Origin of the sequence: Parabacteroides sp. CH2-D42-20, assembly GCF_003670185.1 — a bacterium.
GTDB lineage: Bacteria > Bacteroidota > Bacteroidia > Bacteroidales > Tannerellaceae > Parabacteroides > Parabacteroides distasonis.
Map to the genome: position 1 here is coordinate 1 of NZ_RAYG01000039.1, position 42,283 is coordinate 42,283.

The window sequence follows — 42,283 nt, forward strand, 5'->3', positions numbered from 1 at the left end:
ACGATCCAAATTTATCGGGCATTATTTTGCAAGTTTTTTACGGCAACGGATATCGGGTACATTATAATATAGGATACGCAAAAATACCGACTGCTCACGGAAACGATATAGCCGGTACCCTTGCCATCATAGCGGCAATACTGTGCCACTACGATGGCACGGCCCTGCCACACGGATGGCACAGCGTTGCCACTGTGATGGCACGACCGTGCCAAAGGCGATAAATAAACTGGCACTGCAAACAATTGATAAACAAACATATGCTAGCATGAAAATTTCCCCAGAGGAGACATCTAAAAGACAGGGGACTTTATCTTTTATCTAGATATCTAAAGACAGAATAAAAATCTGCCGTTTTTTTTCATATATTTGAGGTCTCATCTAAATATAAACAAATAATGAAGCACTTGAGTTCCTCTATTTTATTGGGGCTTGGGTTGTTTTCCTTCTTCTCCTGTAAAGAAGCGACAGCGCCCGCCCCTATCCTGCCCGTTCCCACGCCGGCACAAGTTGAATGGCATAAGATGGAAACATACGCCTTTGTCCATTTCGGATTAAATACGTTCAATGATCTGGAATGGGGTTACGGAAACACTCCCGCCTCCACATTCAATCCAACGGATCTGGATTGCGATCAATGGGCGCAAACAATCAAAGCCGCCGGATTGAAAGGCGTAATCTTAACCACCAAGCATCACGACGGTTTCTGTCTATGGCCTACCGCCACAACCGAATATAGCGTAAAGAATTCTCCTTGGAAAGATGGCAAAGGGGATATGGTAAAAGAACTATCCGATGCTTGTAAGAAACACGGGCTGAAATTCGGTGTCTATCTCTCCCCTTGGGACAGAAACAGTGAGAATTACGGACAACCGGGGTATGTAGAGAAATTCCATGCCCAATTACATGAATTAGTCTCCAACTATGGCCCGTTGTTCGAATACTGGTTTGATGGGGCAAACGGTGGCAATGGCTGGTATGGCGGCACGAATGAAACCCGTGCTATAGACGCCAAGACCTATTATCAATATGAGCGGGCACGAGACACGATCAAGGCGCACCACCCGGACATCATGGTTTTCGGAGGGACAGTACCCGATATCCGCTGGATCGGTAACGAGGAAGGTTGGGCCGGTGATACCCAATGGAGCATCTTCGCCCCGGAACCCTCCATGCCTACTTTCCAACAGAGTGTATGGGGAGATGAGAACGGACCGATGTGGCTAGGTGGAGAATGCGATGTATCTATCCGTCCGGGATGGTTCTATCACTCCCGGGAAGATCACCAAGTCAAGTCGCTGGCAAAATTAGTCGATCTTTATTACCGAAGCGTCGGGCATAACGCCAATTTCCTATTGAACTTCCCCGTAGCGTTGAACGGAAAAATAAGTCCGGTAGACTCCGCCCGTGCCGTACAATGGTATCAAACCATCCAAAATGACTTTAAGGAGAATCTTTTGAAAGGATGTTACGTACAAGCGAGCAATAAAAGAGGACGTAATTTTAGTCCCAATAAGGCAGTAGATGGGGATTGGGATACCTATTGGGCTACGGACGATGGCGTAACCAGTGGTTCATTGACTTTCACGTTAACCCATCCTACCGATGTAAACCGCTTGGTAATACAAGAATATATCCCATTAGGACAACGAGTACGCTCGTTCAATATCGAACTCGAGCAAGGGGGTAAATGGATTCCGGCACAGACCGTGGATTCTACGACAACTGTCGGCTATAAACGAATTGTCCGTTTCCAGACCGAGAAAGCGGAGAAGATACGCATCAACTTCACGGATGCCCGCGGACCGCTTTGTATCAATAACGTGGAGGCATACCTTGCCCCCGCCTTGGTGACCGAGCCAACGATTGCCCGTAATATCAATGACGAGGTAACCATACAGGCCGGGGATAAAGGCTCCGAGGTTCATTATACCACCGACGGTTCAGATCCGACCAAGGACTCACCGCTTTATCAGGCGCCATTCGCTTTCGCTCAAAAAGGAACTGTCAAGGCGATTGCCTATGATCCGACTTTCGATACAGTCAGTCCGGTTTCCGCACAAACGTTCGATATTCCCGCTTGTGATTACACGATCGTATCACCGAAAGATGAGAAAACCAGCCTGATCCTAGACGGAAACGGCTACACGACCTACTATTTGCCACAAGGGAAACAAGAGTTAGTCGTACAATTAGCGAAAGAAATGCCTATATCCGGATTCCGCTACACCCCGAACCAAGGACGTGACGCAAGCGGTCATATCTCCAACTATCAATTATATATTAATGGAAAGAAGGTGGCCGAAGGCGAATTCTCCAATATCAAGGCTAACCCGATCGAGCAAGTCGTACATTTCCCGATAACGAAAGGTAACCAAATCCGTTTGGTCGCAACCCGTATCGTAGATAATAAAAAGCAAGCGGGTATCGGTGAATTCTCGGTAATTACGGAAAAATAAAGAATATCTAATAAAAGCAGAAGGGACCGCCTCGAAAACCTAATTTCCCGAGGCGGTCCCTTTTTATTTATTCATCGATCCTTTATTTATCCTTGAAGGTATCGGTTCATTTGTTTATACACGGCACGTATATCCAACGGCTTAGATATATGAGCATTCATACCGGCTTCCCTACTTTTCTGCACATCCTCAGCGAATGCGTTGGCTGTCATAGCGAAGATAGGAACCTTTTGAGCATCAGAACGCCCCAATGCCCGGATACATCGGGTAGCCTCATAACCATCCATATGCGGCATCTGCACATCCATCAATATCAAATCATAATATCCTTCGGCAGATTCCTTAAACTTCTCTACGGCCTGCACCCCGTCCTCAGCGCTCTCCACCGAAGCACCGGTAGCTCCGATCAATTCCTCCGCAATCTCCCGGTTAAGCTCGTTGTCCTCAACTAATAAGATCCGTTTACCTTTGAAATCATAATCAATCACATAACAATCCCTCGCAAGGTCACTTCGCCCATCAATATCGGAAAAACGAGTGGGCTTACCCGACTCCTTTATTTTGCCGAAAGGCAGATCAACCGTGAATGTACTGCCACTCCCCTGCATGCTTGTCACATGTATGCCACCTCCCATCAACTGAGTGAAACGCTTAACGATAGAAAGCCCTAATCCTGTGCCTCCATATTTATAAGTGACATCCACATTTTCCTGTTCGAACGATTCGAAGATCTTATCATAATTCTCCTCGGCTATACCACATCCCGTATCGATTACCTCGAAACGAAGGTAAACATTCTCTTGATCCTCACCTGTTTTAGATACCCGAAGTTTAATTATTCCCTTGGCCGGCGTAAATTTCAACGCATTCGATAACAGGTTAGAGAGAACTTGATTCAAGCGCAAGGAGTCTCCTATAATCTGTACTTCCAGATCACTAGCCAATACCGTCTCATAGCTGATCCCTTTACTCTTGGCCTGCTCGCCATACAGATTTTCAAAGTCCTGCAAGAATGCCCGGAAATTAAAGCTCTCATGTCGAAGTTCCACTTTTCCGCTTTCTATCTTCGACATATCCAGCACGTCGTTAATGAGAGCGAGAAGATGCTTGGAAGACATGATTACTTTCTCAAGACAGTCCTTTATCTTATCGGTATTATCTATGTTTTGCATGGCGATAGTACTCATACCTACAATTCCGTTCATCGGCGTACGGATCTCATGACTCATCCGGGAAAGAAACTCGCTCTTCGCCAAGTTAGCCGCCTCAGCCCGTTTCAGGTTGCCCTGTATCACGGTCGCTTTCATCCGGGCCCCTATAGCCAGCAGTAATGCCGTAAATAGCACCGACAGGACAAACATCACGATAAACATGAATTGTAAGGGATTCGCATATATAAAGTCCGTAAGAGAAAATTCACTCACGCCGATAGATTCCAGATTCCGATTGCGTATAACAGTCCTCTCGGACTCAGAAAGATTATTGATCGCCTTGTTGAGTATGGTAAGCAAATCCGGATCGACCGGGATAGGCAACGCGAAACTTATCGTACTCTGATCATTGACCAACGTTACGGGAGCAAGATTCGTAAAATGATAGCGCAAGATATCCTGTTCCATCCTAGAGGACAAACCATAAATAAAATCAGCCTCACCATTATTGACAGCAAATAACGCCTCCTTAATACTCGGATAGAACCGTATCTTCTCCACCGATATACCACTCGGCAATCGTTGATTTTCCACTAAGGCTCCAACCAGACCCGGTGCGGGATAACTACATGCTTTATTGCGCACTATGATATTGTTAGCACTCACATAAGAGGCTGAAAGCGCAAGTCCTAGCTGGGCCGCATCGTTCTCATCTCCCAAGAAAAAACCTAAGATATCGGCATCCCCTTGCTGTATCAAACGGATCGCATCAGCATAATTTTTCGCATATACATACGAGAATCGTAGCCCTGTGAAACTTTTAATCTCATCCAGTACATCCGCCATGATACCCGTATGGTTCTTCAGCGGCGTTTCTTTACAATACAAAGGATACCAATTCTCAGGTACGGCTACCGCGATCGTTTTCCTCTCATTGACATACTCCAGATCCCGGTCGCTCAGTTGGATGTTTACGAGCCGGTCTGGGAAATTAACGGCATAACGTTCCGCCGCAAAATTAGGATTGGCATCCAATATCCGTTCCAAAGCCATATTCAAACCATCCAAGACTTCTTTATTACCCGGATTGGTCACGATATAATAAGGCTGAGAGTCATATGCCACGACTACACGGACAGAATCGCTAATATGGGCAACATTATTTAGTAACAAATCGATCTCACCTTTAGCCAGATAGGGATATAACCCGATTTTCCCCACCATATCTTCCTGTTTGTAATATCGGATATTACAATACAATCCGTTGATAGCCATAAACTCTTTGAGACGGCGAATGTTCTCCCTTGCATTCTCATACACACCGATGGTTTTACCATTCATACTCTCCAAATCATAACTATGGATAGAGCGATCATCAGATCGGGCAAGTAATAATGAACGGCTATATCCCATATTATAGTTCGGATAAGCATAATATTTCTCTAAAGCGGGTATATAATAGTTTCCACCCATCAACTCGTACTTACCCTCAACAAATTCATTCAACATAGTCGGTCCCTTCGTATCTATGTACTCGTATTCCCAACCGGTATATTTGGCGATCTCATTGAGATAGTCTACGAGCATACCATGATGAGTACCATCTTCGGCCGTCCAACTCATGCCATCTACCTGCGGAAAGGCAACCCTAAGTACACGTTTTTCACTTGTCCGCGCTAACACAGACAAATTAAACGCTAGCATTATAAATACTAACAAACCTATAGCTATACCATGACTCACATATCTCTGAAGTAAGTTCATTATAATGTATATCTTTTATTACCGGCTTTTCCGATGATAACAACCCCTATAACCCTCCGCAAAACAACTGTTTATTTTGGATGTACGCAAATATACTACTTTTTATATCACAGCGGATTATAAAATAATTGATTTTTAAGAGAAGATACTATAAAAACAGAAGGGACCGCCTCGAAGGTAAAACACCTCGAGGCAGTCCCTTTCCTAAATCCCAACAAACTTTTATCCCATCGAACTATTGATTACCTGTGTGGTTTTCTCAAAACTCTTCCTTAAGACCTCCTTTACATCCATGGTTTCCCAATATCCCTTATTAAAAAGCTCTACGGATAACCCACCCCGGAAACCGGAGTCGTATAGCAAAGGAAGTACTTTATTAAACGGGCAAATACCATCTCCCGGAAACACCCGATCCGAATCTCTCAACTCCGTACGAGGAGGCAACTCCGGATAATCGTTGATATGAAAAACCGGAAGGATCTTCCCATTTATCAAGCGTAAACTATCAAAACTATTTCCTCCTCTGTACAAATGGTAGAAATCCAATAAGACAGAAGCCCGCGAATGCCCGGAGGCGATCGCTATCGCCATGGTATCCGATAATTGATTCAGAACCCCGGCTCCCCATAGTTCCAATATCGGAGTGACACCCATCTCATCCCCTAAATCCAGTATCCCCCGATAGCGTTCGGAATACTCCGGCAACCGTGTACGATCCAGTTGAGTAACCCCTTGAGCAGGAGCGGCGATAAATTTACCGCCCAATCCAGCTACCATCTCCATATCATGCCGCATTTGGTTTAGCCCTTCCTTCCGTTTCGAAGGATCATCGGCAAACCACGAGGCAAAACCGATCATATTCTCCAATAAAAGTCCGGAACCTTCCAGCTGACGCCTGAGTGTCTCATAAGTTCCCCCTTGCTTTACGAACGCATCCACATCACGGGTCCATAACTCAATTCCCTCAAAACCAGCCTCGGCACATAAGTCAATCTGTTTTTGAACAGGAAGTTTATAACCCGCTATCGTAGAGACATTGAGACAGACACGGAAAGGACGTTTCGAAGAGGATGCTTCGGGTGATGGCTCCTCTTTTTTCTTCGGAGCGCAAGAAGCCAAGCCTGCGAACGTACTGCCCAAAACCGCCAAACCGGTAGTCCGAAGCATATTACGTCTTGAAATCTTTTTCTCAAGCATAACACTCTCGTTTTAAATTAAACCTCCAAAGATTTACGGGCCTCCCGATCCGGATCATTCCGAGCCTCACACGTATTATTCAAGATCATCACCTCTCCATTTTCTTCCGTGTATTTCGGCCAAGCGGGTAACTCTCCTCCGTTCGGATCTCCTGTCCGCATGAAATTCAACAAAGCGCCAGACATCTTATCTGACAACGCACGAGGTACCTTACCTCCACCCGTATGAGTAAACATCCGATCCGTATTTTTAAACCAGAAACAGATATCCGAGCAATGGAACGCACGCATACGGTTATTAAACAAGGGCGGACACCAGCCAAACCAAGCTACATACACAGGCTGGCCTTGCTTTAATTTTGCGTTAGCCGCCTCAACCACTCGTTGACGGGAAGACAAAATCATCGCCCAAAGCTCCATCGGAGTCTTATCCGGGAAATTCTTGGCGAAAGCCTTCACGATCGATTCCGCTTTATCACCATATTGACTTCTCAGTTTCTCGATCACACCGTCTTGAGTGATTTTTTCCAAAGCCGCATCCGCCCTGTTCGGGTTCCATTCATGGAAAGTCGTACAGAATATCATCGGCACGACAGGAGACTCCAAATGGCTCTCACCGGAGTAGAATACACCGGCCGGAATATTCCGGTCATCAGCAACAGGACCAAAAGTCCGTCTCATGCTAATCCCTTGATCTTCCCAGCACTTTTTACAAGCCCTATCCGCTATATCCAAATATTCCCGCCAAGGTATTCTTTGCAATTTATCCAGTTGGGAAGCGGTCAGCCCCGCTTCTCTCAAAATATATTCTCCCACCTTCCGGGTCATCACCTGATCGGAAGCTCCTACCGTAGATCCACTTAAAGCCACGGCTCTATGGACCAAACCTTTTGCCGCCGGCATAGCGGCTACCGTACAGACCTTAGAACCTCCTCCGGATTGTCCCATAACCGTTACGTTCCCGGGATCTCCACCGAAATTGGCGATATTATCATGTACCCATCGCAAGGCGGCAATAATATCTAACATCCCCACGTTTCCGGAATCCTTATACGCTTCTCCACCAACACCAGATAAGTCAGAGAAGCCAATCGGCCCCAACCGATGATTAATGGAACAGAATACGATATCTCCTTCCCGGCTTATATTCTCTCCATGATATCCATCCTGCTCGATCCCACTACCATTTGTAAAACCACCGCCATGCAGCCACACCAATACGGGACGTTTCTTACCATCCGCAATACCCGGTGTCCATACATTTAAATATAAGCAATCCTCACTCACATCCCAGTAGTTCCAATGATCAGCAAAAGTTCCGTAATTATTGGGCCACCGGTTCTCCATACGTTGCGGCGCCGTATTCCCATAAAAAACCGCCGGTCTCACATCTGTCCACGGCTCTGGCTTTTGGGGAGGCATAAAGCGATTTTTTCCCGACGTATCAGCCCCATAAGGAACTCCCAAGAACGTATATACATGATTCAGCAGATATCCCTGCACCTTCCCATACTCTGTCTGGGCAATGGCGATATCGTCACCGATAAATAAAAACTGTCCATCCTCTCCTTCCTTGACGTTTTGTTTAAGGGAGGAATCCCCGGACGGGGCACATGAGGAAGCCGTTACCAAGCTTCCCATGCTTAAAGAGGCTGTGCCCAGTCCTAGGTTTTTCACGAATTGTCGTCTATCCATATGCATAAAAACACAACTATTAATATCCCGGATTCTGTTTCCAAGATTGGTTTTTCGTAATCTGATCGTATGGTATCGGGAATAAATCACGCGAATTATTATTCAAGGCTTCCTTAAATGTCCAGCAACCTTTAGCGAACTTATCCCAACGAACCAAGTCTTGACGACGCCAACCTTCCCACGCAAATTCACGGCCACGTTCATTGATCAACTCATCCAACGTTAATGTTTCCGGAGTATACACGGGTTGATTTGCCTTTCACGTATTAACTGGAATGCAGGTTCCGCACACAAAGCTGATAAAGTAGCGGCATTACCACCTCTCAAAATAGCTTCAGCCTTCATATAATAGATATCAGCTAAACGATATAAAACAAAATCATTGTTCATATTACCAGTCATACCCAACTCATATTCATACTTCTGAATACGAGCACCTTCCCAACGATAAGCGGCATTAATAGAAGATACATCAATAGTCAATTCCAATTGCTTTCCCGGATTATCACCATCCTCAACAGGCTCTCCCGTGACCTTATCATAAATCAAACCGTAAATAAAAGTCGCCTTTTTCCGAGTATCGTCATCTTTATATAAAGCAAGGAAGTCCGGAGTAGCGCAACCTCCATTCCAACCGCCCACATTTATACCCCACATCTGGCGAGACTTGGGATGTCCGGAGAATTTATGGAAATGAAACTCGTAGTCTCCATTTGAATTGATACCATTTTGCATCGGTACCACGAAAATATTTTCTTTACAAGACTCATTCGCCACTTTAAATGGAGCGGAGAAATCAGATACGACCTCATAATATCCAGAGTTAATCACTTTATCGCAATACTCTATCACTTTATTCATATCGTCCTTATCGTAAGAAGAGGCCCCTTTGAACACCTTTGCGTTCAAATATAGTTTTGCCAACATCGTATAAGCCATCGATTTCGTACATCTTCCATAATTCTCGGCAGACGGAGCATCATCCAAATATTCCATATTATCTAAGATGCAATCTACGACTTTCTGATAAAGCTCAGGACGGCTTGTCTGAGGAGAAGCCGTGATTTCACTCTCATATGTATCGATATAAGGAACATTCCCGAATAAATCCAGTAAGATAGAATAATAGAAACATCTCAAGATGACAGTCTCCGCACGATATTTATTATAGATATCGACATCCATCTCCTCTTTATATATATCCAAGTCGTAAACCACACGGTTACATGTCGTTATTCCAGAAAATACGGAAATCCACACATTATTCAATGCATCCAGATTGTATTGCCATTGATGACGATGGAAATCCTGCCATACCCCTCCGTCATACCAGTCATTACCCGGCGCACGAGTCGGAACAACACATTCATCCGAGGAAACAGTCTGCAACCCCCATACTCCCCAGTGATTCTGATAAGCCTGCAATTCCGCATAGGCAGCACCTACCGCTTGCGGAATCAAAGAAGGATCCGCATAAAAGTCATTTGAGACCATTTGTCCCGTCGTATCTTCATCCATATCCGTACAAGAAGGAGCGATAACCAAGAAACAAATCATTGACACTATATATATTAAACTATATTTTTTCATAACCTTCGATATTTAGAGTATCCATTAAAACGTAACATTCAAACCAAGAATAAAAGAACGGCTAGCCGGATAATAACGAGTTCTCTCAATACCCATATTATCTAATCCTACCATATCAACCTCCGGGTCGATACCCTTATAGCCTGTGATCGTAAACAAGTTCTGACCAGTCAAGTACAAACGTAAGTTTTGCATGAAACCTAATTTCTTCACCGGCACATTATAACCCAATGTGATATTGTCCAACTTCACAAAAGAACCATCCTCCAAATAATAACTAGAGGCTTGAGCCGCATCTTGCAACGGGATATCCATTACCGAAGCCAACATATTCTTCTCCTTTCCAGCCACATTCCGATTCTCCAATGCCATACGGCTTACATTATATACATCATTGCCTACGACAGCACGGAATGTAAACGATAAATCGAAGTCACGATATTTAAACTCGTTAGTCCATCCTGCTATAAAATCAGGTTGCGCATTACCTACGATCTCACGATCCTCATTATATGTAAAGTCACCACTACCATCGACATCCTTGAATTTCCATTTACCATCTTCCGTAAATCCCTCGAATACCGGCAAATAAAAATCACCGACCTTGCCACCCGGGACCAAACGAATCAATGGAGTCGAGTTCATACCTCCTAAATCACCATCCGACAAATAACCGGTCTCAATCCAGTCAGTCTGGAAAGTCTCATTACTTAATTTGTCCAATTTATTCGTGTTAAATGAGAAGTTAATAGAACTAGTCCATGAGAAGTTCTTATTCTGCACCGGGGTTCCGGAAACAGAGAATTCCAGACCTTTACTTGTAGCGTCGCCAACATTCGCCAACATAGAAGAATATTGATAAGGAGGAGTCGGAACCTTATATTTATACAACAAATCTGAAACCTTACGGGTATACAAATCAACGGTCACGTTCAAGCGGTTATTCAACGCTGCAAAATCAACACCTAGATTCCATTCGCCTTTCCGCTCCCATTTCAAATCCGGATTCTGGTTCTGTGTCGGCCCATAAGCATTGATCCATTGTTTAGAAGTATGATCATAAAAACGGCCTACCACTCCCATCATTGACAAAGACAAATAATTATCTGAAGGCATATTTCCTGTCACGCCATATCCCAAGCGCAATTTCAAATCGTTAATCCAGCTAGCGCTTTCCATAAAAGCCTCATTACCGATAGACCAACCGACACTTACCGCAGGGAAAGTTCCCCATTTATAATCCGCACCTAAACGAGTAGAACCCTCACGTCGTACAGACGCTGATAACAAGTAACGATTTCCCCAGTTATAATTTACACGGCCGAAGAACGAAACCAAATTATCTTGAGAAACCGAACCATCCATCATGCTTTGGCTAGGGTTATTAATCAAGTTACTACCCGCACCCAAATTATAGTAAGAATATACATCCGAATCAAAATTCGAGTTATTCATACCAAATGATTCCCGATAGTTATGCTCATAGGTATACCCACCTAATACCACCAAATGGTGTTCTCCAAAAGATTTTACATAGTCGATCGTCGTCTCCAGTGTTTTATTAAAACGAGTATTAAAACTCCGAGACGCTGACCCGAAACTAGAAGTGTTAAATACCTCTCGTGAGGTATAAGTACCCTTATTTATATCAGAGTATTTCAATGAGCCAAAAGCTTGCGCACGAAGTCCTTCCAAAATGTTCCAAGTTACACGAGCAGACCCTTGGAAAAGTCCGCCTTTTGTACGACGGTCACGCTGCATAATATAAGCCACCGGATTTGAATATCCTTGAATATCCAGCGCATAATACCCGCCGGCATCTATCGTTCCCGTCTCGTCGTATACGGGTGCCGTAGGATTATAATAATACGCATGCTTAAAAGCGGAATAATCATCATAGCTGGAATTCTCACCTTCCCGGTCAAAACGACGATAAGTAGCGTCGTATGCTATTTGAATCTTTTTATCGAATAAATTCTGATTAGCGGAAAAACGAGCGATCATCTCATTGAACCCTGACTTAAGAGCGATACCTTGATTATTTCGATAAGATACAGAAGCCCGGTAATTAAAATCGGTCGTACCTCCTGTCAATGCCAAGTTATGCGAATGGGAGAACGGAGTTCGGGTAATCTCATCCATCCAATTCGTATCATATCCCCGGTCGTTTCCCCCATTTGCCAAAAACTGGTCACGATCCATGACTTCCAATTGATTGGCTATGGAAGAGATAGACATATATCCATTGTAGGTAACGCTCATCTTCCCGGCAGAACCTCGTTTTGTCGTAACCAAGATAACGCCATTCGTTCCACGGGTTCCATATATCGCCGCCGCTGAACCATCCTTCAATACATCGATACTTTCAATATCATCTTGTGGAATAGCGGATAAATCCCCTTGAGGAATACCATCAATGACGATCAACGGAGAAGTATTACCGGTTAAGGATGAAGTTCCACGTAATTGGAACTTATACTCTCCATTCGGGTCGCCGGCATTTGGTTTGGATATATTCAAACCTGCCACTTTACCTTGCAACATACCCATTGGGTCAGACTGTACGCCCTTAATCAAGTCTCCCTCCTTCAAGCCTGCAACAGAGCCGGTCAATTCTTTCTTTTTCTGAGAGCCATATCCCACGGCTACCACTTCTTGAAGTCCGATACTTTCTTCCTCCAAGCTCACATTTATCGTGTTCTTGCCATTTACCGGAATCTCCGCGGTCTTATATCCAATATAAGAAACGATCAATACGGCATTTGATGATACATTCGAGATCTGATACATACCGCTTATATCAGAAATCGTACCGTTAGTCGTTCCTTTCACCGCTACATTGGCGCCAATGATCGGTTCGCCTGTCATAGATTCCTTTACAACTCCTTTTACTGTAATCGTTTGCGCCATCATGGGAAAGAATAACGCCAAACTAACGATCAAAAACAGGGCCTTTCGAAGCCATACTTTCTTTTTTTGATTTTCCATAACTCATTCATTTAAAGTTGACATTGTTTTTACAAAAAACGACCGGAGATCTCAATGTGCTGTAATTCAATTCGTATGGTAATGGTTATATATAATAGAGTATTAAAATCCACCGGTCGTTGTTTTTAAGCATTCAATCGCATTAAACTTTCGGGAATTGCCACGGGCTTCTATAGCTCCGCTTCAAATACGCATCCGCTTTCGGATTATCCACAAACTTACGAGCTTGCGGATCATACACAACACGAGTTCCCGTCAAATATGAGATATTAGCCATATGGGCTAGGATCGTCGCGAAAGCCCCTTTCTCGATCGGGCTGTTCGTCTCAATAGATTTATTTAATATACACTTACACCAATTCGTCGCATGGGCCTCAATACCGCCATCCTCGAACTTCCCGACAAGCTGGGAACGGTCGGTTAATAACTCACCCTCCCGGTTCTTCTCTGGAATCAATTCATAACCTTCACGATTACATACTAAGGTAGCTTTACTTCCTACCCAAGCTACCCCTTGATTCCGATTATACAGGTGAGCGACTTGTTGTGCCCATTCTATATGGAAATTCTTATATTGGAAGATCGTTGTCTGGCAACTGGGAGTCTCATTAAAAGAGGTAGGATCTTTATAAGCCGTAGAGAATACCGCCTCCGGATATTCACGGTCACACAATCCTAACGCTTTCAATCCATCGAACGCAGAGTCTATCCAATGCACTCCCCAGTCGGTTTGCTGGCCGCCTCCATAATCCCAAAAACCACGCCATCCACGAAAACGGTAATTATTAAATGGACGCTCGGGAGCCGGGCCCAACCACATATTGTAATCTAATGTAGAAGGAACCGGAGAATCCGCTACGGCCGGACGTGGGTCCGTCGATTGGCAAAGCCATAGCTGAACTTTATAAACATCCCCCAACACACCGGATTTCAATATCTCATTAGCCGCCAAGAAATATCGTTGACTAGTCTGCCATAAGCCAGTTGTTACCACCCCTTTATATTTCTTTTGGAAATCCATCATCGAATGGCACTCCGGAATCGAATTACCAACCGGCTTTTCCACATAAATCGCCTTGCCCGCTTTTAAAGCCTCAGCGAAGATGTAAGGATGCCAATGATCCGGTGTTGCGATAATGACCCCGTCGATATCCTTATTTGCCAAGACTTCCCGGAAGTCACTATATGCCTTGATCGAAGTCGTTTGGTTTGGAAAGTCTTTTTTGAAACGTGCGATCTGCTCATCAAGTCTCACTTTGTTCACGTCGCACATGCCCACACAATGTACCCACGGATTATCAGTCAAAGCCCCTTGCAAATCACGGCATCCCATACCGACACCTATTACTGCGATATTCACCCGCCCATTTATAGTCTCTTCCTTATGAGAGACGGTAGGAGCTGCCGATGCCAAAAGAGGTGAGATACCTAAGCCGGCGGCCAACATCGTCGAGTTCTTTAAAAAATTCCTACGTGTAGTCATAAATCATTATTTTAAGGTTATACAATTTATAAATTACGAATCCATATATTACGGAAAGCCACTTCCACTCCATGATCCTGTAAGCTTAATGGCAGACGGCCATGCGCTACATATTTAGGTAAACCGGTATATGGGGTCGTTCCTTTCAGTACATAATTATTCTGTACAACGATACCGTTCAATACCACGGTAATCATAGCGGGAGATTCCAATTCATCGTTTGTCCCAAAACGGGGAGCTTTCCAATAAATATCATAAACCTGCCACTCATTTGTCTTCGTGAAAGCATTTACCAACGGTGCGCTTTGCTTATAAATACTGCCGACCCAGCCATTCACATACGTAGGATTATCCTCACAATCCAAAACCTGCACCTCATAACGGCTTTGTAACATAATGCCACTATTACCTTTCATCTGTAATGTATTATCCTTTCCCGGTGTAGGGGTCTTGAACTCGATATGTAACTGGCAATCTCCAAAATAATCTTTTGTCCGGATCGATCCGGTCCCGGAAGCCACAATCATCGCCCCATCCTTTACGGTCCATTTAGCGGGACCTCCATCTTTTCCCGCGGATTCCCACATAGAAAGATCTTTTCCATCAAACAGGATGATCGCATCGGAAGGAGCACCAGTTCCTACACCCGGCTTTACCTTAGGAGGAACCGGATAATACCATTCAGTACTCTCAGGTTTCCATCTTTCCGGTGGTCTTTGTTGTTGATTACTTTGTTGGGCGCTCATAAAAAACGCTCCACATAAAAGACTGATAAGAACAATCATTTTTTTCATGCTACATAGTATTAAATTAATGTTTCTATTTTCGCTCTATGAACAAGCTGCCGCAAATGTATCACGCATACGAAAATTCCTCTTTTTCTATTTTATCAAAATCGTTTCCGATTGTCGCATAATACAAGTTCCAGCCTGTTTCCCCCGGTCATTGAGAAAATCGTATCAAGAATGAGACAATTTTACATGGCGAAGCAAGCCATACCCTTCCGTCATATTCCGTCTTCTCTCCCGGATTTCCTCCAAGGTTTGTAGATTCCCGATAGAAGGCATCTCATTTCGTCTAGCGTTATCCAAAAATTTCCACGCATACTCGGAAGCGATAGCGGAATCACGCATCAGCGGTAGGCGGGAATGAAAAACTCCGGTCCGTACGGAATCTGCGAACAAATCACATAGCGTACTTATATTTTTCCCCCCATAGGGCTTCTCGATCCGGTGTGTTTCATTAACACCTCTCAACTCCACGACCGCAGTCTTAAAATCATGACTCATCCGGGCGATTCCTTTCGTTCCTATTACATCTATGTAAGAGTTATGCGTTTGGTCTTTCGATAATTGTCCATACACATGCCCTTGTGTTATATCAAATACCACCCCGTTCTCAAATGTCCCGTGACATTGCAACCACCAAGGTTCGGGATAATCCCACATCCGGATCGCCTGCGCATGCCATGTCTTATACTCGCATCCGGCATACCACCGGGAAATGTCCACATAATGCATTCCGCAATCATGAAAAGACGGACCTTCATATTCATGACCTTCACCCGGAGCCAACCCCGGAGTCATATGGCAAATGCGAATGATCGCCAAATCTCCGATCTCTCCTCTCCGGATAAATTCTTTAATCGTATTATGGTACCAAGAATTACGCAAATACAAATTAACGGTCGAGAACAAACTTGAGTTTTCCACGCATTTCACGACCTCCCATTCATGCTCGATCGTATCTGCGACCGGTTTCTCTGAGATGACATGTTTGCCAAATGCCATTGCCTTCTTAATTTGCCTCAACCGGGAATCCGCCAATGTAAATAAACCGACCACTTGTACTTCCGGGTCCTCGAATACAACTTGCTCATCCGCTACGATTTGGGATGTCGGCGACTTCCTCCTTGCCAAATCTCGTGCCTCTGGGTCCGTATCGCAGATGTAAAGTACCTCCCATTGATCGCTCTTCCGCATCTCCTCCAAATAAAATCCACCCATGCGACCAAAGCCTATTATACCTACTTTTACTTTTTGATTCATATTCTATCTTTTAAAGATTCACACTGTTTTTGCCAAAATTAAAGCCCCTTGAGTCAAACAGTATTGCACTTTTCTCTCAAAATTATTACCTATCGTCTCAACAAACAGTCTTACAAGGAACGGCTTTTAAAGCCAAAAACCGAAGTCTGGACATTGAAACAAAATGAAAAACAATGATACGATACTGCAATGGAAAGTCTAGGAAAAGGCTTTATATTGCGCATGAAATACAAGGGAGATCTATGAAAAAAAACTTGATGAATTATTTATACGTCCTATTATTTGTAGTAACCGCAATAGAAGTCAACGCCCGGTCATACTACTTTAAATCCTATGAGGTAGAAGATGGATTAAGCAATAATAACGTGACATGTTGTGTCCAAGATCATTATGGCTTTATGTGGTTTGGAACACGGGACGGGCTCAATCGATTTGACGGGAACAAATTCCATATCATAAAAAATCAAACCAAGCAGAGAGGAACTTTAATAAGTAGCTGGATTACCGACTTGGCGATAAGCCCTTCCGGTGAACTCTGGGTGGGTACTAATATGGGAGTACAAAAATACGATTACCAAACCGATACTTTTTCCTTGATAAAGTTCACGAAAGGAATCGGCTGTACCTATCTGGAATTTGATCACCAAGGGAACCTGTGGATGCTGTTATCCGGCTTTTCTCTTATTAAATATAATGAGCAATCCGAGCTACACCAAAACTACCTGTATAAGGATAGTGATCCGATCACCTCTTTCTATATCACCCCCCAAGATCAGATCTGGGCCACCACGCTAAACGGCAATGTCGTCCTCTTAGACCCGACCGATAACAAATTCATCCCTCTAAATATCCATAACGGTAGCGACACCCTACATATAGATAATATGACGACTCTATGGGCATCCCCGTCCGATAATACATTACTGATAGGTACAAGCGATAACGGAGTCAAACAAGTCAATATACAAACAGGTGTTTGCCGAAATGTCCTTACCCAGCAAAAGAACAGCCCCCTCTATACCCGGGATATTTTCCAAGTGACAAACGACGAGGTATGGATCGCCACCTACAACGGTATCTATATCTACCAAATCCCCTCAAACAAGACCTTTCACATAGAACAAGACAAATGCGATCCATATTCACTATCCAATAACGCTATCAAACAGTTTTGCAAGGACCGGGAAGGTGGCTTATGGATCTGTACGGATAATGGGGGCATTAATTACCTTCCCCCTTATCTCAAATTCAAGAAAGACTACAATATACCCGGGCAAAAAACAATTAACGGTGATATTATCCATGATATTTGCCAAGACGCTAACCATAATATATGGATAGGAACCGAAGACGCTGGTCTCAATAAACTCGACATCCGTACGCAAACCTATAAGAACTTCCAAGATAAAGACGGTCTTTCCCAAAGCTGTATCCACGGGCTTACCGTGATTGGAGACTCTCTATGGATCGGGACACACGCTAACGGGGTAGACGTGATGGATATCCGTACGGAGAAAATCATCAAGCATTATACGATCGCCCCGAATCCTTACGCCTCCCAAAACGATATCATCGTATATCTCTATAAAACCCAGAAAAACAACTTGCTCATAGCTACGGCATCCGGCATGTATCAATATAATCCGGAGAAAGATATTTTCGAGCCTCTCGATCAATTCCCCGGTAATTGCAGGATACAAACGATCTTCGAGGATCACGAAGGGGTTATATGGGCTGGAACATTCAATATCGGATTATATTATTTCGACCCAATCCGGCAAAAACACGGCGAATTTAAATTGGATTCCATAAACACGAACGCCAACCGGACGATCAATCACATCCATGAGGATACTAAAAACAATCTATGGTTCGCTACCGGAAACGGAGTGAAAATGTACGACCGGAATTTAAAGAGTACGACAAGATACACGACTCAAGACGGCCTACCCAGTAACGTCATTTACCGGATCGAGGAAGACCCTAAAGGCCACATGTGGATCAGTACCACAAATGGCCTAGCCGTACTTAACCCGGTCAATCAAGAGATCAAGGTGTTCAAAAAAGAACATGGGCTCCTGTCCAATCAATTCAACTATAACTCTTCTTTAAAAGCTAAAGACGGCAAATTATATTTCGGGACCTTGAAAGGCTTGGTCCGGTTCCACCCCGATAATATCCAACAGTTCTCTATCCAACCGAAGATTTATATGACACAAATCAATTATTCGGACCCCGACCATAATCTATTGAGGCAAAAAGACATCACTTTTAAAAAAGGAATCACCTTAGAACATAACCAGTCCACATTCTACATCGACTACACATCATTAAGCTACCAAGCCCCCAACCTCACCCAATACGCCTATTGCATGGAAGGGTTAAGTTCCAAATGGTATCATGTGGTGGGCGAGAACCGGGTTTATTTCACGAAACTACCGCCCGGTAATTATACGTTTAAGGTGAAGGCGGCGAACCTGTCCGGTATTTGGAATGATGAGCCGGCGATGTTCCAGATTACGATCCTTCCCCCATGGTGGCTCTCTACCAAGGCGTTAATCCTATATGGGATTATCGCTATCGGATGCGTAGTGTTGCTGATCTTTATCATTTCCCGGCATAATAAGGCCAATATACAGCAGAAAATACAGGAGTTCGAGAATGAAAAGGAGAAGGAGCTTTATCAGGCCAAGATTGATTTCTTCATCAATATCGCCCATGAGATACGTACGCCCCTGACTTTAATTAAAAGTCCTCTGGAGAAAGTAACACGGGACATCAAGCTATCTCCCAGCGCAAAGAATTATCTGACAATTGTGGATAAAAACGCGAACCGGCTACTGGATCTGGTGAATCAACTACTGGATTTCAGGAAGACGGAAATCGAGGGATATAAACTAAACTTCATACATACGGACATCATCGCATTGATGCAAGAGACCTTTGAGCGTTTCCACGACACGGCGGAGCAGGAGGCATTGCAAATGATTATCGAGTGTAACGTGAAATCTTTCTACGCCTTTATCGATAAGGAGGCTTGCACGAAGATACTCAGCAACCTCCTATCGAACGCTATTAAATACGCAAGAAGCAAGATCATCGTCCGGTTCGAGGCACAAGATGGCGAGCGATTCACGATCGATATCATGAACGATGGAAAGCCCATCTCGGAGGAGATAAAAGAAAAGATCTTCGAGCCTTTCTACCGGGATGACTCCTCTATCCATAAATCCGGGACCGGGCTCGGACTACCCTTGGCCCGTTCTTTAGCGGAGATGCACGAGGGATCGTTGACGTTGGAGAAATCTCCGGCCGGGCTTATCATCTTTAGATTACGTTTGCCGGTGAACCAACCGAACTCATTAAAACTAGAGGAAGAGAAAGCAGAGGTCCTGACCAACCCTGCCAGCGAGCGGAAATATGTCACCCAAGAATCCCGCCCGACGGTTCTCGTGGTGGAAGATAACACCGAAATGCTCCATTTCATCGGTCAAGAGATCAATGTCCATTACAATGTTGTCACCGCCAGTAATGGCGAGGAGGCGATTGCCCGTCTTCAGGAATATGGCATCCAATTAATCATCAGCGATATCATGATGCCTGTCATGGATGGTTTCACCTTATTGAAAAAGATAAAGACTAATCTGGAGTTCAGCCATATCCCGATCATCCTCCTGACGGCTAAGAACACCTTACAATCTCGCATGGAAGGGCTTGAGCTGGGGGCGGACGCTTACATCGACAAACCTTTCTCCATGGATCTATTGCTTACCCAAGTGACGAACCTGCTGAACAACCGGAGCAATATGCGTGCCTATTATTTCAACTCGCCGATTGCCAATATCAAATCCATGGCTTACACGAAGGCAGACGAGAAGTTCTTGAAGAAACTGAACGATATCATCGACAGCCATATAAACGACGTGAACCTAGACGTGGACATGATAGCGGACTTGATGAATCTAAGCCGTCCGACCCTTTACCGTAAAATCAACGGCCTGTCGAACGTAACGCCCAACGAGTTGATCAAGATCAGCCGGCTAAAGAAAGCCGCCGAGTTGATCCTTCAAGGCGATATGAGAATTTACGAGATCGCCGAGGCGGTTGGTTTCAACTCGCAATCCTATTTCAGCCGGGCCTTCTCCAAGCAATTCAACATGAGCCCCTCGCAATACGCGAAAGAAAATAATATCGAATTGAAATAGCCCACTAGGAAGAATAGGTCTGGAACCAGCGGGTTACCTTCTCGCTATACGTCTTGGAGATCGGGATATCGGGTACTTTCTCGATCCCCAGCTCCAGATAAACACCCTCCTTCTCCCTGCGGATCACCTTCACTTGGTCGAAATTTACCATGAAAGAACGATGGCAACGGAGTACATTCGTATCAGCGAGGCTCTCCTCGATCGCCTTCAAGGAGTTGCGAAGCATAAACTTCGTGAGCTGCCCCTTATTCAGATACCAGATACAAACGTAATTATCCGCCGATTCAAGGTACAGCAGGTTACTTCGCTTCACGGAAAGGCGCAACTCGTTCTTCTCGTCATAGAAAGAGAAAACGCTTTGCCGAACCGCCGCTTCCGTCTGGTTCTCCTCCAACAATCGCAATTGCCGCTCTTTCTCTTTATAAGAGAAATACAGGTGCAGCACGGAATAAGGGAGCAATAAAACCAGACTGGTATTCACCGCCGAATCGTTAAAAACTTCCATATATTCTCGTTCCGGATTCAGTACCAACGTATAAATCGTATAGAAAAGCGACATGAAGAATATCTCCAGCACGATCCAGATCGCATAGGTCCGGACCGTGATAGCATGCCGCTTCCCCCAATGGAACAGAATAATACGGCTCAAGACAACCACCAATACTCCCGTCAAGATAATCAAGCTGGAGAATACGAAGAACTTAAACTCCGAGACCTTGTACCAAGAGGTGGAGCTAAACGGCTTGTAGATGTTGATAAACACCAACGCAAACAAGGCCGTCCACAAAATCAGCCTCACGATATTCTGTTTACCGTATATGTAACTTGGTATTTTTTGATCCCACATTCCCATCTTTTTGCCTCTATTTTGGAACAAATGTAATCATTTTCCCAGACGAAATTCACCCCTCTATAAAAGATTTCACCCCTAAATAACACTTTATGCCCCCAACAAAGCCCGTTTAAACCATTTATTTTGAAGAGATGTTTTTCTATTGTTTGTTTGCAGTAAAAAATCAGAGGATTATGGATATTTCACTTCGTACTAAGCAACTGAACAGTCTTTTCTCTTATGACAAAAAGACTGAATTGGAAGAGAGCCATCTGGAGATCATCCCGTTTCGCTTCACCCAGACCCGTGGCGCCAGCGAGATCGACGAGTTCCAGAAGGGACTTACCCCCACCGGATTCTGTCCGATGACCGACGATCGTATCCAAGAGAACAAATCTTTCTCGTATGCCATATTCACGCCCTCGGGACGTAAAAAGAATAATGAGGCGATTATCCTGTTGCATGGCCTGAACGAGCGGACTTGGGAAAAATACCTCACATGGGCGGAATACCTCACCCATACGACCGGTAAGCCGGTCATCCTGTTCCCGATCGCTTTCCATATGAACCGTACCCCGGGATTATGGGCCAATCCCCGCACGATCCTCCCTTGGGTAAGCAAACGCAAGGAGGAGGTAGCGAACGTGACGAACTCCACCTTCGCCAACGTAGCCCTCAGCAGCCGGCTATCCCAAAACCCGTTACGCTTTTACGCCTCGGGCAGAGAGTCCGTTTATAATATGTGGCAATTGGTTCATGAGATCAAGAACGGCGAGCATCCTTTGTTCAAGGAAGATACGTCCATCAACTTATTCGCTTATTCCATCGGGGCGTTACTCTCGCAGGTCTTGTTATTAGCGAATCCAGACAAGATGTTTACGGACACCCGTTTATTCATGTTTTGCGGTGGCTCCATCTTCAGTGAGATGGATGGCAACGCCCGTGATATCATGGACAAGGAGGCGTTCGCCAAGGTACGCCATTACTTTCGGCATGATTTCTTGGAGAACCGTACGCTTCCCACCTCGTTCAAGAATGATTTTCTGGAGCAAGCCTTTAAGGCCATGGTACGTGAGGATGTGTTACGAGATTACCGGGAGTCGTTCTTCCAACGGGCTTGCGATCGTATTCGGGCGATCTCATTGAAAAAAGATATCGTTATGCCTACTGGCGGGGTGATCAAGGCTTTAGGAAAAGCGTCCGGCAAGATATTGGAAGAGCTGGATTTCCCGTTCGCTTACTCCCATCAAATCCCCTTCCCGACACACTCCCGTATCGATCCGGGCCTGATCAACCAAGCCTTTCATTCCATATTCACGAGGGCGGCGGCGTTTCTCTAAAGAGATCACAAATTGTGACCTCAAACACTCATATTCTTTTTTAGTTCATGCAGGTACAATAAAAAATCGCTAAACAACTAATATTAAGTTATTTAGCGATCATCCATCGTGGTCCCACTTGGGCTTGAACCAAGGACTCCCTGATTATGAGTCAGGTGCTCTAACCAACTGAGCTATAGGACCTGTTCAGAGCTAGGCTCTGAAATCGGGTGCAATATTACGATTTATTATCGAGATATGCAAATGTTAAAGGGAAAAACTTATTTTTCCGCACTTTCTTCTCCGGCGAACTCCATCAAGTATGCTTTGATGAAATCGTCGATCTTTCCATCCATCACACCGTTCACGTCGGAAGTCTGGTAGTTCGTACGATGGTCTTTTACGCGACGGTCATCGAATACGTAACTACGGATCTGCGAACCCCACTCGATCTTCTTCTTTCCGGCCTCCACCTTGGCCTGCTCGGCCATACGATGCTGCAACTCCTTATCGTAAAGGATGGAACGCAATTGACGCATAGCGTTCTCACGGTTCTTGGGTTGGTCGCGAGTCTCGGTATTCTCGATCAAGATCTCTTCTTCCTCGCCTGTATACGGGTCCTTGAACTGATAACGCAAGCGAACTCCGGATTCCACCTTGTTCACGTTCTGTCCTCCGGCGCCGCCCGAACGGAACGTATCCCAAGAGATAGCCGCCGCCTCTACCTTTACCTCGATCGTATCATCCACCAACGGGGTGACGAATACGGAGGCGAAAGAGGTCATTCGTTTACCTTGGGCGTTGTAAGGAGATACACGTACCAAACGATGCACGCCATTCTCGCTCTTTAGATAGCCATAGGCATAATCGCCCTCAATATTGAAGGTCACGGTCTTGATACCGGCCTCATCCCCTTCCTGATAGTTGGCGATAGAGATCTTATAACCGTTATTCTCAGCCCAACGCTGATACATACGCATCAACATGGAAGCCCAATCTTGGCTCTCGGTACCACCGGCACCCGAGTTGATCTTGAGCACGCAGCTCATTTGATCAGCCTCGTCGCGAAGCATATTGCGGAACTCCAAGTCTTCCAGTAAATGAAGGGCCTTCTTATAAGCCGCATCCACCTCTTCCTCGGTGATAATCTCTTCCTTTACATATTCGTAAGCCAACTCTAGCTCCTCAGCCGCCGCATGTACCTCACCGTAAAGCTCGATCCATTTCTTTAGCTCCTTTACTTTCTTCATCTGGACTTCCGCACGTTTGGCGTCTTCCCAGAAACCGGGGTCTTGCGTACGTAGCTCCTCCTCTTCTAACTGAATGGTCTTGCTATCGATGTCAAAGATACCCCCTCAGCGCCTTATCGCGCTCCAACACGTCATGTAGTTGGTCTGATGTGATCATATGTTCTTTTCTTTTTTAAATTTACCGCGAAGATAAGAAATAGTTGATAGCCGACAAACTCGTTATTCCTCGTACATCGCCTCTATCTCGGTAGCGTACTTCTGCAATACGACCGGACGGCGCAACTTTAGCGTATCCGTCAGCTCGCATCCCATCATGAAAGGTTCCGGCAACAAGGTAAAGCGCTTGATCTTCTCGTAAGAAGCCAAGTTCTTCTGATGCTCCTCTACCCTAGCCTCGATGAAACGAATGATATCCTTGTTCTTCACCAACTCCTCCCGGCTCTCGAACGAGATGCCTTTTTCCCCGGCGTACTTCTCCAACAATGGATAAGCCGGCACGATCAAGGCGCTCACGAACTTACGTTGATCGCCGATAACAGCGATCTGCTCGATATAATTATCACCGCTCATCACCATCTCGATCGCTTGCGGCGCGATATATTTCCCGTTTGAAGTCTTATACAAATCCTTGATTCGTTCCGTAAAGAATAACGTATTACCCTCCAAACGACCAGCGTCGCCGGTACGGAAGAAACCATCTTCGGTGAAAGCCCTCTTCGTCTCTTCCGGTTTATTATAATATCCGGACATCACGGTCTTGCCTTTCACCAAGATCTCGTTATTCCCCGGATCTATTTTCACTTGAACTCCCGGCATTACCTCACCAATAGAACCAAACTGGAATCCGATCTCCGGGTAGAAACAAACCGTAGCCGTCGTCTCGCTCAGTCCATAACCATAAGCGATCGGGATATTCACGGACTGCAAGAACTCATTAACCGTATCCGATAACGGAGCGCCCGCCACCGGGAAAAACCGTCCACGCTCAATACCCAATACCCTTTTCAATAAGGTGAAAACCGTTTTATTGTAAAATTGAAACTTCAACTTCAAACCACACGGGGCCGAAATACCTTTATTCTTATACTCCAGATTATACTTTCGCCCGGTCTCGATAGCATCCAAGAAAATCTTCTTCATGGCCGGAGAGGCGGAGTTGATCTTCTCATGCACGCCCGCATACACCTTCTCCCAGAAACGAGGTACATTGCACATCAAGGTAGGATGAACCTCCGGCAATGTCTTCTGGATCATTTTCGGGTCTTGGTTGATAGCGATCGTAACCCCTTTATGGAGACAATAATAGCACCAAGCTTTCTCGAAGATATGAGTCATTGGCAAGAAACTCATGGATAGATCCTTGTCGGTTACCAGAGGCAGACGGACATCATGTATCCGCATCGCCTCCAGATAGCAAGAATGAGGAAGCATTACGCCTTTCGACTCACCTGTCGTACCGGACGTATATATAATGGTAGCCAGATCCTCCGGAACGGCTTCCGTCATACGTATTTTCACCGTGCTCTCCGCATGCGCGTTATCCCCCAAGCGCAAGAAATCATCAAAATAAATGGACGTCTTATCTTCCGGATTCATCTTGACCGCCGGATCAAAGACAACCAGACGCTCCAGATACTTAGAGTCCTTCTGTACCTTGAAAGCGTTATTATACTGCAATTGCTCACCCACGAACAACGTGCGGATCTTAGCGTCATTGATGATGTACTCGATTTGTCCCGGAGAATTCGTCGCATACATCGGGATGGAAACCACCCGGTTACCATACGCACCGAAGTCCGTATATAAACACTGAGGCATATTCTGGGAATAAACTCCGATATTCTCTTGTACCTTTATCCCGAACTCAGCCATCGCCTTGGCCGTAAGCATAACCTTATCGGAAAACTCCCTCCAAGAAATCTTCAACCATTTCCCCGTAGCGTTATCTCTATGTTTCAACGCTGTACGGTTCCCATATTTCTCTGCCTGACGGTGTATTAACTCGGCGAAATGATAATAAATCATAATTCCTTATTTTGAATTGATACCGCGAAAGTACGCTTTTCTCTTCTAAAAGACACGACATCAGCCCTTTTTTTACACATAATTGCTCTTTTTGTGCAAGTATTCGGTTAAATAATAATAATTCATAGTAGCATGTATTGCATAGTACATATGTAATACATACATTTGTAGCATAAAATTAAAAGAGATGAATGCAGAGAACGTAAAATCACAAATGAGGAAAGGGACGCTGGAATATTGCATCCTCCTGCTTCTCAAAAAGGAACCCGCTTACACCTCTGATATCATTCAGAAGTTACAAGAAGCGAAGTTGATCGTTGTGGAAGGCACTTTATATCCTCTTTTAACCCGACTAAAAAATAGCGAGCTATTAAGTTATCAGTGGATAGAATCTACGCAAGGACCGCCACGCAAGTATTACCAACTGACCGAGAAAGGAGAACTATTCCTCGGCGAGCTGGAGGCTTCATGGCAGGAACTAAATGATACAATAAACCACATCAGAAACAATTAAAACGAAAGAGTGATGAAGAAGACACTTACTGTTAATCTGGGAGGCACAGTTTTCCACATTGACGAAGACGCATACCAATTATTAGACAAATATCTGTCTAACCTGCGCATCCACTTCCGAAAAGAAGAGGGTTCGGATGAGATCATGGATGATTTCGAGATGCGTATCTCGGAACTTCTTAACGAGCGTGTCCGCTTAGGCTACGAGGTCATCACGATCGAGCAGGTAGAGGAAGTGATCAAACGGATGGGTAAGCCGGAAGAGATTTTCGAGGACGAAGAGAAAAGCACCGACCACGAGGATAATTACCGGACACAACAACAGGAGACTCATACCCAGACAACCAAGAAACGCTTGATGCGTGACCCGGATAACCGTATTCTGGGAGGTGTCGCCGGAGGTTTCGCCGCCTACATGGATTGGGACCCGACTGCCGTACGTATCGTGCTTTTCCTTCTGATGTTCTTCTATGGAATCACGGTTCCGCTTTACTTTTTGTTGTGGATCATCGTACCGATGGCACGTACGGCGACCGAGAAACTCGAGATGCGCGGACAAAGTGTGACGGTGGAGAATATCGGAAAGACCGTGACAGATGGATTCGAGAAAGTCAGCAATAACGTGAACGACTTTATCAGCTCGGATAAGCCGAGGAACTTCTTCCAAAAGCTGGCGGATGTTTTCGTTCTGGTCATCGGGTTCATCCTGAAGTTTTTCATCATATTGGCCGGAATCTTCCTGTTGCCACCGCTAGTACTAGTCGTATTCATTCTGGTAGTCGTAACATTCGCGCTGCTCATGGGTGGGGCCGGATTCATCTATAACCTCTCTCCGTTCGGAGCGGACTTGATAAACGGAGCACCGCTGTCAATGGCAATCATGGGATGCATAGGGACGATCTTATTCATCGGCATCCCCATATTCTCCTTGATATACGCTATTTGCAGCCAATTATTCAAGATACGCCCCTTACCGACGCAAGCAAGATGGATATTATTAGCCTTATGGCTTATCTCCTTTATATTATGTGGCGTATATATCCATCAATCCGGTATGCTATATGACTGGCATGATTACTGGAACGGTGTACACGATTGGAACAGGCATGCCGTTTGGCTCCCTTAACCTTATCCGAAGACGTAAGATGAAGATATAGATTTAGTAGTTTATAATGTTTATTGTGTGTTTAAAAAAAGAAGGCCGCTCTGTCACAGAGGGGCCTTTCTTCTAAGGTTAACAAATTTATGAGTAAAAACCACTAATGAATCATATTAATGATTTGCTGTCCCCTTTGCATGATATTGTCACGCATAAAACAGCGGGTACAAATATAACCAATTTTTTATAATTAAAAAATTATATTCAATTATTTGAATTCTTTTCTAATCTTAGCGGCGATCTCGGCCAATTCTTCTTGACTTACAGCCAATTTCTCCCCGCCGAAATACATATCGGACTCCTTCGTGATAGGAATCAAATGGATATGTGCATGGGGCACTTCCAAGCCCATGACAGCCAATCCTACACGCTTACACTCGATAGCGGTCTCTTGGGCACGAGCTACCCGTTTAGCGAAAGCTACCATCCGTCCCAGCATCGGATCATCGATATCAAAGATATAATCGACCTCCTTCTTGGGAATTACCAAGGTATGCCCCAAGGCTACCGGATTGATATCGAGGAAAGCAAAAAACTCATCGTCTTCCGCAACCTTGTGGCTAGGGATCTCACCCGCCACGATTCTACTGAAAATAGTTGCCATACGTCTTTCTGTTTTTAAATTGAAATATCCATAATCTCAAACGTCATCAAGCCGGAAGGCACACGGATCTCAACGACATCCCCTACCTTCTTTCCCATCAAACCTTGGGCGATCGGCGTGCTTACGGAGATCTTTCCTTCTTTTAGGTTAGCCTCCGAATCCGATACCAACGTGTAGGTCATGACAGCGTTATTCTTCGTATTCTTAATTTTCACCTTGTTCAAAATCTGAACCTCATCAGTTTTCACACGACTCTCATCGATCAGACGGGCGTTTGAGATCAAACCTTTTAACTGCGCAAGCTTAGCCTCCATGATACCTTGAGCCTCTTTGGCGGCATCGTACTCAGCGTTCTCGGATAAGTCACCCTTATCCCTCGCCTCAGCGATCTGGGCTGATATTTCAGGGCGCTTCACGGTCTCCAAATAGTTGATTTCAGCTAAAATCTTATCGTAGCCGTCCTTTGTCATATAACTAACAGCCATATTAAATCCTCCTTATTCTTTATATTAATATTGATTGATTATCGCATAATAAAAAAGAATCCCGACCAAGTCATATGGCCGGAACTCCCCTTTTTTATCATTTCAAGACTCCGCAAAGTTAGGTTATCTTTCTAAGATGAACAAGTTTACGAAAGTGCTTTATAACATATAAATCTGATGATTAAATCATGAACAATTTACAATACGGACTTGATGTCAGCCTCAAGTTTCTTCACGTCGTCCACCCGTTTAACCAAGTTTCCCTTGCGATCCAAGATAAAGATCGCCGGAAGCTGTTTCACGTTATACAACGCCGCGGTCTGAGAGTAAACAGACTGTGGATCACGCACGCAAGTCCAAGGTAAATTAGAAGCGGCGTTCTTCCAGAAGTGGACATCATTATCCAAAGAGATCTGGTAAATCTCCAAGCCCTTATCGTGGTACCTCGTATATAAATCGCCAAATTCCATATTCAAGGCCGGAGACCATTCGGACATATAGGCCGTGAAGTTGATCAACACCACCTTACCTGTAGCGACAGAAGACAATTTCGTGTTTTCCCCATGTACATCCGGCAACTCGATATCCAAGAAACTAACCTCTTTCTTCTCCACCTTATCCAAGTCCATCGGGCGCTGGCTACGAATCACCTTTATCGATTGAAGAGCTAAGTTATACAGATGCTTAGCACGAGGGCTTTCCGGATAATAGTGATCGAAGCTGGTGGCTACGGCGCCATAAGCCTTCGAGTCGTTCTTGTCATACAAATCGAAGAACAGCAAGCCGTCAATTTGCTGGAACAAGGCAAAGTAAGCGGCAGCGGACATCGGGGCGGAATAAATATACTTACGAGCCACGTCCTTATAAGCCTCGGCGGCCTCGAGCACCTGGCGGGAATATACGGAATCCGCCAACAGACCGGACTCAGATTCTTTCCGTAAACGATGGATCGCTTGGTTCGCATCTAATTGAGCCAAAGTAATATTCTTGATCGCCTTGCAATTCTCTGAGCCCTCCACGCTATAAGAAGTAGCGAAAGTCCCGGCATCGGCCACGAACGAGATCGTCTCCGTAGAATCTACCGAGAAGTTGATCAATTGGTTATTCAGACGCAAGCGATAAAAATCCGGGAATGCCGGACGAGGCTTCGTAAAGCTGAATTTACCGGCCGCCGTCAGTTTTACGGAGTCCATCAACTCTACCGTCGACACACCTACATTCTCCAGATACATCATCTGGCCATCAGCGCCGGACACTACACCTTCCACCGTAAAATCAGAATTCTTCTTACAAGCCGTGAACAAAAGCAACATAACACACAGCACAGCTAGTAAATTCGTAGATATTTGTTTCATTATTCCAGTTTGTCTATATTACTAATCCGGTGCAAATATACATTATTTTACAATTGTGGCACTATTATTCCGTATTTCTTCAAGGCTTTTTTCAAAAAAAGTGCTTTAAGACTGTTATTTCTTTTCATTTTCATGCAATTACAGGTAAACTTTCATTACATTTGCACCAATTTTTGACAGATAGAAAAATAAGAAAAAAGATTATGCTTAATCCAATTAACAAGACGATCGAGTTAGGTGATGGAAGAACCATTACCATCGAAACCGGGAAATTGGCCAAACAGGCGGACGGAGCGGTTACCGTTCGTATGAACAACACCGTGTTGCTCGCCACTGTTTGTGCCGCTAAAGATGCGAACCCGGGTGTTGACTTCATGCCGTTGCAAGTAGAATACAAAGAGAAATACTCCGCTTTTGGACGTTTCCCCGGAGGTTTTACAAAAAGAGAAGGAAAAGCTTCTGATTATGAAATCCTCACATCTCGTTTAGTAGACCGTGCGTTGCGTCCTCTTTTCCCAGACAACTACCACGCTGAGGTATATGTAAATATTATATTGTTCTCCGCTGATGGCGAAGATTTGCCGGACGCATTAGCAGGTTTGGCCGCTTCCGCCGCTTTGGCAGTTTCTGATATTCCTTTTAACGGACCGATCTCTGAGGTTCGCGTAGCTCGTACGGATGGAAAATACATCGTCAACCCAACTTCCGCGGAATTGGAGAAAGCTGATATCGACATCATGGTTGCCGCTACCATAGACAACATCATGATGGTTGAGGGTGAGATGAACGAGGTTCAGGAATCTGAGATGCTTGAGGCTATCAAGGTCGCTCACGAGGCTATCAAGGTACAATGCAAGACTCAATTGGAATTATCCGAGGCTTGCGGCAAATTGGTAAAACGTGAATATTGCCACGAGGTAAACGATGACGAGTTGCGCAAGGACGTACACGACAAATGTTACGCCAAGGCTTACGCCGTAGCCACATCCGGTAGCGGCAAGCACGAACGCAGCGAGGCATTCGAGAAAATCGTCGAGGAATACAAGGCTCAATTCTCCGAGGAGGAGTTGACGGACGAGAAACTGGAAATGATCGGTCGCTACTATCACGATGTAGAGAAAGAGGCTATGCGCCGTGCCATCCTTGATGAGGGTAAGCGTTTGGATGGTCGTAAGACTACCGAGATCCGTCCGATCTGGATCGAGACAGATTGCCTGCCGGGTCCTCACGGTTCCGCTATCTTTACACGTGGAGAGACACAGTCTTTATCTACGGTAACTTTAGGTACGAAGTCTGATGAGAAAATGATAGACGACGTATTGAACCATGGATACGAGCGTTTCCTTTTACATTATAACTTCCCCCCGTTCTCCACAGGCGAGGCCAAAGCAACACGTGGCGTAGGCCGTCGTGAGATCGGACACGGTAACTTGGCTCACCGTGCGCTAAAACGTATGATCCCGGATAACTATCCGTATGTAGTACGTGTGATTTCCGATATCTTGGAGTCTAACGGTTCTTCTTCTATGGCTACGGTTTGTGCCGGTACCTTGGCGTTGAGAGACGCGGGTGTCCCGATGAAGAAACCGGTATCCGGTATCGCTATGGGATTGATCTCCGAGAACAAGGGTACGAACTACGCCATCTTGTCTGATATCTTAGGCGACGAGGATCACTTGGGTGATATGGACTTCAAGGTAACGGGTACGAAAGACGGTATCACGGCTACCCAGATGGATATCAAGGTAGACGGTTTGTCTTACGAGATCCTTGAGAATGCTTTGGCTCAAGCTAAAGAGGGTCGTATGCATATCTTGGGCAAGATATTGGAGGCTCAACCGGAAGCTCGTGAGGATTTGAAACCTCATGCACCTCGTATCGAGACGATGATTATCGGTAAGGAATTCATCGGTGCGGTAATCGGCCCGGGCGGTAAGATCATCCAAGGTATCCAAGAGAAAACGGGAGCTACGGTATCTATCGATGAGGTAGACGGCGTAGGAAAGATCGAGATCTCCGGCACGAATAAGGCTACGATCGACGCAGCTGTCAAGGCGATCAAGGCTATCGTCGCTGTTCCTGAGATCGGAGAGGTTTATGAAGGAAAGATTTCCTCTATCATGCCTTATGGTGCATTCGTTGAGTTCATGCCGGGTAAGGATGGTTTGCTTCACATTTCCGAGATCGATTGGAAACGTCTGGAGACCGTTGAGCAAGCCGGCTTGAAGGAAGGCGATACGGTTTCTGTCAAGTTGGTTGATATCGATCCGAAAACAGGCAAGTTCAAACTTTCCCGCAAGGTATTGCTTCCGAAACCGGAAGGTTACGAGGAACGTCCGCCAAGACCAGAAAGAGGAGATCGCGGACCTCGTCCAGACCGTGGTGATCGTGGAGACCGTGGTCCTCGTCAGGATCGTGGTGATCGCGGACCTCGCAGGGAGTACAGAGACTAAGATAAGGTCTTATACATTATATATTATCCCGGGTAGATTAAACACTATCCGGGATTTTTTTATCAAATCATCTACCACACCTACAACTATAGCTATAATCAATTGGTCATAAGTTATTTATCGGGTGGTGGTAGATAAATAGCATCTACCACTATTGGCTCGTATCTACAACCATTTACTACTTTTCAATCACAAAACACCACCGTCCCCTACTCGCCAACCGCATCATTGGTCCTATCTTTTTCAAGAAGCGACCGAAGATATAGACATTGCTTAGCTTGCCGGCTATCTGTTTAGCCATGCTTCATATATCATTTAATAAACTGATTAATTGATATTTATAATTTTTCTTGGTATAAAACAAAAGTTTTCCGCTATAAAAACTTTTGTTTTCTCATGATGAAACCTTAGTTTCGTGCTTATGAAACTTTAGTTTTCCCTAGGAGAAACTATTTGTTCGCCTAAGGGAAACGCTTTTCTCATGCCGGAAAAGTCAGTACTACTTACTTATCCATGGGATATATACTGCAAGTGGCATAGAAGATATACTGCGTTGGCAAGGTAAGTACTACTGATAATTTAGGATCATGTTGCCAAACATGCCTTTTGAGGGATAACGCTTCTCTTATGCCTTACGGTACGTTCGTTGAGTTTATATCGGGCAAGGATGATCTGCTTCACATCTCCGAGATCGGCTGGAAGCGTCTGGAGACCGTGGTCCTCATCAAGATCGTAATGATTGCGGGCCTCGCAGGGAGTACAGAAACTAAGATAAGGTCTTATACATTAATATATAATCCCGGGTAGATTAAACGCTATCCGGGATTTTTATAAAGAATCACAAATAAAAACCAACTTCTTCCACATTACAGATAATGTGAAATGCACGCATATTCATCTAGTCAACCTCTGGGAAATTATTTGGCGAACAAAAATAAAATTTGCAAGAAGAAATTCTATCATTCCACGAATCAATCCTAGACTCAGGTAAAGGAGGTACAGCATCAACAAATATATATTTCAAATTCGCATGTTCATATTCTCTATCCGCTTGATCCATATAACCGGCATAGAAGTAAAACGAATCCCCCGAATCATTTTCATTATATGTATCATTCTCATATACAACCAACAAAGCATATACACCAAAATTATAATTTTGAACTTTCACAGAAGAACATTTATCATTAAACGAATCATATTCTTTCAAATTAGGAATATCAACAGCATCTCCCGGATTTTCTAATACTATATCCTTACATCTTCTACCAGAAAAATTTTTATCGTCATACAAAAACGCTCTAGCTTTATATCTATTAGGATTATTGTTCCAATCGTCTTCAGGAAGACCTCTTTGATCGCTAAAACTAATGCTTTTGGTAACAGCGGCCTTTTCCATCTTCATATGTTCACCAAATTTTTTGAGTAAATCCTCTTCCTTATCAAAATATTCAACAAACCCGTCATGGCGCATCAAAGCAGCCATTGGTTTAGATTTTATCGACTTGTAAACAACTTTTACCTCTTCATCTAGTACATCTATATAATCATCATATACTAGACAAGTCGACATATATTGTTTATTCTGATAAATAAATTTCAGATCCATTGTATCTGGAACAAAATCAACAGATTTTGTCATAGAAGTATTCACGTTCTCTTTACAATCATCTATCAAGTCATTATTACAAGACAACAAACAAAACATCATTAACACCGATACCAATAATTCTTTTTTCATCATATTTGTATTTAGAACATTAAAAAGATTCACCTTTTTGATTAATCATAATTTGAGAGAAACGATTATCGCATACAATACCAATAGATAGACTTCTCTCCTTTCCTATATTAGAAGCAACAGAAACAGAAAGATATTCTCCTCCATTTTTCTTTATTAAAGTATACCAATTACCTCTTATTGTATCCAACTGCTGATTCATTGACTCCTCCACTTCTTTAACCCGCATATACCAATGCGTCTCGCTGGCTTTTATATCAATTATTTGCTTATCCGAGCTAAGATTGACCATTTGGCTCTCAAAAATATCGGAGCCTCCCTCAGAGGAATCTTGCTTATCGCAACTACAAAACAAGGCAACACATATTAATATCAATAGAAACCTTTTTATCATTATCATCGCTAATAAATTAATAGTTTGTTATATATATCTGAACATTATCATCAAAGTATGGCTGCATATCCGGATCTGGCTGTTCCATCCTGCTTATAGTATACCAGCCATCAGAATCTGAAATTCCACTAGTAAATCCATGTCCCCAATTACAATGCACTAAAGTAACTTCAGAATTCGCATTCACTTGAACACCATCCCAAATCCAAACGTGACCAGACTGAGGCTTTTTTCTCGTTCCTGCGGAAATATGAGGATTTCCCCTTTGTATATTCCTAGATAATTTATTAATATCAACATTCGCATCATTATCACATTCTATTGAATATCCTTGTTTAGATGTTAAATAAGTCGCTATTTTGCGAGGGTCGTCCAAATTTCCTTTCCTATCAGACCATTTAATTTGACATCCTACTCCTATCTCATAACATAATTGACTTACTTCAAAAACCAAAGGATTGTCTCTATCTAATTCATAACTAATTTTAGGATTCCGAGTTAGTTCAAAAAAGTCATATTTATAGGGAAGTCCTGTATGCACATCACGAACACTGGACGTGAAACGTTGATAATAGGCTACAACTTGAGCAGTAGCTACTGCCGCACATCCAACAGGCGCATGCCCTTTCAAGTATCTGTCAGATTCCACTGAAGCAAAATATGGGCACATTGAATTATATGGATAATCTTGATTCCAATGAGTTTTAACGTGTGGTCCAGATATAACACCGATCACTTGTCGAGCTTCTCTTAAAGAGGGTTCTTGATAATACTTTTCTATATCTGCCTTTACTACGGATGGGATCGACTTTATCGCACACGCCAAAGGATATATTTTAGCAGTGTCACCTATTGAACCTTTTTCCGTATAAGCATATACCTTATTGAGGCGTTTATCTCCAGTAGCTATGGAAAATCCTTTTGTTCCATCTTCTGAATGAAAATTTACAAGATACAAATCAACGGTTGTTGAGTCCGGCATTGTTTGATCACCACTTTTTGTTAATATCGTTCCATTTAGATCAATCATACAAGTGGTTTTAACACATTCATCTATTATTATACCTCCCGAAGGTATATCAGTAGACTTAGATATAAATCTATTATCCTTATTAGAGGATGTCATTGTAGCAAAATTTTTAACAAGCTCAACTGTTAAGTTTTTTGTTAGATCAGACTTTTCCTCTACAACATTCTGAGGGTCAGCTATTAGCACATCCTCTTCTTTATCACAACTCCCTAGACATACTAGAGATATAAAAAACAACAGATACAAATTCGTTTTCATAATCAATTACTTAGAATAACAATAAACATTATATAACTTTATGTATATGAGATACCAATAAGAAATGATATATATCCTTATCCAACTTGATTAAAATAATATATACCCGTTTCTTATAAAATTTCCTTAATTCACTTTTCTTCCTAATAAAAATCTATAACCTATACCAATACTTAACGAATGATAATTAGCATTTATTCCTGAATTCTTATCTTCCTCACCCAAAGACAAATCATAGTTTATAGCGATACGCCATTTATGAATATCTATGGCCGCAGAAGAGGAGATTCCCCAATCAAAATTATTTAATCCCTCAAAGACTGATTTATGACTACACGCATCTTGATTCCCCTCCCAATAATGTTCTTCACTATAACCTCCTTCCCAATAATCTTTCACACTAATACCAGCATAAGGGCCTAAGCCAAAACTTAACGCAAGCGATTGATTCAAAGAGTGAGTATAAGTTAGTAAAAGTGGAACCTGTAAAAAATTACGCTTCAATTTATTAGTATAAGGCATCTCATATACGACATTCTCAAGAGAATATTCATAACGACCAAAAGCAGGTCCTAAACTATATCCCCTTGAAGCATAAAACAGACCTGTTCTTACACCAAAATTAGAATATATTTGGTTTTCTATACCAAGTCCTCCTTTTATGCCAGTACCCCAGCCATCCCCAAAATCATTCCGCTTAATAATAGAGAAGCTAACATCTGGAATTATAGACCACTGTGCTCTTGCCTCTATACATAAGACAAATAAAAAAAGAAATAATATTGTCTTTTTCATTTACAGATCAATAAAATATTGGTAATTCTAAATCAATATTATCCCCTAAAATAATCAAGCGAAGATTTTCCGTACAGTTAATCATAGGAACACAATAACTCTGAGCAGAGGATATCAATAATGATTCTTCATAGACTAAAGTTCCACGATCATCAACGATCCATATAGACACTTCACCTAGCGATCTCATAAAATGGAGCGTCAACATACTCTCTGACATTTCCACTTTTACCGGATCATGAGAAATAGAACGTTCTTCTTCTTTATCAAGATCCCCTTTCTTCTCTTCAGCCATCACATGTGTACACAGCCCAACACAACTCAACAAAGTCAAAAATAAAATTCTTTTCATCCCATTCATTTTTTGATTGCAAAAGTATCCGATAAGGTTGGATTCGGGGCTAAAACTTTGTTCGCTTTTTGTTCGCTTTTTGTTCGCAGAGTTGTATAAGACTAAAGATCAGCGATTAATTCATCCAGTTCATTCGGGGTTCCATCCTCTCCCTTTATTTTTTTATAAAGCCGTTTACGGGATGAGGATACGGAGGGTTTGGAGCGACCCAAGATTTTTGCCATATCAGTTACCTTGACTGATATCTTTATCAAGTAACAAATCCGGAGTTCTATCAATGACATTCCCGAGTATAGCTGATATAGACGATTCGTAAAATTATTGTATGTCTTATCTAACTCCTTCCGTAAAGCATTCCAATCTTCTTCCCTGATTATCTGATCTGCCTCATTCGTGGAATGGAATTTCATATAGATATCCGAATGCCTTAAATCCGACTCTAACAAATCACGCTCGGTACGCCGCAACTGTATTTGTTCATTGGTCACTTGCAAAAGTTCTTTTCGCACATGAAGCAATGAATTTGTATCTTCATGGTCTTTAGATAGTAAGGTTCCCAATTCATTCAATTTCGCGTTATTCGCTTCTACATATTGAAAACTTCTCTCATATTGTTCTTGCTTTTCCCGCTGAAGCGCCTCAAACTGCCTAGCCAACCGCTCTTTCTGCCGTTTCAGTCTATATATAAACAATAAGGTTATCGAAAGCCCCAATCCGAACAAGGATAATATCCGGTAAATACGAATCTGCATCCGGTCATTCTCGCCCTTTAGCCGTAAATTCTCAGTTTCCCGCTTCTGATAATTATACAAAGAGGTCATTTTACGGATTTCCTCCGAATCGGTTATCTTGCGGATGGTATCTTGCACTTGCTGGCCAAGACGAACATAGCGAATAGCCTCCCGATAATTCAACCGGCGCTCGTACAAAAGCGACAAGTACTCATAAATAGCGTCTCTCACATATAAATCGGGACTATCCAAACACCTCCTTAAATAGTAGTCGGCAGAGTCCAATTTTCCCACCTCTAAATAAATATGTCCCAATGTAGAATAAGTAGGATACATATTCCGACCTACGGAATCTTTTAATGATTCAAACAAACATTCAAAAGCCTTATCATACATTCCCATTTCCCGATGAAGATCTCCTAATTCTGTTGATATACCGGAATAGCGATGCACCAAGCCTATCTCTTTCGCTATATCGGCAGCCTTTTGATAATACAAAACCGCACTATCATTCTTATTGATCGCATCATACACCCGTGCGATGTCTCTCATCACAAGAGACAAGCTAGTGCTATCCCCCTTTAATAACTTATATTGAGCCGCTTTCTCATGCATACGGATCGCATTCTCATACACATTTTGATAAAAATAAAGCGTACCCATCTGCGAATAGACATTGGACAATAATCGGTACTTTCTCGTATCCCCCGCCACATCCAATGCCTTTTGGAAATACTTCAACGCTTCCGGGGCATCATTCAAATCCCGGTAGACACGGCCCATATAGTAATAAGACTCTAGTAATTTGTCTCGATCGCCATATGTCTCATAGAAAGCGGTGATTCGTTTGATCAAAGAATCAGAAGTATGCCGGACATACATCTTATCATTGACCTTCAAGTCGAGCAAGTCATAATACATACGCTGTTCCTCATCAAAGGACGAAAGGCTATCCCGCAATCGATCCAACAAAGGGCGGGCTTCCTCCGGATTTGTATCCGCAAGGGATTCGATCCGTGACAGGGTAGCGGGGTAAGGCTTCCCCCGATGATCGCAAGCATAAAAAGCCGAGATCAAGACCGACATCAAGAGGATGTATATACGAGGCATTGGAAATCTGTTTTATCACTTAAACGCAACAAAGGTAAAAAATTAAAGTGTAATAGTTTCATTGATATTTATACAAACTTTTGAAAGCCAATACGCAAAGTACGCTACGACCGGATACTTACAGGTTTTGCTTTTTACTCTTAACAAAAAAACACCAGATTTGCTTTTTGCCCTTAACAAATCCATGTACTTTTTGCTATCTATCTTGAATAAATCGTATATTTGTCATTCATTCAATCAGCGTATGGATAGTCTATTTATTAAACAAGAACGATTACTGGCACAAACGAGTACCCATATCATAAGGGAACTCATGAACCAAATTCACTGGGATAATCCTCTGATCGCCATCAGAGGATCAAGGGGTGTCGGAAAAACAACACTCATGTTGCAATACATCAAACTGAATTTCCAGCCGGGAAGCAGGGAGGTACTTTATTGCACGCTCGACAGCATCTATTTCAGTAATCACACCCTATCTGAACTGATTGAGCGGTTCTATTTGCAAGGAGGAAAACAATTATTCCTTGATGAAGTACATAAATATCCCACTTGGAGTAAAGAGATAAAAGAGGCCTACGACCTGTATCCATCTCTACGAATTGTTTTTAGCGGTTCTTCCCTATTGAATATATTGAATGCGGATGCCGATCTTTCCAGACGTTGCCTACCATATAATATGTACGGACTTTCCTTCCGGGAATTTCTCATGTTCTATAAGCAAATTGATATACCTGTTTATTCCCTACAAACGATACTGGAAGATCCGGGAAACATTTGCCGGGAAATAAATGAGAAATGTCGCCCCGTACAAATGTTTAACGAATATCTCCACGAAGGGTATTACCCCTTTTTTACGGGTAACAGAGAAGATTATTATATTAATATCGAGAATGTGGTCAATCTCATTATTGAGCAGGAACTCCCGTTGCTGTGTGGCGTAGATCCTACCTATACACGGAAGCTAAAGGCTTTGATGGGTATCTTAGCTACCTCTGTTCCTTATGAGCTGGACATCACGAAACTAGCGGGAATGATCGGACTTTCCCGAAACTCTATCATCAATTACTTACAGAATTTGGACAAGGCGGAATTGCTCAAGTTATTGTACTCGGATTTACTATCTGTCAAAAAGATGCAAAAACCGGATAAGATTTACCTACAGAATCCCAACCTATTGTACGCCATAGCTTCCGCTCCCGTACAGATCGGGACGGCAAGGGAAACTTTTGTCGTCAACCAGTTATCCGTAAATCATAACGTGGAATATGGAAAAACAAAAGGTGACTTTATCGTAGACCATACCTATACCTTCGAGGTAGGAGGAGCGGATAAAACATTCAAGCAAATAGCGGATCTCCCCGATTCTTTCATCTTGGCTGACAATATGGAGTTCGCCACCGGCAAGAAACTACCGCTGTGGATCGTGGGATTAACCTATTAAAAAAACACGTACGACTTTTTTTTTAAAAAAAAGCGGTATCCAGCTTGCCGCCGGATACCGCTTTTCATTTATCTTTACCGATCAAGGAATCAGCAACGAGGCTTGATCTGCTTGAAGAAGTCATTACCCTTGTTATCTACCAAGATAAACGCGGGGAAGTTCTCTACCTCGATCTTCCAGATCGCTTCCATACCCAATTCCGGATATTCCACGCACTCGATGCTCTTGATATTGTTCTGAGCCAAGATAGCCGCAGGGCCACCGATAGATCCTAGGTAGAAACCGCCGTGATTCTTACAAGCGTCCGTAACTTGCTGGCTACGGTTACCCTTCGCCAACATGATCATGCTACCGCCATGGCTCTGGAACAAGTCAACGTATGAGTCCATACGACCCGCCGTCGTCGGGCCCATAGAGCCACAAGCCATACCTGCCGGAGTCTTAGCCGGGCCCGCATAATAAATAGGATGATCCTTGATGTATTGGGGAAGATCCTCGCCACGATCCAGACGCTCCTTCAACTTAGCGTGAGCGATATCACGGCCCACGATGATCGTTCCGTTCAATGACAAACGAGTAGATACCGGATATTTATCCAATTCCTTCAAGATATCCGCCATCGGTTGGTTCAAGTTGATCTTGACAGCGTCGCCCTCACCCGCTTGGCGAAGTTCCTCCGGAATCAATTCGCCGGGATGGCTATCCAACTTCTCGATCCAGATACCTTCCTTATTGATCTTACATTTAATATTACGATCTGCGGAGCAGCTTACACCCAAACCTACCGGGCAAGAAGCGCCATGGCGAGGCAAACGGATGATACGGACATCGTGAGCCAAATATTTACCACCGAATTGAGCGCCCAAGCCAATATTCTGAGCGGCGGCCAATACCTCTTTCTCCAACTCCACGTCGCGGAAAGCACGGCCACCCTCGCTACCGGTCGTAGGCAAGCTATCGTAGAAACGAGTAGAAGCCAACTTCACCGTCAATAAATTCTTCTCAGCGGAAGTACCGCCAATCACGATCGCGATATGATACGGAGGACAAGCGGCCGTACCCAACGTCTTGATCTTCTCTACGAGGAAGGGAACCAATGTACCCGGATTCAAGATCGCTTTTGTCTCTTGGTATAAATAAGTCTTATTGGCGGAACCACCTCCCTTTGTCACGCAAAGGAACTCATACTCCATGCCTTCCGTAGCCTCGATATCGATCTGGGCCGGCAAGTTACATTTCGTATTTACCTCGTCGTACATATTCAGCGGAGCGTTCTGGGAGTAACGAAGGTTCTCTTCCGTGTAGGTCTTGTAAACACCTAAGGAAAGCGCTTCTTCATCACAGTAACCGGTCCAGACCTGCTGGCCCTTCTCGCCGTGGATAATAGCCGTACCGGTATCTTGGCAGAAAGGAAGTACGCCTTTAGCCGCTACCTCGGCGTTGCGAAGGAATGTCAAGGCCACGTACTTATCGTTGTCCGTAGCTTCCGGATCGCTTAGGATCTTTGCGACCTGCTCGTTGTGAGAACGGCGAAGCATGAATGATACGTCGCGGAAAGCGGCGTTAGCCATAGCGGTCAAACCTTCTTTAGCGACTTTCAAGATCGGTTTTCCTTCAAACTCAGAAACGGAAACATAATCTTTTGTAAGCAAATAATACTCTGTTGTGTCCGGTCCCTTTTGGAACATCGGCTCGTAGTGAAACGGAGGTGTTGCCATATCTTTAGAATTTAATTATATATTGGTTTTATTTAAGTTTGTCCGTACTTTTCGATTGGCAAACTTACGGAAAATCTCTGGAAAAGGCTAATAAAAAGGTCGAAAAGTCTTCGTAACGCCTGTTTATAAGGCATTT

30 protein-coding genes and 1 tRNA gene are annotated in these 42,283 nt (G+C 43.7%); 8 read left to right on the forward strand and 23 right to left on the reverse strand.

Annotated elements, in window-relative coordinates; genetic code table 11:
* Window positions 1-398: 398 nt before the first annotated feature.
* The gene (locus D7V92_RS19425; RefSeq protein WP_005864201.1) at window positions 399-2,459 is read left to right on the forward strand and encodes an alpha-L-fucosidase; all 2,061 of its coding nucleotides are present in this window, start codon (window positions 399-401) and stop codon (window positions 2,457-2,459) included.
* An 86-nt stretch (window positions 2,460-2,545) separates the two neighbouring features.
* On the opposite strand, the gene D7V92_RS19430 is transcribed toward D7V92_RS19425, so the two are convergent.
* The 9 genes from D7V92_RS19430 to D7V92_RS19465 all read right to left on the reverse strand — a co-directional run bounded on the left by D7V92_RS19430 (window position 2,546) and on the right by D7V92_RS19465 (window position 16,374).
* Complete coding sequence (locus D7V92_RS19430; protein WP_121773569.1) at window positions 2,546-5,374, reverse strand: ATP-binding protein; 2,829 nt, start codon at window positions 5,372-5,374, stop codon at window positions 2,546-2,548.
* A 222-nt stretch (window positions 5,375-5,596) separates the two neighbouring features.
* Entirely contained in the window at window positions 5,597-6,571 is a 975-nt protein-coding gene (locus D7V92_RS19435; protein WP_121773570.1) for a sugar phosphate isomerase/epimerase, read from the reverse strand.
* Window positions 6,572-6,588: 17 nt separating this feature from the next.
* Window positions 6,589-8,271: a carboxylesterase/lipase family protein gene (locus D7V92_RS19440; RefSeq protein WP_121773571.1), complete on the reverse strand. Its 1,683-nt coding sequence runs from the start codon at window positions 8,269-8,271 to the stop codon at window positions 6,589-6,591.
* A 13-nt stretch (window positions 8,272-8,284) separates the two neighbouring features.
* The gene (locus tag D7V92_RS22645; RefSeq protein WP_255420307.1) at window positions 8,285-8,509 is read right to left on the reverse strand and encodes a RagB/SusD family nutrient uptake outer membrane protein; all 225 of its coding nucleotides are present in this window, start codon (window positions 8,507-8,509) and stop codon (window positions 8,285-8,287) included.
* Entirely contained in the window at window positions 8,488-9,855 is a 1,368-nt protein-coding gene (locus D7V92_RS19445) for a RagB/SusD family nutrient uptake outer membrane protein (protein ID WP_255420309.1), read from the reverse strand. The genes D7V92_RS22645 and D7V92_RS19445 overlap by 22 nt, the downstream gene beginning before the upstream one ends.
* A 24-nt stretch (window positions 9,856-9,879) precedes the next feature.
* Window positions 9,880-12,843, reverse strand: a complete 2,964-nt coding sequence (locus tag D7V92_RS19450; protein WP_121773572.1) for a TonB-dependent receptor — start codon at window positions 12,841-12,843, stop codon at window positions 9,880-9,882.
* A 142-nt stretch (window positions 12,844-12,985) separates the two neighbouring features.
* Window positions 12,986-14,326 carry a Gfo/Idh/MocA family oxidoreductase gene (locus tag D7V92_RS19455; protein ID WP_057326718.1) on the reverse strand — a complete coding sequence of 447 codons (1,341 nt, stop codon included), beginning with the start codon at window positions 14,324-14,326 and terminating at the stop codon, window positions 12,986-12,988.
* Window positions 14,327-14,352: 26 nt separating this feature from the next.
* Window positions 14,353-15,120 (reverse strand): DUF1080 domain-containing protein, encoded by a 768-nt coding sequence (locus tag D7V92_RS19460; protein WP_005860843.1) that lies wholly within the window; start codon window positions 15,118-15,120, stop codon window positions 14,353-14,355.
* A 165-nt stretch (window positions 15,121-15,285) separates the two neighbouring features.
* Entirely contained in the window at window positions 15,286-16,374 is a 1,089-nt protein-coding gene (locus D7V92_RS19465) for a Gfo/Idh/MocA family protein (RefSeq protein ID WP_121773573.1), read from the reverse strand.
* 257 nt (window positions 16,375-16,631) lie between these two features.
* Between D7V92_RS19465 and D7V92_RS19470 the strand changes: the two genes are divergently transcribed.
* Window positions 16,632-20,579, forward strand: a complete 3,948-nt coding sequence (locus D7V92_RS19470; protein ID WP_121773583.1) for a hybrid sensor histidine kinase/response regulator transcription factor — start codon at window positions 16,632-16,634, stop codon at window positions 20,577-20,579.
* A gap of 4 nt (window positions 20,580-20,583) precedes the next feature.
* Here D7V92_RS19470 and D7V92_RS19475 read toward each other — a convergent pair whose 3' ends face one another.
* On the reverse strand, window positions 20,584-21,426 hold the full coding sequence (locus D7V92_RS19475; RefSeq protein WP_005860837.1) for a LytTR family DNA-binding domain-containing protein: 843 nt from the start codon (window positions 21,424-21,426) through the stop codon (window positions 20,584-20,586).
* A 179-nt stretch (window positions 21,427-21,605) separates the two neighbouring features.
* On the opposite strand from D7V92_RS19475, the gene D7V92_RS19480 reads away from it, so the two are divergent.
* Window positions 21,606-22,751 (forward strand): DUF6051 family protein, encoded by a 1,146-nt coding sequence (locus tag D7V92_RS19480; RefSeq protein WP_121773574.1) that lies wholly within the window; start codon window positions 21,606-21,608, stop codon window positions 22,749-22,751.
* Window positions 22,752-22,860: 109 nt separating this feature from the next.
* Here D7V92_RS19480 and D7V92_RS19485 read toward each other — a convergent pair.
* The 3 genes from D7V92_RS19485 to D7V92_RS19495 form a co-directional block, all read right to left on the reverse strand.
* A tRNA-Ile gene (locus tag D7V92_RS19485) sits at window positions 22,861-22,934 on the reverse strand.
* Between the two features lie 77 nt (window positions 22,935-23,011).
* Window positions 23,012-24,137 (reverse strand): peptide chain release factor 2 gene (gene prfB / locus D7V92_RS19490; RefSeq protein WP_121773575.1). Its coding sequence is split into 2 segments (ribosomal slippage): window positions 23,012-24,073 and window positions 24,075-24,137, totalling 1,125 coding nucleotides; the frame shifts between segments, so codons are not numbered across the junction.
* 62 nt (window positions 24,138-24,199) lie between these two features.
* Window positions 24,200-26,005, reverse strand: coding sequence for a long-chain fatty acid--CoA ligase (locus D7V92_RS19495; RefSeq protein WP_121773576.1), 1,806 nt, complete (start codon window positions 26,003-26,005; stop codon window positions 24,200-24,202).
* A gap of 187 nt (window positions 26,006-26,192) precedes the next feature.
* On the opposite strand from D7V92_RS19495, the gene D7V92_RS19500 reads away from it, so the two are divergent.
* The gene (locus D7V92_RS19500) at window positions 26,193-26,519 is read left to right on the forward strand and encodes a PadR family transcriptional regulator (RefSeq protein ID WP_005860828.1); all 327 of its coding nucleotides are present in this window, start codon (window positions 26,193-26,195) and stop codon (window positions 26,517-26,519) included.
* Window positions 26,520-26,531: 12 nt separating this feature from the next.
* Window positions 26,532-27,644 carry a PspC domain-containing protein gene (locus D7V92_RS19505; RefSeq protein WP_121773577.1) on the forward strand — a complete coding sequence of 371 codons (1,113 nt, stop codon included), beginning with the start codon at window positions 26,532-26,534 and terminating at the stop codon, window positions 27,642-27,644.
* Window positions 27,645-27,885: 241 nt separating this feature from the next.
* Here D7V92_RS19505 and D7V92_RS19510 read toward each other — a convergent pair whose 3' ends face one another.
* The 3 genes from D7V92_RS19510 to D7V92_RS19520 all read right to left on the reverse strand — a co-directional run bounded on the left by D7V92_RS19510 (window position 27,886) and on the right by D7V92_RS19520 (window position 30,121).
* A complete protein-coding gene (locus D7V92_RS19510; RefSeq protein ID WP_036614585.1) occupies window positions 27,886-28,281 on the reverse strand; it encodes an HIT family protein in 396 nt (131 codons plus the stop codon).
* A gap of 14 nt (window positions 28,282-28,295) precedes the next feature.
* Window positions 28,296-28,766, reverse strand: a complete 471-nt coding sequence (gene greA, locus D7V92_RS19515; protein WP_005860822.1) for a transcription elongation factor GreA — start codon at window positions 28,764-28,766, stop codon at window positions 28,296-28,298.
* Between the two features lie 197 nt (window positions 28,767-28,963).
* Entirely contained in the window at window positions 28,964-30,121 is a 1,158-nt protein-coding gene (locus D7V92_RS19520) for a TlpA disulfide reductase family protein (protein ID WP_005864144.1), read from the reverse strand.
* Window positions 30,122-30,324: 203 nt separating this feature from the next.
* Here D7V92_RS19520 and pnp point away from each other — a divergent pair, with 203 nt between their 5' ends.
* Entirely contained in the window at window positions 30,325-32,574 is a 2,250-nt protein-coding gene (gene pnp, locus D7V92_RS19525; RefSeq protein ID WP_121773578.1) for a polyribonucleotide nucleotidyltransferase, read from the forward strand.
* Between the two features lie 627 nt (window positions 32,575-33,201).
* A complete protein-coding gene (locus D7V92_RS19530; protein ID WP_010185601.1) occupies window positions 33,202-33,381 on the forward strand; it encodes a hypothetical protein in 180 nt (59 codons plus the stop codon).
* A 91-nt stretch (window positions 33,382-33,472) separates the two neighbouring features.
* Here D7V92_RS19530 and D7V92_RS19535 read toward each other — a convergent pair whose 3' ends face one another.
* The 6 genes from D7V92_RS19535 to D7V92_RS19560 all read right to left on the reverse strand — a co-directional run bounded on the left by D7V92_RS19535 (window position 33,473) and on the right by D7V92_RS19560 (window position 38,985).
* Window positions 33,473-34,315, reverse strand: coding sequence for a hypothetical protein (locus D7V92_RS19535; RefSeq protein ID WP_147441531.1), 843 nt, complete (start codon window positions 34,313-34,315; stop codon window positions 33,473-33,475).
* Window positions 34,316-34,334: 19 nt separating this feature from the next.
* Window positions 34,335-34,715 carry a hypothetical protein gene (locus D7V92_RS19540; protein ID WP_057326721.1) on the reverse strand — a complete coding sequence of 127 codons (381 nt, stop codon included), beginning with the start codon at window positions 34,713-34,715 and terminating at the stop codon, window positions 34,335-34,337.
* Between the two features lie 10 nt (window positions 34,716-34,725).
* Entirely contained in the window at window positions 34,726-35,997 is a 1,272-nt protein-coding gene (locus tag D7V92_RS19545; protein WP_057326722.1) for a C10 family peptidase, read from the reverse strand.
* 126 nt (window positions 35,998-36,123) lie between these two features.
* On the reverse strand, window positions 36,124-36,792 hold the full coding sequence (locus tag D7V92_RS19550; protein WP_121773579.1) for an outer membrane beta-barrel protein: 669 nt from the start codon (window positions 36,790-36,792) through the stop codon (window positions 36,124-36,126).
* A 7-nt stretch (window positions 36,793-36,799) separates the two neighbouring features.
* Entirely contained in the window at window positions 36,800-37,144 is a 345-nt protein-coding gene (locus tag D7V92_RS19555) for a DUF3244 domain-containing protein (RefSeq protein WP_158598895.1), read from the reverse strand.
* Between the two features lie 101 nt (window positions 37,145-37,245).
* Complete coding sequence (locus D7V92_RS19560; protein WP_121773581.1) at window positions 37,246-38,985, reverse strand: tetratricopeptide repeat protein; 1,740 nt, start codon at window positions 38,983-38,985, stop codon at window positions 37,246-37,248.
* 244 nt (window positions 38,986-39,229) lie between these two features.
* On the opposite strand from D7V92_RS19560, the gene D7V92_RS19565 reads away from it, so the two are divergent.
* The gene (locus D7V92_RS19565; RefSeq protein WP_199718925.1) at window positions 39,230-40,429 is read left to right on the forward strand and encodes an ATP-binding protein; all 1,200 of its coding nucleotides are present in this window, start codon (window positions 39,230-39,232) and stop codon (window positions 40,427-40,429) included.
* Between the two features lie 89 nt (window positions 40,430-40,518).
* Here D7V92_RS19565 and D7V92_RS19570 read toward each other — a convergent pair whose 3' ends face one another.
* The gene (locus D7V92_RS19570) at window positions 40,519-42,147 is read right to left on the reverse strand and encodes a fumarate hydratase (RefSeq protein WP_005860810.1); all 1,629 of its coding nucleotides are present in this window, start codon (window positions 42,145-42,147) and stop codon (window positions 40,519-40,521) included.
* Window positions 42,148-42,283: the final 136 nt, after the last annotated feature.

What these genes read in the sequence shown, in the direction of transcription:
- D7V92_RS19465 (WP_121773573.1), bottom strand. Translation starts at nt 16,374, where the DNA reads ATGAATCAAAAAGTAAAAGTAGGTATAATAGGCTTTGGTCGCATGGGT.
- D7V92_RS19510 (WP_036614585.1), bottom strand. Translation starts at nt 28,281, where the DNA reads ATGGCAACTATTTTCAGTAGAATCGTGGCGGGTGAGATCCCTAGCCAC.
- D7V92_RS19565 (WP_199718925.1), top strand. Translation starts at nt 39,230, where the DNA reads ATGGATAGTCTATTTATTAAACAAGAACGATTACTGGCACAAACGAGT.
- D7V92_RS19540 (WP_057326721.1), bottom strand. Translation starts at nt 34,715, where the DNA reads ATGATAATGATAAAAAGGTTTCTATTGATATTAATATGTGTTGCCTTG.
- D7V92_RS19570 (WP_005860810.1), bottom strand. Translation starts at nt 42,147, where the DNA reads ATGGCAACACCTCCGTTTCACTACGAGCCGATGTTCCAAAAGGGACCG.
- D7V92_RS19425 (WP_005864201.1), top strand. Translation starts at nt 399, where the DNA reads ATGAAGCACTTGAGTTCCTCTATTTTATTGGGGCTTGGGTTGTTTTCC.
- D7V92_RS19495 (WP_121773576.1), bottom strand. Translation starts at nt 26,005, where the DNA reads ATGATTTATTATCATTTCGCCGAGTTAATACACCGTCAGGCAGAGAAA.
- D7V92_RS19560 (WP_121773581.1), bottom strand. Translation starts at nt 38,985, where the DNA reads ATGCCTCGTATATACATCCTCTTGATGTCGGTCTTGATCTCGGCTTTT.
- D7V92_RS19535 (WP_147441531.1), bottom strand. Translation starts at nt 34,315, where the DNA reads ATGAAAAAAGAATTATTGGTATCGGTGTTAATGATGTTTTGTTTGTTG.
- D7V92_RS19440 (WP_121773571.1), bottom strand. Translation starts at nt 8,271, where the DNA reads ATGCATATGGATAGACGACAATTCGTGAAAAACCTAGGACTGGGCACA.
- D7V92_RS19430 (WP_121773569.1), bottom strand. Translation starts at nt 5,374, where the DNA reads ATGAACTTACTTCAGAGATATGTGAGTCATGGTATAGCTATAGGTTTG.
- D7V92_RS19500 (WP_005860828.1), top strand. Translation starts at nt 26,193, where the DNA reads ATGAATGCAGAGAACGTAAAATCACAAATGAGGAAAGGGACGCTGGAA.
- D7V92_RS19475 (WP_005860837.1), bottom strand. Translation starts at nt 21,426, where the DNA reads ATGTGGGATCAAAAAATACCAAGTTACATATACGGTAAACAGAATATC.
- D7V92_RS19455 (WP_057326718.1), bottom strand. Translation starts at nt 14,326, where the DNA reads ATGACTACACGTAGGAATTTTTTAAAGAACTCGACGATGTTGGCCGCC.
- D7V92_RS19545 (WP_057326722.1), bottom strand. Translation starts at nt 35,997, where the DNA reads ATGAAAACGAATTTGTATCTGTTGTTTTTTATATCTCTAGTATGTCTA.
- D7V92_RS19505 (WP_121773577.1), top strand. Translation starts at nt 26,532, where the DNA reads ATGAAGAAGACACTTACTGTTAATCTGGGAGGCACAGTTTTCCACATT.
- pnp (WP_121773578.1), top strand. Translation starts at nt 30,325, where the DNA reads ATGCTTAATCCAATTAACAAGACGATCGAGTTAGGTGATGGAAGAACC.
- D7V92_RS19470 (WP_121773583.1), top strand. Translation starts at nt 16,632, where the DNA reads ATGAATTATTTATACGTCCTATTATTTGTAGTAACCGCAATAGAAGTC.
- D7V92_RS19530 (WP_010185601.1), top strand. Translation starts at nt 33,202, where the DNA reads ATGCCTTACGGTACGTTCGTTGAGTTTATATCGGGCAAGGATGATCTG.
- greA (WP_005860822.1), bottom strand. Translation starts at nt 28,766, where the DNA reads ATGGCTGTTAGTTATATGACAAAGGACGGCTACGATAAGATTTTAGCT.
- D7V92_RS19435 (WP_121773570.1), bottom strand. Translation starts at nt 6,571, where the DNA reads ATGCTTGAGAAAAAGATTTCAAGACGTAATATGCTTCGGACTACCGGT.
- D7V92_RS19550 (WP_121773579.1), bottom strand. Translation starts at nt 36,792, where the DNA reads ATGAAAAAGACAATATTATTTCTTTTTTTATTTGTCTTATGTATAGAG.
- D7V92_RS19555 (WP_158598895.1), bottom strand. Translation starts at nt 37,144, where the DNA reads ATGAAAAGAATTTTATTTTTGACTTTGTTGAGTTGTGTTGGGCTGTGT.
- D7V92_RS19445 (WP_255420309.1), bottom strand. Translation starts at nt 9,855, where the DNA reads ATGAAAAAATATAGTTTAATATATATAGTGTCAATGATTTGTTTCTTG.
- D7V92_RS19520 (WP_005864144.1), bottom strand. Translation starts at nt 30,121, where the DNA reads ATGAAACAAATATCTACGAATTTACTAGCTGTGCTGTGTGTTATGTTG.
- D7V92_RS19450 (WP_121773572.1), bottom strand. Translation starts at nt 12,843, where the DNA reads ATGGAAAATCAAAAAAAGAAAGTATGGCTTCGAAAGGCCCTGTTTTTG.
- D7V92_RS19480 (WP_121773574.1), top strand. Translation starts at nt 21,606, where the DNA reads ATGGATATTTCACTTCGTACTAAGCAACTGAACAGTCTTTTCTCTTAT.
- D7V92_RS19460 (WP_005860843.1), bottom strand. Translation starts at nt 15,120, where the DNA reads ATGAAAAAAATGATTGTTCTTATCAGTCTTTTATGTGGAGCGTTTTTT.